At 65.8% G+C, this 41,476-nt stretch carries 38 protein-coding genes (1 of these 38 running past the window's edge); 24 read left to right on the forward strand and 14 right to left on the reverse strand.

Annotated elements, in window-relative coordinates; translation table 11 throughout:
* The 5 genes in view from QQL87_RS20105 to QQL87_RS20125 are tightly spaced (at most 12 nt apart) and all read right to left on the reverse strand, a layout consistent with a single transcriptional unit that may run on beyond the window.
* Positions 1-269, reverse strand: partial view of a 3-hydroxybutyryl-CoA dehydrogenase gene (locus QQL87_RS20105; protein WP_284420415.1) — the 5' end (the start) only. Its footprint begins 718 nt before the window's first position; the window shows 269 of its 987 coding nt (coding positions 1-269); it begins with the start codon at positions 267-269; its stop codon lies beyond the left edge, outside the window.
* A complete protein-coding gene (locus QQL87_RS20110) occupies positions 266-1,360 on the reverse strand; it encodes an NAD/NADP-dependent octopine/nopaline dehydrogenase family protein (RefSeq protein ID WP_284420414.1) in 1,095 nt (364 codons plus the stop codon). The genes QQL87_RS20105 and QQL87_RS20110 overlap by 4 nt, the downstream gene beginning before the upstream one ends.
* A gap of 12 nt (positions 1,361-1,372) precedes the next feature.
* Positions 1,373-2,878, reverse strand: a complete 1,506-nt coding sequence (locus tag QQL87_RS20115) for a class I adenylate-forming enzyme family protein (RefSeq protein ID WP_284420413.1) — start codon at positions 2,876-2,878, stop codon at positions 1,373-1,375.
* 3 nt (positions 2,879-2,881) lie between these two features.
* The gene (locus tag QQL87_RS20120; RefSeq protein ID WP_284420412.1) at positions 2,882-4,168 is read right to left on the reverse strand and encodes an acyl-CoA dehydrogenase family protein; all 1,287 of its coding nucleotides are present in this window, start codon (positions 4,166-4,168) and stop codon (positions 2,882-2,884) included.
* Positions 4,168-4,995, reverse strand: a complete 828-nt coding sequence (locus QQL87_RS20125) for an alpha/beta fold hydrolase (protein WP_284420411.1) — start codon at positions 4,993-4,995, stop codon at positions 4,168-4,170. Before QQL87_RS20125 ends, QQL87_RS20120 begins: the two co-directional genes overlap by 1 nt.
* Before the next feature lie 170 nt (positions 4,996-5,165).
* On the opposite strand from QQL87_RS20125, the gene QQL87_RS20130 reads away from it, so the two are divergent.
* The 4 genes from QQL87_RS20130 (at position 5,166) to QQL87_RS20145 (ending at position 10,543) form a co-directional block, all read left to right on the forward strand.
* The gene (locus QQL87_RS20130) at positions 5,166-5,927 is read left to right on the forward strand and encodes an SDR family NAD(P)-dependent oxidoreductase (protein ID WP_284420410.1); all 762 of its coding nucleotides are present in this window, start codon (positions 5,166-5,168) and stop codon (positions 5,925-5,927) included.
* A 42-nt stretch (positions 5,928-5,969) separates the two neighbouring features.
* Complete coding sequence (locus QQL87_RS20135; RefSeq protein ID WP_284420409.1) at positions 5,970-6,806, forward strand: enoyl-CoA hydratase family protein; 837 nt, start codon at positions 5,970-5,972, stop codon at positions 6,804-6,806.
* An 87-nt stretch (positions 6,807-6,893) separates the two neighbouring features.
* Complete coding sequence (locus QQL87_RS20140; RefSeq protein WP_284420408.1) at positions 6,894-9,242, forward strand: bifunctional salicylyl-CoA 5-hydroxylase/oxidoreductase; 2,349 nt, start codon at positions 6,894-6,896, stop codon at positions 9,240-9,242.
* A 53-nt stretch (positions 9,243-9,295) separates the two neighbouring features.
* Positions 9,296-10,543, forward strand: coding sequence for a flavin-dependent oxidoreductase (locus QQL87_RS20145; RefSeq protein WP_284420407.1), 1,248 nt, complete (start codon positions 9,296-9,298; stop codon positions 10,541-10,543).
* A 120-nt stretch (positions 10,544-10,663) separates the two neighbouring features.
* Here QQL87_RS20145 and QQL87_RS20150 read toward each other — a convergent pair whose 3' ends face one another.
* Positions 10,664-11,122 (reverse strand): cupin domain-containing protein, encoded by a 459-nt coding sequence (locus tag QQL87_RS20150; protein ID WP_172111799.1) that lies wholly within the window; start codon positions 11,120-11,122, stop codon positions 10,664-10,666.
* Positions 11,123-11,142: 20 nt separating this feature from the next.
* Complete coding sequence (locus QQL87_RS20155) at positions 11,143-12,339, reverse strand: ABC transporter substrate-binding protein (protein ID WP_284420405.1); 1,197 nt, start codon at positions 12,337-12,339, stop codon at positions 11,143-11,145.
* A 305-nt stretch (positions 12,340-12,644) separates the two neighbouring features.
* Between QQL87_RS20155 and QQL87_RS20160 the strand changes: the two genes are divergently transcribed.
* The 5 genes from QQL87_RS20160 (at position 12,645) to QQL87_RS20180 (ending at position 16,821) form a co-directional block, all read left to right on the forward strand.
* Entirely contained in the window at positions 12,645-13,139 is a 495-nt protein-coding gene (locus tag QQL87_RS20160; protein ID WP_284420403.1) for a MarR family winged helix-turn-helix transcriptional regulator, read from the forward strand.
* A 165-nt stretch (positions 13,140-13,304) separates the two neighbouring features.
* Positions 13,305-15,008 (forward strand): benzoate-CoA ligase family protein, encoded by a 1,704-nt coding sequence (locus QQL87_RS20165; RefSeq protein ID WP_284420401.1) that lies wholly within the window; start codon positions 13,305-13,307, stop codon positions 15,006-15,008.
* A gap of 21 nt (positions 15,009-15,029) precedes the next feature.
* Positions 15,030-15,473: a RidA family protein gene (locus QQL87_RS20170; protein ID WP_284420400.1), complete on the forward strand. Its 444-nt coding sequence runs from the start codon at positions 15,030-15,032 to the stop codon at positions 15,471-15,473.
* Positions 15,474-15,557: 84 nt separating this feature from the next.
* The gene (locus QQL87_RS20175) at positions 15,558-15,794 is read left to right on the forward strand and encodes a hypothetical protein (protein WP_284420399.1); all 237 of its coding nucleotides are present in this window, start codon (positions 15,558-15,560) and stop codon (positions 15,792-15,794) included.
* A 751-nt stretch (positions 15,795-16,545) separates the two neighbouring features.
* The gene (locus QQL87_RS20180) at positions 16,546-16,821 is read left to right on the forward strand and encodes a hypothetical protein (RefSeq protein ID WP_284420398.1); all 276 of its coding nucleotides are present in this window, start codon (positions 16,546-16,548) and stop codon (positions 16,819-16,821) included.
* A gap of 289 nt (positions 16,822-17,110) precedes the next feature.
* Here the strand turns inward: QQL87_RS20180 and QQL87_RS20185 are convergent, their stop codons facing one another.
* Positions 17,111-18,484, reverse strand: a complete 1,374-nt coding sequence (locus QQL87_RS20185) for a vWA domain-containing protein (RefSeq protein WP_284420397.1) — start codon at positions 18,482-18,484, stop codon at positions 17,111-17,113.
* Positions 18,485-18,490: 6 nt separating this feature from the next.
* Positions 18,491-19,450 carry an AAA family ATPase gene (locus QQL87_RS20190; protein WP_284420396.1) on the reverse strand — a complete coding sequence of 320 codons (960 nt, stop codon included), beginning with the start codon at positions 19,448-19,450 and terminating at the stop codon, positions 18,491-18,493.
* A gap of 270 nt (positions 19,451-19,720) precedes the next feature.
* Here QQL87_RS20190 and QQL87_RS20195 point away from each other — a divergent pair, with 270 nt between their 5' ends.
* From QQL87_RS20195 to QQL87_RS20240, 10 genes are all read left to right on the forward strand, one after another.
* A complete protein-coding gene (locus QQL87_RS20195; protein ID WP_284420508.1) occupies positions 19,721-20,134 on the forward strand; it encodes a TspO/MBR family protein in 414 nt (137 codons plus the stop codon).
* Positions 20,135-20,496: 362 nt separating this feature from the next.
* The gene (locus QQL87_RS20200) at positions 20,497-21,396 is read left to right on the forward strand and encodes a LysR family transcriptional regulator (RefSeq protein ID WP_284420395.1); all 900 of its coding nucleotides are present in this window, start codon (positions 20,497-20,499) and stop codon (positions 21,394-21,396) included.
* A 507-nt stretch (positions 21,397-21,903) separates the two neighbouring features.
* Positions 21,904-23,280, forward strand: coding sequence for an MFS transporter (locus QQL87_RS20205; protein ID WP_284420394.1), 1,377 nt, complete (start codon positions 21,904-21,906; stop codon positions 23,278-23,280).
* A 49-nt stretch (positions 23,281-23,329) separates the two neighbouring features.
* A complete protein-coding gene (locus tag QQL87_RS20210; protein WP_284420393.1) occupies positions 23,330-24,355 on the forward strand; it encodes an amidohydrolase family protein in 1,026 nt (341 codons plus the stop codon).
* 15 nt (positions 24,356-24,370) lie between these two features.
* Positions 24,371-25,066: a 4-carboxy-4-hydroxy-2-oxoadipate aldolase/oxaloacetate decarboxylase gene (gene ligK / locus QQL87_RS20215; protein ID WP_284420392.1), complete on the forward strand. Its 696-nt coding sequence runs from the start codon at positions 24,371-24,373 to the stop codon at positions 25,064-25,066.
* A gap of 3 nt (positions 25,067-25,069) precedes the next feature.
* Positions 25,070-25,993 carry an NAD(P)-dependent oxidoreductase gene (locus QQL87_RS20220; RefSeq protein WP_284420391.1) on the forward strand — a complete coding sequence of 308 codons (924 nt, stop codon included), beginning with the start codon at positions 25,070-25,072 and terminating at the stop codon, positions 25,991-25,993.
* An 8-nt stretch (positions 25,994-26,001) separates the two neighbouring features.
* On the forward strand, positions 26,002-26,916 hold the full coding sequence (locus QQL87_RS20225; protein ID WP_284420390.1) for an amidohydrolase family protein: 915 nt from the start codon (positions 26,002-26,004) through the stop codon (positions 26,914-26,916).
* A gap of 13 nt (positions 26,917-26,929) precedes the next feature.
* On the forward strand, positions 26,930-27,319 hold the full coding sequence (gene ligA / locus QQL87_RS20230) for a protocatechuate 4,5-dioxygenase subunit alpha (RefSeq protein WP_284420389.1): 390 nt from the start codon (positions 26,930-26,932) through the stop codon (positions 27,317-27,319).
* A complete protein-coding gene (locus QQL87_RS20235; protein ID WP_284420388.1) occupies positions 27,320-28,183 on the forward strand; it encodes a class III extradiol dioxygenase subunit beta in 864 nt (287 codons plus the stop codon).
* Between the two features lies 1 nt (position 28,184).
* On the forward strand, positions 28,185-29,144 hold the full coding sequence (locus tag QQL87_RS20240) for a Gfo/Idh/MocA family oxidoreductase (protein ID WP_284420387.1): 960 nt from the start codon (positions 28,185-28,187) through the stop codon (positions 29,142-29,144).
* A gap of 58 nt (positions 29,145-29,202) precedes the next feature.
* Here QQL87_RS20240 and QQL87_RS20245 read toward each other — a convergent pair whose 3' ends face one another.
* Genes QQL87_RS20245 through QQL87_RS20255 form a run of 3 tightly spaced genes read right to left on the reverse strand, consistent with a single transcriptional unit; the run spans position 29,203 to position 32,100 of the window.
* Positions 29,203-30,357 (reverse strand): ABC transporter substrate-binding protein, encoded by a 1,155-nt coding sequence (locus QQL87_RS20245; RefSeq protein ID WP_284420386.1) that lies wholly within the window; start codon positions 30,355-30,357, stop codon positions 29,203-29,205.
* A 24-nt stretch (positions 30,358-30,381) separates the two neighbouring features.
* Positions 30,382-31,233 (reverse strand): amidohydrolase family protein, encoded by an 852-nt coding sequence (locus QQL87_RS20250; protein ID WP_284420385.1) that lies wholly within the window; start codon positions 31,231-31,233, stop codon positions 30,382-30,384.
* Positions 31,234-31,257: 24 nt separating this feature from the next.
* A complete protein-coding gene (locus tag QQL87_RS20255) occupies positions 31,258-32,100 on the reverse strand; it encodes a shikimate dehydrogenase (RefSeq protein WP_284420383.1) in 843 nt (280 codons plus the stop codon).
* Between the two features lie 258 nt (positions 32,101-32,358).
* Between QQL87_RS20255 and QQL87_RS20260 the strand changes: the two genes are divergently transcribed.
* Positions 32,359-33,843, forward strand: a complete 1,485-nt coding sequence (locus QQL87_RS20260) for an AMP nucleosidase (RefSeq protein WP_284420382.1) — start codon at positions 32,359-32,361, stop codon at positions 33,841-33,843.
* 20 nt (positions 33,844-33,863) lie between these two features.
* Here QQL87_RS20260 and QQL87_RS20265 read toward each other — a convergent pair whose 3' ends face one another.
* Positions 33,864-34,187, reverse strand: coding sequence for a winged helix-turn-helix transcriptional regulator (locus QQL87_RS20265; RefSeq protein ID WP_502871198.1), 324 nt, complete (start codon positions 34,185-34,187; stop codon positions 33,864-33,866).
* Between the two features lie 181 nt (positions 34,188-34,368).
* Here QQL87_RS20265 and QQL87_RS20270 point away from each other — a divergent pair, with 181 nt between their 5' ends.
* Positions 34,369-35,487, forward strand: coding sequence for an NADH:flavin oxidoreductase (locus tag QQL87_RS20270; RefSeq protein WP_284420380.1), 1,119 nt, complete (start codon positions 34,369-34,371; stop codon positions 35,485-35,487).
* 358 nt (positions 35,488-35,845) lie between these two features.
* Here QQL87_RS20270 and QQL87_RS20275 read toward each other — a convergent pair whose 3' ends face one another.
* Positions 35,846-37,009, reverse strand: coding sequence for a cytochrome P450 (locus QQL87_RS20275; RefSeq protein ID WP_284420507.1), 1,164 nt, complete (start codon positions 37,007-37,009; stop codon positions 35,846-35,848).
* 133 nt (positions 37,010-37,142) lie between these two features.
* Here QQL87_RS20275 and QQL87_RS20280 point away from each other — a divergent pair, with 133 nt between their 5' ends.
* From QQL87_RS20280 to QQL87_RS20290, 3 genes are all read left to right on the forward strand, one after another.
* The gene (locus QQL87_RS20280; protein WP_284420379.1) at positions 37,143-38,063 is read left to right on the forward strand and encodes a helix-turn-helix domain-containing protein; all 921 of its coding nucleotides are present in this window, start codon (positions 37,143-37,145) and stop codon (positions 38,061-38,063) included.
* A gap of 171 nt (positions 38,064-38,234) precedes the next feature.
* Positions 38,235-39,407: a 4-hydroxybenzoate 3-monooxygenase gene (gene pobA, locus QQL87_RS20285; protein ID WP_284420378.1), complete on the forward strand. Its 1,173-nt coding sequence runs from the start codon at positions 38,235-38,237 to the stop codon at positions 39,405-39,407.
* A gap of 96 nt (positions 39,408-39,503) precedes the next feature.
* A complete protein-coding gene (locus tag QQL87_RS20290; protein ID WP_502871197.1) occupies positions 39,504-41,171 on the forward strand; it encodes a tannase/feruloyl esterase family alpha/beta hydrolase in 1,668 nt (555 codons plus the stop codon).
* Positions 41,172-41,476: the final 305 nt, after the last annotated feature.

Consider the following 41,476-nt stretch of genomic DNA (forward strand, 5'->3'; position numbering starts at 1 on the left):
ACATCGCTGCTCGCGCTGGCCGGCGCGACGGCGACCTTGCCCATCAGCCTGTCCGCGTCGGTCGCCTGCAGCATCCCGAGCCGCGCCAGCGTCGCAAACGTCGCGCGGATCTCGCCAAGCGCATCGCTCTCCAGCCTGGCGAACTCTTCAGCCGTGCGCGGCTTGATGTCGATCATTGTCACCGGATGGCCGGCATAGGCGAAGGCCACGGCGATGCCGCGGCCCATGCGGCCGGCGCCGAGGCAGGCGATGTGACCGCGCGCGCTCATGCCGCAAATCCCTCGCGCAGCAGCGCCTGCAGCGCGGTCCGATCGAGGCCGCCGAGGCCGAGGCTCTCGAGCGTGCGTCCCGTCGCCATGAAGTCCTCGCCGCAGATGGCGCCACCGATGGCAAGGAAGGCGCGGGCGAGCGGTGTCGATGTGCAGGTCAGCTCGGCGGCCGAGATCAGGAACGACAGGCCGAGCCTGAGATCCTCGCGCATGTAGCGATGCTGCGTCAGCACCAGCTGCTCGCGCCAGTCACCGGAATCGGTGAGCCGGTCATGCGAGCCGCGGCCGTACATCCAGATCTCACCCTCCTTGGCATAGTGATGCGCCAGCGGGAAATGCGGCGCGCCATAGCCGAGCGCCTCGCGCACCGCGATCCGCTCGGCATCGAGCGCATCGGTGACGCGGCGAATGGAGGGCTGCGTGCCCTCCTTGTGAATGTCCCAGCGCTCGAAATGCTCGATCGGTCCCGCGTTCATCACGATCAGCGGCGGATGGATGATGCAGCCGGCATTCATCAGCGCGCCGGACAGCGCGTCACCGCAGGGTTCGATCACGCCGGGGAAGGCGCGGCTGATGACGGCGAGCGCGTGCTCGGCCGTCTTCGAAGGAAACACGCCGACCGGCAGCCGCTTGGCGCGGATCGTGATCGCGACCTCGAACGGGCCGTGCTTGCGCGTCAGCCAGGGCAGGGTGCCAGTCTCCGCGTAGCTGACCTCAGCTGTGTTGCCGGCGTCACGCGCGGCGGCCGCGAAGATCATCGTGCCGAACGTCGCCGGCGGCAGGAACACGACCTGGCCATCGGCGAGATGCGGCGCCAGTTGGCGCGCGATGTCGGCTTGCGCGAAGGCCGGCGCCGGACAGAGGATCAGCTCGGCGCCCCGGACGGCCTCGCCGACGTCGGTCGTGACCAGCGCGAGCCTGGCCTCATGGCGTCCGTTGACGTCCTTGACGATGATCGTCGAACCCGCCGCTCTGTGCTGCGCGACGGCCTCCGCATCACGGCGCCAGAACCGGACCTCGTGACCTCCCAGGGCGAAATCGCCTGCGGCTGCGAACGAGCCATTGCCGCCGCCGAGCACTGCTATCTTCAAGAGCGCAACTCCCTATCGGTCATCTGGCATCTGGCGCAGTAGATGGTGCTGTACCTTGCCGAGCGCGGTGCGCGGCAGGTCGTCGACAAAGATGATGTCGCGCGGCACCTTGAAGCGCGCGAGCTGCGCCTGCAGATGCGCGCGCAGAGTCTCGGCGTCGAGCGCGCAGCCCGTGCGTTTGACGACGAACGCCACCGGCACCTCGTCCCAGCGCGGGTCGGGCCGGCCGATCACGCCGCACTCGACCACGTCCGGATGTTCGCCCAGTACGCGCTCGATCTCGGCGGGGTAGACGTTCTCGCCGCCCGAGATGATCATGTTGTTCTTGCGCTCGAGCACGAAGAAGTACCCGTCCGCATCGCGCTGCGCGATGTCGCCGGTGCGGTACCAGCCGTCATGGATGGCCTGCTGTGTCGCTTTGGCGTTGCCCCAATATTCGAAGAACAAATTGGGCCCGCGCACCGCGATCTCGCCGGCCTTGCCCGCCGGGAGCTCATCGCCGTCGCGGTCGATGATCTTGGCCTGGCAGCACAGCCCGGGCAGGCCGGTCGAGCCGGTGCGCGAGAGGTCGCCGCCGAGCCGCGTGTAGACCGCGATCGGGCAGGTCTCGGTCGAGCCGTAGACCTGCAGCACCGGCACGCCGCGTGCGGTGATGCGATCGATCAGTGCCGGCGGCACGATGCTCGAGCCGGTCGAGACAGCCTTCAGCGACGACAAATCTGCGGTGGCCCAGCCCGGATGCTCGGTGACGGCCTGGATGGTCGCCGGCACCAGCACCGTCAAGGTCGGCCGTTCGTTGACGATCGCCGCGAGCGTGGAGTCCGGCGTGAAGCGCGCATGCAAGGTCACAGTGGCGCCGTGATGCAGCGCCGGCGTGGTCTGGATGTTGAGGCCGCCGACATGGAACAGCGGCAGCACCGTCAGCACGTGATCGTCGGAGCTGAGGCCATGCATATGCTGGCTCATCACCCCATTCCACAGCAGCGCCTCCTGCCGCAGCACCGCGCCCTTCGGCCGGCCCGTCGTGCCCGACGTGTAGACGATCAGCAGCGGGCAGGAGAGATCGATGTGCGGGTTGCGATCGTCGCCATGGCCGCGGGCCAGCAGTTCCTCGATGTCGGGTCCGTTGGCCGGCGCGAAGTCGAGGCCGACGGGCACGGTCTCCGGGGGCAGCTCGACGAGCACCGACGCAAACGCTTGCTCCAGCACCAGCACCTTGGCGGCGGCATCGGTGAGGATGAAGACCTGCTCGGCCACCGCAAGCCGCCAGTTCAGCGGCACCAGGATCGCGCCGAGCCGCGCGCAGGCATAGAGCAGGACCAGATAGTCCGGCCGGTTGAGACTGAGGATCGCGACGCGGTCGCCGCGCCCGACGCCGAACTCGGATTTCAGCGCCCGCGCCATTTTGGCGATGCGGTCACTGAAGTCGGCATAGCTCAGCGTCGCGCCTTCGAAGCGGATCGCCGGCTTGTCCGGCGTGAACGCGGCGTTGCGCTCGATCAGGCTGCAGAGGTCCACGCTCTATTCGTCCGTCTCGCCGGGCTCGTACAGCGCCTCGCGGCCGATGCGGTCGAGGCAGAGCTCGGCGGTCCAGGGCAGCATCAGCGAGCCGCAGCGGCTGTCGCGATAGATGCGCTCCAGCGGCAGCGTCTTCAGCATCGACTGTCCGCCGCAGGTGCGGATGGCGAGCGCGGCAAGCTCGTTGGCGCCTTCCATGACGGAGTATTGCGCGGCATAGGCGCGCAGCACCTGCTCCTTGGTCGGGTTGGCACGCGCCTCGGTGACGGCCTGGAACCAGATGCCCTTGATCTGCTCCAGCTTGATCTGCATCTGCGCCACCGCGATCTGCTTGGTCGGGTACATCCGCCGCTTGACCGGCGGCATGCCCGGCACCTCGCCACGCAGATATTTCAGGGTGAAATCGTACGCCGCCTGCGCCAGTCCCATATAGGTCGGCGACAAGGTCATGAACATATGCGGCCAGCGCATCGCCGCCTGGAAATAGACCCCGCGGGGCATCAGCGCCGCGTCCTCGTCGACGAACACGTCCTTGAAGATCAGCGTGCGCGACACCGTGCCGCGCATGCCCAGGGGATCCCAGTCACCGACCACGGACACGCCCTCGGTCTTGGCGGGGATCGCGAGGTAGAGCGTGTTGCGCCGAGACGCCTTCTCGCCCTCGCTGATCTCGGTGCACAGCACGCCATAATAGTCGGCGTGGCCGGAGAGCGAGGCGAAGATCTTCTTGCCGCTGACCAGCCAGCCGCCCTTGACCGGTCTGGCCTCGGTGCCGAACGCCACGCCACCAGCCGCAGCCGCGCCACCCTCGGAGAACGGCTGCGAGTAGATCGCGCCGTCGTCGACGATGCGCTTGTAGTGGATCGCGCGCCGCCGCTCATGCGATGCACGCATCTCGTCGTCCATGTCGAGATCGTCGGCGAGTGGTCCCGACCATAGTGTCGAGCAGACATGCATGTTCCAGGTTAGCGCCGTGGCGCCGCAATAGCGGCCGATCTCGGCGGCGGCGAGCGCGTAGGTCTGATAGCCGGCGCCGAGACCGCCGAGAGATTTCGGCACGGAGATGCCGAGCAGGCCTGCGCGATGCAAATCCTTGTAGTTCTCGGTCGGAAACGTCGCCTCGCGATCCCAGATGGCGGCGCGTCCCGCGAGCACGCTCTGCCCGAGTTGCCGGGCGCGGCTGATGATGTCGGCCTGCTCGGCCGTCAGCCGATAGGCGGCCGGATCGAACATCGGCGCATCGAGCGCTTCGCCCGATGCGGCCGCCGTCTTCTGGACCGGGATCGTCATCATGCCTCCGCCGCCATTGATGCTGAGTGTGCGTTCAGGAACGAAGCGAGCGCGGCGTTGAACGCGCCGGGGCGCTCGAGATTGACGAGATGGCCGGCGCCCTGAAGCTCGACATACTCGGCCGAGGGGATGAAGCTCGCCATCTTCTCCATCATGGGCGCCGGTGCGTTACGATCCTTTGAGCCCGAGAGGACGAGGGTCGGCACCTTGATGTCCTTCAACGCCTGGCGCCGGTCGAAGCCGAGCAGGGCCAGCATGCTGGCGCGATAGCTTGCCTCGGGCACGCCGGCCATGGAGGAGGTTGCGAGTTCGAGACCCTGCGGATCGGGATCGTCGCCAACCAGCTCCTTCACGAGGTCCGGCGCCAACGATGCCATGGTGGCGCCGCGGTCGAGCGGCCCGAGACGCGCCTCGATGAATGATGTCTGCCAGTCGCCGTCGGCCTTGCCGAACGCCGGGCTGGTCTGTGCCAGCACCACGGCCGACGCGGCCATCGGGTGTGTCATCAGCCATTCCTGCACGATCATTCCGCCAATGGAATGGCCAACGAGAATCGGCCGCTGGGCCTCGATCTGAATCAGGAAGTCCTGCAGCGCGGCAGCAAGCGTCGTAATGCTGACCTGGTCGAGCCGAGCTGATTGGCCATAGCCTGGCATGTCCCAGGCCACCGCATGAAAGCGCTCACCAAAATATTCGAGCTGGCCGCGCCATGCGCGCGCTGCGCCTCCGATGCCGTGCAGGAACACCACCGTCTGCTGCCGGGGCGCCCCCGACGCCTCGTAGCCGAAGCGGCCGTCCTTCGTGATCAGGATTTGCGAAGCAGGCACGCAGACCTCCGAAATACGCCCGAGGCCGCAACGTCGCTCGCCCAGGGCTCGTGAACGCTAGCCACGGCGACAGAGGTGTCAAGCGGCTTCGGACGCGTTGTTGCAAAAATTTGAAGTTTAAAATAAATTCGAAGTCGCGATCGTGTTGCAAGAGATGAGGAGGCGCTTGCATGTCTGGATTGCCTGCAGCTGCGCATGCAATGGTGACTGGCGGTGGGCGCGGCATCGGCCGCGAGATCGCGCGAGTTCTGAAGCTTGCCGGCGCAACCGTGACGATCGTCGGCCGCAACGGCGCAACGCTCGATGAGGCGATCACAGCCGGCTGCGCCGATTACGCCGCGATCGCCGATGTTGCCGATCAGGCCGCTTTGAATGCGGCGGTTACTGCTGCCGTCGCGCGCCGGCCGATCGACATCCTGATTGCCAATGCCGGAAGTGCGGAGTCCGCCCCGTTCCTGAAATCGGATGCCGCGCTGTTCCGTCGCATGATCGACATCAATCTCATGGGCGTCGTGCATGCTGTCCAGGCGGTGTTGCCCGCGATGAAGGCAAGGTCCTATGGCCGCATCGTTGCGGTCGCGTCCACGGCAGGGCTCAAGGGCTATCCCTATGTCAGCGCCTACACCGCCGCGAAGCACGCGGTCGTCGGCCTGACGCGCTCGCTGGCCCTGGAGCTGGCTGCAACGCCCGTGACCGTCAACGCGGTCTGTCCCGGCTTCACCGACACGGACCTCGTCGCCGACAGTGTCGACAACATCATGAAGAAGACCGGCCGCAGCCGGGAGCAGGCGATCGCCGAGCTTGCCAAGCACAATCCGCAGGGGCGGCTCATCATGCCCCAGGAAGTTGCTGATACCGTGTTGTGGCTGTGCGGCAGCGGTGCCAGCGCGATCACGGGTCAGGCGATCGCGGTCGCCGGCGGCGAAGTCTAGACCGCAACGCCAAACAATAAGACTCGAAGGAAGGAAGCCATCATGTCGAGACCTGCCAACCCCGTCACCGTGCCATTGGCGGACTACAAGCCCAGCTATTTCCTGTTGACGGTTAAGGATCGCGTCGCGACCGTGACGTTGAACCGGCCGGAGCGCAAGAACCCGCTGACTTTCGAGAGCTACCGCGAGCTGACCGACTTTTTCCGGGCCTGCGCGTTCGACGATGACGTCAAGGCGATCGTCGTCACTGGTGCCGGCGGCAATTTTTCGTCGGGCGGCGACGTGTTCGAGATCATCGGCCCGCTGGTCAAGATGGACACCAAGGGGTTGACGGCCTTCACCCGGATGACCGGAGATCTCGTCAAGGCGATGCGCGCCTGTCCGCAGCCGATCGTGGCGGCGGTCGAGGGCATCTGCGCCGGCGCTGGCGCCATCGTTGCGATGGCCTCCGACATCAGGCTCGCCGCGACCGGCGCGAAGGTGGCGTTCCTGTTCAACAAGGTCGGTCTCGCCGGCTGCGACATGGGCGCCTGCGCGATCCTGCCGCGCATCATCGGCCAGTCGCGCGCTTCCGAGCTGCTCTATACCGGCCGCTTCATGAGTGCGGACGAGGGCGAGCGCTGGGGCTTCTTCAGTCGCATCGTCGCGCCCGCCGACGTGTTGGCGCAGGCCATCGTCTTGGCAACCGAGATCGCAAACGGCCCGACCTTCGCGAACACGATGACCAAGCGCATGCTGGCGATGGAATGGGCGATGTCGATCGAGGAGGCGATCGAGGCCGAGGCAGTTGCCCAGGCCTTGTGCATGACCACCGAGGATTTCAACCGGGCCTTCGAAGCCTTTGCCGCCAAGTCCAAGCCGGTCTTCCAGGGCAATTGACCGGATGCCGGAACCGAAGGGGCTTGCCAGGAGATATTTTAGGGTTAAAATAATTTCCATTGGCTCGGCACCCTTGCGGAGGCGCTCATGAAGATCGCGATCATCGGCGGCGGACCCGCCGGTCTCTATGCGGCCATCTTGCTCAAGAAGCAGCGGCCCGGCGCCGACATTGCGGTCTACGAGCGCAACCGCCCCGACGACACGTTCGGCTTCGGCGTGGTGTTCTCCGACGCCACGCTCGACAATTTTGAGAAGCACGATCTTCCGAGCTATCAGCGCATCACCCAGGAGTTCGCCTACTGGGACGACATCGCGGTGCACTTCCGCGGGACGGTGCATCGGGTCGGCGGCAACGGCTTCTGCGGCTGCTCCCGCCGCACGCTGCTGATGATCCTGCAGGAGCGGGCGCGCGAGCTCGGCGTCAGCCTGCAGTTCGAAGTCGACCTCGACAGCGAGGCGCTGTTCGCGGATGCCGATCTCATCCTGCTGTCCGACGGCATCAACAGCCGCTTCCGCGACAAGCACGTCGACCATTTCCAGCCCGAGGTCGACCTGCGCGCCAACAAGTTTGCCTGGATGGGCTCGACCAAGCCGCTCGACGCCTTCACCTTCATCTTTCAGGAGACCGAATGGGGCCCGTTCATCGCCCATGCCTATCAGTATGAAGCGGGACGCTCGACCTGGATCTTCGAGACGGATCCCGTGACCTTCGAGAAGGCCGGCCTGACGGGGCTCGACGAGCGGCAATCTGCCGACCGGATGAAAGAGATCTTCGGCTGGTTCCTCGGCGATCACCCGCTCCTGACCAACCGCTCGATGTGGCGGAATTTCCCGATGATCCGCAACAAGCGCTGGGTCAAGGACAACATGGTGCTGCTCGGCGACGCCAAGTCGACGGCGCATTTCTCGATCGGCTCGGGCACCAAGCTTGCCATGGAAGATGCGATCGCGCTCGCGGATGCCATGCAGCGCTCTCCCACGATTGCTGGTGCGCTCGATCTCTACGAGAACGGCCGGCGCGAGGAGGTCGAGAAGACCCAGCATGCGGCCGATGTGTCGCTGGTCTGGTTCGAGCATCTCGACCGGTTCTGGGATTTCGATCCCGTGCAGTTCGCGTTCGGCGTGATGACGCGCTCGAAGGCGATCACCTACGACAATCTCACTTTGCGCGCGCCGGATTTCGTGGCCGAGGTCGACAAGGCTTTCGCGCGCCAGGTCCGCGCCAAGGGCTTTGATGTCGATGTCGAGACGCCTGTCGCGCCGATGTTCCAGCCGCTCAAGCTGCGCGAGATGACGGTTGCCAATCGCGCGGTGCTGTCGCCGATGTGCATGTACTCGGCCGAGGAGGGCGTGCCCGGCGATTTCCATCTGGTGCACTACGGCTCGCGCGCCATCGGCGGGGCCGGTCTGCTGTTCACCGAGATGACCTGCGTCAGCCGCGACGCCCGCATCACGCCCGGCTGCGCCGGTCTGTGGAACGACGCGCAGGAAGCGGCCTGGAAGCGCATCGTCGATTTCGTCCATGCCAATTCCAAAGCCAAGTTCGCGCTGCAGCTGGGGCACGCCGGACGCAAGGGCGCGTCCAAGCTGATGTGGGACGGGATGGACCGTCCGCTGGAGCAGGGTGGCTGGGAGATCGTGTCGGCATCGCCGCTGCCATATTTCCCGGACAGCCAGGTGCCGCGCGAGCTCGACCGCAAGGCGATGGACGCGATCAAGGCCGACTTCGTCGCAGCGGCCGAGCGTGGCCACGCTTGCGGCTTCGACATGCTCGAGCTGCACTGCGCCCACGGCTATCTGCTCGCGAGCTTCATCTCGCCGCTGACCAACAAGCGGACCGACGCGTATGGTGGTGCGCTGGAGAACCGGCTGCGCTTCCCGCTCGAAGTGTTCGCGGCGATGCGCGCGGCGTGGCCGGCGCACAAGCCGATGTCGGTGCGCATCTCGGCGACCGACTGGGCCGAAGGCGGCATCACCGGCGACGACGCGGTGCTGATTGCCCGCGCGTTCGCCGAGGCGGGTGTCGATCTCGTCGACGTCTCGACCGGGCAGACCGTGCGCGAGGCCAAGCCGGTCTATGGCCGCATGTTCCAGACGCCGTTCTCCGATCAGGTCCGCAACGAAGCTGACGTCGCGACCATGTGCGTCGGCAACATCACCACGGCCGATCAGGTCAACACCATCCTCGCTGCCGGCCGCGCCGATCTCGTCGCGCTCGGGCGCCCGCATCTGGTCGACCCGGCCTTCACGATGAAGGCGGCGGCCTGGTATGGCGCGGATATGTTCTGTCCGCCGCAATATCTGCCGGGCAAAGAGCAGATCTTCCGCAACAGCGTGCGCGAGCGGCAGGATTTCGAGGAGCTGAAGATTAAGGCTAAACCGAAAACGCGGGCGGAGCTGAAGGCCGAGGCTGCGAAGCCGCTTGCGGCGGAGTAAGCCTCCGTGCCACGCTGCCGCCCGGTGCGTCCAGAGCGAGTGGAGTAGGGGCGATGAAGGCGATCATCGTTGGCGGTGGTATCGGCGGATTGACGACGGCCCTGATGCTGCGGGCGCGCGGCATCGACTGTGAGCTGTTCGAGCAGGCGGATGCGATCCGCGAGCTCGGCGTCGGGATCAACACCCTGCCGCATGCGATCCGCGAGCTCGCCCAGCTCGGGCTGCTCGACCGGCTCGACGAGGTCGCCATCCGCACCTATGAGCTGTTCTATCTGACCCGGCGCGGTCAGGAGGTCTGGCATGAGACCCGCGGTGTCGACGCCGGCCATGACGTGCCGCAATTCTCGATCCATCGCGGCCGGCTGCAGAGCGTGATCCATCAGGCGGTGATGGAGCGGCTCGGTCCGGGCAAGGTCCACACCGGCTGCCGTCTCGGGTCCTTCACCCAGGACGAGGGCGGGGTCACCGCCTATTTCTTCGACCGCACCGGCGCTCATGTTCACACCGTCCGTGGCGACGTGCTGATCGGCGCCGACGGCATCCATTCCAAGGTCCGGCAGACGCTGTTCCCCAACGAGGGCGCGCCGTGCTGGAATGGCCTGATGCTGTGGCGCGGTGCCACCGACTGGCCGGTGTTTCTGACCGGGCGGTCGATGATCATCGCCGGCGGCCTCAACGCCAAGGCGGTGATCTACCCGATCGCCGAGGGCTCGAGCCCCGCGACGCGCCTCACCAATTGGGCCGTGCTGGTGCGCATCGGCGACGCGAACTCGACGCCGCCGCGGCGCGAGGACTGGTCGCGGCTCGGCAAGGCCGACGAACTGATGCCGCATGTCAACGGCTTCTCGATTCCCCAGGTCGACTTCGCCGCGATGGTGCGCGCGACGCCGGAGTTCTGGGAATATCCCTGCTGCGACCGCGATCCGCTGCCGTACTGGTCGAGCGGCCGGGTCACCTTGCTTGGCGACGCCGCGCATCCGATGTATCCGGTCGGCTCCAACGGTGCCTCGCAGGCGATTCTCGATGCCCGCGCGCTCGCCGATGCTTTGGCCCGCTCCGAACATCCGCGCCAGGCGCTGATGGTCTATGAGCAGAAGCGGCTGCCGATGACCGCCGAGATCGTCGCTTCGAACCGTCGCGGAGGCCCCGAGGGCGTCATCGATGCCGTCGAGCAGCTTGCGCCGCAGGGCTTTACCGACATCAACACCATTCTCAACTACGAGGCCCGCGAGGGCATCGTGCGCGGCTATGCCAGCCGGGCCGGCTTTGCCGCGCGGATGGTGACGCGGCAGGCGTCGTAAGTCAGCGTCTCGCACCGTTTTCCGGGCTGCCCCTCACCCCAGCCCTCTCCCCGTGAAGGACGGGGAGAGGGAGCACACCGTTTGCTGCGCGACGGCTTGACGACCAATGCCTCAGCCGCCTCACGCCCCCGGAGGCGGGGGCAGGAAGTGGATGTTGTGCTCGGCGGCGAGCTTCACGACGTCGTCGGGGTTCTGCTCGCGCATGTTGTGGATCGCCCAGAACAGCTCGTAGAGCCGCCGCGTCGGCGACACCCAGAACAGCGTCTTGGCGGTCTGCTGCGACTTGTTGAAGATGCCGTGCGGCTTGCCCATCGGCAGCCGCACCGTGTCGCCGGCGGTGGCGTATTCCTCGGCGCCGTCGAGGAAGAAGTCGAGCCGGCCTTCGAGGATGTAGAGATACTCGTCCTGGTCGGGATGGATGTGCGGCGGCACGAAGGTGCCGACCGGGAACGTCGCATGCCAGGAGAAGCTGTGCTCGGTGCGGTTCTTCGGCACGTAGACTTGGCCGAGGATGTTCCAGGAGATGCCCTGGATGCCCTCATTGGCCCGGGTGATGCCGGCGATTTCCGGATGGCTCATGGTAATTTCGCTCCCTTTTCTTACTTGGCCGCGCAGTCCTTGGAATAGCGGTCGCCGTAGTTCTCGAACACCTTCTGCACGATCTCGGTCTGGAACTTGCCGTCCGGCCGCTTGGCCACCTTGGTCAGATAGAAGTCCTGGATCGGATAGCCGTTGGTGTTGAACTTGAAGTTGCCGCGCAGCGAGGCGAAATCGGCCTTCTTCAGCGCTGCGGCCACCTTGTCCTTGTCCGAGAGGTCGCCGCCGACCGCCTTGACGGCGCTGTCGATCAGCAGCGCGGCGTCATAGGCCTGCATCGCATAGGTGCCGGGCACGGTGTTGTAGGCGGCTTCATAGCCGGCGACGAACTTCTTGCTCTGCGCATTGTCGAAATTGGGCGCCCAGTTGGCGCCGCCGAACATGCCGACCGCCGCGTCCTGCTGCGCCGGCAGGGTGGATTCGTCGACCGTGAAGGCGGAGAGCACCGGGACGCTGTCGGCGAGGCCCGCCTGCTTGAACTGCTTGACGAGGTTCACGCCCATGCCGCCGGGCATGAAGGTGAACACAGCGTCCGGCTTCTGCGAGGAGATCTTGGACAGCTCGGGCTGGAAGTCGAGCGTGTTGAGCGGAACGTAGGATTCCTCGACGATCTCGCCCTTGTAGTCGATCTTGAAGCCGGCGACGGAATCGCGTCCGGCCTGATAGTTCGGCACCAGCAGGTACATCTTCTTGTAGCCGCGGTCCTGCGCGACCTTGCCGAGAACCGCGTGCACCTGATCGTTCTGGTACGATGTCACATAGAAATACGGGCTGCACTCCTTGCCGGCATAGCTGGACGGACCGGCATTCGGGCTGATCAGGAACGTCTTGTTCTCGGTGATCGGGCGGTGGATCGCCTGCAGCATGTTGGAGAAGATCGGGCCGACGACGAAGTCGACCTTGTCGCGCTCGAGCAGGCCCTTGGCCTTGGTGATCGCAGCGTCGGGCTTCAGCTCGTCGTCGGCGACGACCACCTCGACCTCCTTGCCGCCCATCTTGCCGCCGAGGTCCTTGATCGCGAGATTGAAGCCGTCACGGACCTGCCCGCCGAGCGCGGCCGCCGGTCCGGACAGGGTGACGATGACGCCGATCTTGATCTTGTCGGCGGCCAGCGCCGGCTGGGCGAACAGGCTCGCGGCAATGCCAAGACCTGCACCAAGGCCAGCGCCAAGACCGGCCAGCTTCGAACTCACTTTCATGACAACTCCCCCGGGATGCGGAAATACAGGTTTATGTTTTTTGCACCTGATCAGATGCGCGATCAGGCCGCAGCTTGGTCTCAAGCCTAGTCTGATGACGCCCTCAGCCGCAAGCGAGCTGCTGGCGGAAAGGGCGGTTTCGGCGTGCATGCAAGCGTCGCGCCAATTGCTTGAAGGTTAAAGGAATTGCCGCCGTTCGTCTTCCGCCGCGATGACGGTACGTTTTTCCTTGCTCCCGGAAGGTCCAGAAGGTCAAACTCATGAGCCTCGCCTGACGAGGCTGAATGTGCCCAAGTGATTCCGTCATGACGCTGGATTCCGAGACCAAGGCCGTCGAACTGCCCGAGGACCATGCCGAGGAGTTGCGGCTGTGGCTGCGCCTTCTCACGTGCACGACGCTGATCGAGGGCGAGATCCGCGGCCGGCTGCGCGAGCGCTTCGACGTGACCCTGCCGCGTTTCGACCTGATGGCGCAGCTCGACAAGGCGCCGGACGGCATGACGTTGTCCGATGTCTCCAAGCGCATGATGGTGTCGAACGGCAACGTCACCGGCCTGGTCGAGCGCCTGGTCGAATCCGGCCATCTGGATCGCCGCACCTCGGATACCGATCGCCGCGTCCAGGTGATCCGCCTGACCAAGCTTGGCCGCGCCGAATTCCGCAAGATGGCCGCTGAGCACGAGACCTGGATTGCGGACATTTTCGGCGAGCTCACCGAAAAAGAAGTGCGCGAGCTGATGCGGCTGCTCGCCAAGACCAAGGGATCGGCACAGAACGCCGTGAAGCGCCGGCAGGAGTGATCCGGGCCTGACAGGTCGCCGCAGGCCGCGCCGCCGCGCGCGGCAAACGCTCAAACAATTTGCGGGCAGTGCACAATCTTCGGCTCTTGCGTCCAGATGTTTTAAGTCTAAAATGTTTAGGACTGAAACGTGCCGGGCGTCTTTCCTTTCAGACAGGAGCGTGTGATGGCCACTGCCGCCAGTGTTCAGATCCACGACAAGGCTCAACTTCCGGATGGCGCGAACGCGCACAGCGCCCATGTCGATACGTTCGCGCAGGATCATCTGCCGCCGCGCGAGCTGTGGCCCGATTTCGTATTCAGCCGGCCCGAATTCCAGTATCCGCCGCGGCTGAACTGCGTGACGCAGTTCCTGGATCGCTGGGTGGAGGAGGGGCGGGGCGATGCGCCCTGCATCATCAGCACCGAGGTGAGCTACACGTATGGTGAGCTGCAGGTGCTGGTGAACAGGATCGCAAACGTCCTGGTCGGCAAGCTCGGCCTCGTGCCCGGCGGCCGCGTGCTGCTGCGCTCCGCCAACAATCCGATGATGGTCGCGACCTACCTCGCGGCGATCAAGGCGGGCGGCATCGTGGTGGCGACCATGCCGCTGCTGCGCGCCAAGGAGCTGTCCTATCCGATCCAGAAGGCGCAGATCGCGCTGGCGTTGTGCGACGGCAAGCTCGCCGACGAGATGGAAAAGACCCGCGCAGTCGCGCCGGCGCTGAAGCAGGTCGTGTATTGGGGCAACGGTCAGCCCGACGCGCTGGAGGCGCTGATTGCGGACGCGAGCCCCGACTTCACTGCGGTCGATACCGCCTCCGACGATCTCTGCCTGATCGCGTTCACCTCGGGCACGACCGGCGACCCGAAGGGCACTATGCATTTCCACCGCGACATGCTTGCGGTGTGCGACGGCTATGCCCGCAACGTGCTGCGCGCCAGCCAGAGCGACCGATTCATCGGCACGGCGCCGCTCGCCTTCACCTTCGGCTTCGGCGGCGTGCTGTTCCCGATGCATATCGGCGCGTCCTACGTCGTGCTGGAAAAGACGTCGCCGGACGATCTGCTCGGTGCCATCGAGCGCACCAAGGCGACGATCTGCTTCACCGCGCCGACCGCGTACCGCGCGATGCTGAGCAAGCTTGGTGGACGCGACATCTCCTCGCTGCGCAAATGCGTCTCGGCCGGCGAGACCCTGCCGAAGCCGACCTTCGATGCCTGGCTGAAGGCGACCGGGCTGAAGCTGATGGATGGCATCGGCTCGACCGAGATGCTGCATATCTTCATCAGCGCCGTCGAGGACGAGATTCGTCCGGGCGCCACCGGCAAACCGGTGCCGGGCTATGAGGCCAAGATAGTCGACGATGAGGGGCGTGACGTGCCGCCGGGCACGATGGGGCGGCTCGCGGTGCGTGGACCGACCGGCTGCCGCTATCTCGCCGACGAGCGCCAGCGCAAATATGTCCAGAACGGCTGGAACGTCACCGGCGACACCTATGTGATGGATGAGGACGGCTACTTCTGGTACCAGTCCCGCTCCGACGACATGATCGTGTCGTCGGGCTACAACATCGCCGGCACTGACGTCGAGGCCGCGCTGTTGACGCATCCCGCGGTCGCCGAATGCGGCGTCGTCGGTGCGCCGGACGATGCGCGCGGCATGGTCGTGAAGGCCTATGTCGTGCTGGCGCCGGGCGTGGAAGGCGCCCCGGCGCTCGTGGCGGAGCTTCAGGAGCATGTCAAACGCGAGATCGCGCCGTACAAATATCCGCGCGCGATCGAGTTCGTGACGCAGCTGCCCAAGACCGAGACCGGCAAGCTGAAGCGCTTTGCCTTGCGGCAGATCGCGCAAGCGGCCGCCGCGTCCGCGTCGGGCACGGCCGCGTAGCAGAGACAGGGAGAGACGTTCGTGAGCACGACCAAAGCGCCCACGCTGGCCGTGGTGAAGCCGGATGAGGCAGGCCTGCGCGTGCTGCAGCCGAGCGGCTGGCCGATGCCGAAGGGCTATGCCAACGGCATCAGCGCCGAGGGCCGCATCGTCGTTACCGGCGGCGTGATCGGCTGGGATGAGAACGAGAAGCTCGCCGACGGCTTCGTCGCGCAGGTCCGGCAGGCGCTGGCCAACATCGCCGCGATCCTGGCCGAGGGCCAGGCGCGGCCGGAGCATCTGGTGCGGCTGACCTGGTACGTCGTCGACATGGACGAGTATCTCGGAAACCTGAAGGATCTCGGCAGGATCTATCGCGAGATCTTCGGCAGCCACTATCCGGCCATGGCGCTGGTGCAGGTTGTCAGGCTGGTCGAGAAGGCGGCACGGGTGGAAATCGAGGCCACGGCGGTGGTGCCGCGCTGAGGGCCACGCCGGCACGGAGGTTGCGAGATCATGTCCCGGTTCAGGAACCAGACCCGCCTCCGCGCTTTCTCCTCGATGGCACGCTTGATCTTCAGTGACTCCCGTGAGCCGGCCGCCGCCGAGGCCTATGACATTGCGCTCGATTTTCTCTGGCGCACTGGCGCCGTGCGCAATGAGGTCGAGACCTACAAGTTCCTCGCGGCTGAGATTTCCCGCATGGTCGATCGCGGTCAGAGCAGCCGCCTCTGGATGGCCAATCTCGCCATCGCGGCCCATCAGCGCCGCTTCGTCGATGCGGTCGCGCCGTCCGGCATGGCCTGATCGTTTCAGGTGACGGCAGGCACGGTCGCCACGCGGCGCGCGTCCCGGCATGCGACTTCTCCTCGGAACGCTTGTCTACACCTGATCTCGATGGCGTCGGCGCGTGCGACCGCGCCATCTCGCGGCGCAGATGCGTCCGAGCTTTGCCGGTCGATCACCCTCTCGACATCGAGGGCGCAGGGAAGGCCGGGTGTCCACCACACCCGCGGCCCCCGTGCGTGAGAAAGTGCACGGGGCAGGAACCACAGGTGGGCCGAACATTCCGGCCTCCCCTGCGCGATGTGTTGACGGCTTATACGTGGTCTCCCTGGTGCGCCGGGCTTGTTGGCCACCATCGGTCGGAGCATTCGTCTCTCTCGACCTTGATACCAGCGTCGGGGTATCAGGACATCACGACTTCACCGTACGCCACCGCACCACTCGTCCGCGCAAGATGCGCATGATGCAGCGTCGTCCATCGCAGCCTGCCCCACGTATCGTGACGACGCGTACGCCCCTCTTCGTTGGGGCAGGTTGAGCGCAAGCATCGTTGTGATTTGCCCGACGGCACAAGGCCCGAACGCTGCGACAAGTTAGCGCGACGGGCAGTCACACACGACATCACAGTTCGCAGGCATCTGGCTTCGATAGTCGAACAATTGTGGTCGTCTGATGCGCCTGCTGCCGAACGACGGACTCGGGATCGCCATGTCACAGCCACCAACCTGTTCGAGCGTGGCGGCGCAATGGCAAGCGAGAGCAGGGGGCTGAATTGGACTGGAAACTCTTCGTGACGACGGCGCTGGCTGCCGCCATCGGGGCCGCGGTCGGTGCCTTGGCGCTAGCGACCGCTGGAGGCGGCGGCATCGAGCATCAGGCCGACGCCAAGATGCTGGAGATCGGCATCGCCATCTTGCGCGAGCCCGCGCGGGTGGACGACGATCCGATGCGGTCCTGGGCGGTCAAGGTGGTGGAGAAGAAGTCGGGCGTGACGTTTACAGATCAGCAGCGCGCGGCGTTGTTGAAGCGAGCTGCGGGGGCGAGATAGCGTAGTTCTTGGCGCGGAGACGCTGCGAAATTGCAGTGTGTAGGGTGGGCAAAGGCGCGCCCGCTCAGTCATGATGTCCTGCGCTGTCTGAGCGCGCCGTGCCCACCGTTCACGGGGACGGACAGTTGGTGGGCACGCCATCGTGCGGCTTGCGCCGCGCGATGGCTTTGCCCACCCTACGGACTGTGACCACGTCATTGCGAGGAGCGCGGCGGCGAAGCAATCCAAAGTCTTGTCTTCATCCCTGGATTGCTTCGCTGCGCTCGCAATGACGCGGTGAGAGCGGGGGCTACTGATACGCCGACACGATGTCGCTGACCGCGCGCTCCAGCTGCTGGGCTGTCGCGCAGGGGCGCGCGACGTTGCAGAAGGTCTGGTAGCGCGGCATCTCGGAATCGCCCCAGCCCCAGGTCATGCGCCCTTCCGGATTGAGCCAGACCACGCGCTTGGCGCGCTCGGAGATCGCCTTCAGGATGTCGGCTCGCGGATCGAGCTTGTTGCTGCGCGCATCGCCGAGCACGATCACCGTGGTCTGCGGCGTCACCGCGGCCATGAACTGTTTCTCGAAATCGACCAGCGACGAGCCGTAGTCGGACGAGCCGAAGCCGACCTTGTCCATGATCTCGGCCATCGCCTCCTCGGCCGATTTCTGCTCCAGGATCTCGCTGACCTCGATCAGATGGCCGGAGAAGGCGAATGAGCGCACGTCGCTGACGACGTCGTGCAGGCTGTGGATCAAGAGCAGGAAGAAATCGGAGACGCGGGCGACCGAGCCGGAGACGTCGCACAGCGCGACAATCCTTGGGCGGTCGCGGTGCCGGCGCTTCCAGGCGGTGAGGAAGGGCACGCTGCCCCAGGCGGCGTTGCGGCGGAGCGTGCGGCGGACGTCGAGATGGCCGCGGCGCTGGCGCTTGCGCGGCTTGCTGTAGCGCTCGCGCAGCCGGCGCGCGATCTGCCGGATCAGCGCCCGCATTTCCGCGACCTGGCGCGGCTCGATGCGCGACAGCTGCGCGTTGCGCAGGATCTCGTGGCGCAGATTCTCGGTTTCCTCGCGGCCGTACAGCGCAAGCGCCTGCGCGACGGCATCGCGCACCGTGTCGCGCAGGCCGTCGAGCCCGGCCTGCAGCCGCTCGGCCTGCGCCGGATTGCTGTCGGCCAGCGCGTCCAGATCGTCGCGCAGCCGCTGGATGCCCATCGCCTCCAGCATGCGGCTGGAGAACAGGCCGCGCTGGGTGAAGTAGCGGATCTCGGACAGGCCGACGGCGCTGGAGGCGTTGGCGATCGCAGCCGAGATGTCGGCCGTGTTCTGCGCCAGCAGCATCTGGGCGAGGGGGCCCAGTTCGGCATTCGTCTGCTCGCCGGCGTTCTGCGCCGTTTGCGGCGCGCCCTCGGTCGCATTCTGAGCCGCGTCCTGCTGCGCCTCGTCGTGGGCCTCCGATTGCGTTGGATCGACATGGGCAAAGAACAGGTCGAAACAGGCGCCGAGCGCCTTCTTCTCGTCCTCGCTCTTCGCCAGGGTCAGCAGCAGGCTGTCGCGCAGGACCGTACGATCGGCGAAGCCGACGCTGGCGACCGCGCGCATCGCGTCGATGCTCTCGGCCGGCGAGACGTGGACGCCGGCGCCGCGGGCGGCGCGAAAGAAGCGATGCAGGTTCTCCTGCATGGCGCCTTACCCGAAAATGTTCTGGCGCTGCGCCTTGGCGACGAAGGTCGTCACCTGCGGCAGCGCCACCTCGATGTCGGACTCGTATTTCAACAGCACGTTGAGCGTGTCCTTGACCACCTCATGGCCGAGCTCGGCGGCCTGCAACAGCACCAGCACGCGGGCCCAGTCGATGGTCTCGCTGACCGACGGCTGCTTCTTCAGGTCCAGTGTCCGGATGTCATGGATGAAGGCTATGAGCTGCCGCCGCAGGGTCTGCGAGATGCCGGGCACGCGGCTCTCGACGATGCGCTCCTCCAGCCGCTGCTCGGGGAAGCCGATGTGCAGATGCAGGCAGCGCCGCTTCAGCGCATCACCGAGATTGCGCTCGGAGTTGGAGGTCAGGATCACAGTCGGCGGCTTCGCCGCGGCGATGCTGCCGAGCTCGGGGATCGTGACCTGGAAGTCGGACAGGATTTCCAGCAGCAACGACTCGAATTCGGCGTCCGACTTGTCGATCTCGTCGATCAGCAGCACGCAGCCCTCCGGCTCCAGCAGGGCCTGCAAGAGCGGCCGCGGCTCGACGAATTCCTTGGAGAAGAACACGTCGCCGAAATCATGCAGCTGGCCGAGCGCGTCATGCAGGGTCTGCGCGCCGCCGAGCACCTCGCCCAGCTTGTCCTTCAGGATCTGGGTGTAGAGCAGCTGCTTGGCGTATTTCCACTCATACAGCGCCTTGGCCTCGTCCAGCCCCTCATAGCATTGCAGCCGGATCATCTTCAGGCCGCGCCAGGCGGCGATCGCCTTGGCCAGTTCGGTCTTGCCGACGCCCGCCGGACCCTCGACCAGGATCGGCTTGTCGATCGCCTGCGACAGATACACCGCGGTCGCGATCTGCCGGCTGGCGATATAGCCCTGCGCGGCAAGGCCGGCTTCGACGGCCTCGATGGCGGTGACGGCTGAGGAGGGGGCCTGCGGATCAGCCAACGATCGAACTCCGGTTGATTGCGGGATCCGAAGCGAGAGCGATCGGCGTTCCGGTCCCTGGTGTGGCCGTCAGGCGAAAACCCTGACATTTGCTGGCGTTGTGTTATGTCCTGGCTACGCGCCCGGCAAACCCTTGTCCAGTGCGTGCGCGGGTACCGGGCGGCATGGCTGCCTCTCGCCGGCGGATCAGCCAGGAAGACCCACCGACCACATTACGCCGAGCGGAATATGAACCGATCCATCCTGCATCTTCTCGTCCTCCTGGTGCTCGTGGTCGGAGGCGGCTGGATCATCGGCGCCTCCAACATGCCCGGCGCCTGGTATGGCTCGCTCAACAAGCCCTGGTTCACCCCGCCGGGCTGGCTGTTTCCGATCGCCTGGACGGTGCTCTACATCATGGTCGCGGTGGCCGGCTGGCGGACGTATGAGCGCGTGGTCAGCGGTGCCGTGATGCAGGTATGGTGGGGCCAGCTGGTGCTGAACTTCGCCTGGTCGCCGGTGTTCTTCACCGCGCATCTGATGTGGCCGGCCTTCGTGATCCTTGCCAGCATGTTCGTGTTGATCGTGACCTTCATCGTGATGCAATGGCGCGAGGACCGGATCGCGGCACTGCTGTTCGTGCCCTATGCGTTCTGGGTCGCGTTCGCGTCGGTGCTGAATTTTACGGTGAACGTGCTGAATTGAGATGAGCGACAACCGGCAGCCGACAAGCGTAGGGTGGGCAAAGGCGCAACGCGCCGTGCCCACCGGCGTTCGGATTCGGGGATCGATGGTGGGCACGCTTCGCTTTGCCCACCCTACGCGGCTGAGTCGGGGGCGGCGCTGATGGGGCGATCGAGCATGCTGCCGCCGCATCCTCCGCTGTCGTCCCTGCGAACGCAGGGACCCATACCGCGGACGGCCGATTGTCGGAAAAGACTCGGAGTCGCCTTTCGCGCTCAACAATCAGGGCCGGTGGTTATGGGTCCCGGCGTTCGCCGGGACGACGGCATAGGGCGGGGCTGGCAGCGGGGCAGCCTTACGCTGGATGGTCGGGTCGTCCACCCATGAACCTCAAGCAGCTCGAATATTTCGTGCAGGTCGCCGAGCTCGGCTCGTTCAGCAAGGCGGCAAGCGTGCTCGACGTGGCGCAGCCGGCGCTGTCGCGGCAGGTGCGAGCGCTGGAATCCGAATTGAAGCAGCAGCTGTTCGCGCGCAATGGCCGCGGCGTCGCGCTGACGGAAGCCGGCAAGCGGCTGCTCGATCACAGCGTCGGCGTGCTGCAGCTGGTGGCGCATGCGCGCGAGGATCTCGGCGCCAGCCGGGACGCGCCGGTCGGCCGCGTCACGATCGGCCTGCCGCCGAGCATCGCGCGGCAATTGACCTTGCCGCTGATCGACCGTTTCCGCAAGGAATATCCGGCGGCGCGGCTCGCCGTCGTCGAGGGCCTGTCGACGCATGTGGTGGAGTGGGTGACCACCGGCCGCATCGATGTCGGGATGGTCTACAATCCCGAAGCGGAGGCGGGGATCGAGATCACGCCGGTGCTGCAGGAGCCGCTTGCGCTGGTCAGCCACGCGCCGAAGGGCAAGCGCCGCGTCACCGCGCCGCTGCCGATGGCCGAGCTGTCGCGCTACCAGCTGATCATGCCCGAGCGGGTGCACGCGATGCGGCGCCTGCTGGAGACGCAGGCCGCGCTCGCCGGCATCAAGCTGGACATCGCCTGGGAGGTCTCGAGCGTGCCCTCGATCATCGATCTCGTCTGCGCCGGCTACGGCCATGCCGTGCTGACGCCGAGCGGCGTCGCCGCCTCCGGCCGCGCTGGCGAGCTCGCCATCCGCCCGCTGACCGAGCCGGCCCCGACCAGCGTGCTGTGCTTCGTCACCTCGGCCCACAAGCGGCCGACACCGCTGGCGCAGCACACCATGAAGCTGGCCACGGCGCTGATCCGGAAGCTGCCGCGGTAGCCACCTCGCGCCGCGCAACCGGTGCCACCCTCCCCCTCCAGGCAGGGCTGTCGCATTTGACCAATCTGAGTTTTTCGCGAAACCGTCTCCACATCGTCATGCCCGGGCTCCGTCCCGGGCATCCACGTCGTTCCCAGCATGCCGAGCGACGTGGATGGCCGGGACAAGCCCGGCCATGACGACGCGGAGAGAGACGAGCGCAAAACTGCGATCGTCAAATGCGATAGCCCTGCCCCCTCCAGGGGAGGGTGGAGCCCGTGGTTTCTACGTTATCCAAAGCCACAGCGCGGTTGTTGAGACCCATTCTAAAATCAGCATGGCTCATTCGACCTCTTATGCCGTTTCGGAATAGCTGATAGATACCGCCCGGCGCTGGCGCGGCTCGACGCTCTCGGTCACATAGCCGGTCAAGCCGCCGAGCTGCGGGGCCGATTGCGCGTGGACCGCGTGCCCTTGCGGATCTCGGTCAACGAGCCAGAACAGCGCGCCCCAAGGAAAGCAGAAGCGATGCCAACGACCGCCCGCGTCGACGTCCAGGCCTTTCTCGACGACCACAAGTTCTCCGCCTTCCAATGGCTGATCTTCGTGCTCGGCTTCGTCATCGTGCTGCTCGACGGCTTCGACACCGCGGCGATCGGCTTCATTGCGCCGTCGCTGCTGAAGGAGTGGGGGATCGAGAAATCGGCGCTGGGGCCGGTCTTGAGCGCGGCGCTGTTCGGCCTCGCCGGCGGCGCGCTGTTCGCAGGTCCCATTGCCGACCGTCTCGGCCGCAAGCTGGTGCTGGTCGGCTCTGTGCTGATCTTCGGCATCGCCTGCCTGGCCTCGGCCTTCGCGACCAACCTGACCGAGCTCACCGTGCTCCGTTGCGTGACCGGCATCGGCCTCGGCGCCGCCATGCCGAACGCCGTGACCCTGCTCAGCGAGTACTGCCCGGGCCGGCTGCGTGCCACCATGACCAATTTGATGTTCTGCGGCTTCCCGCTGGGCGCCGCCTGCGGCGGTTTCCTGGCCGCCTGGATGATCCCGCAATGGGGCTGGCGCAGCGTGCTGGTGCTCGGCGGCGTCACGCCGCTGGTGCTGACGGTCCTGCTGATCGTGATCCTGCCGGAGTCCGTGCACTATTTGCTGTCGCGCGGCGCGAGCGTCGAGCGTGTCCGCAAGGTGATGCGCCGGATCTCTGCCGCGGCCGCCGATGTCGGCCAGTTCGTGATGCTGGAGCCGGAGCATGCCGAGACCACGCGGCGCGTCAACGCCACCGGCATCGGCATGGTGCTGTCGCCGGTGCTGCGCGTGGGCACGCTGATGCTGTGGATCACCTATTTCATGGGGCTCGTGATCTTCTATTCGCTGATCAACTGGATGCCGGTGCTGTTCAAGGATGTCGGGCTCAACCCGCAGACCGCGACCCTGATCTCGGCGCTGTTCCCGCTCGGCGGCGTCGGCGCGGTGTTCTTCGGCCTGCTGATGGACCGCTTCAACGCCAACCGCATCGTCGCGGTCGGCTACGCCCTGACCGCGGTGACGATCTTCCTGATCGGCCAGGCGGTCGGCAACATCGGCTTCCTGGTGGTGATCGTGTTCGTCGCCGGCGTCGTGATGAACACGGCCCAGTCGTCGCTGCCGGCGCTGGCGGCGGCGTTCTATCCGACCCAGGGCCGGGCCACCGGCGTTGCCTGGATGATGGGCATCGGCCGCTTCGGCGGTATTGCCGGCTCCTTCCTGGTCGCCGAGCTGACCGCGCGCCACCTGACCTTCAGCGAGATTTTCACCGTGATCGCAGTTCCCGGCTTGATCGCGGCGCTCGCCCTTGTGGTAAAGCAGGCCGTGGGACCAACCGGCCGCGCCAGCGGCAAGGACGTCGGCACCGCCGTGGTGGCGCATTGAGCGGCTCGCAGCGGCCGGAACGAGAGCAATTTTCGAGGGAGAGACTGACGTGATCATCGACGTGCACGGCCATTACACGACGGCTCCGAAGGCGCTGGAAGAGTGGCGCAACCGGCAGATCGCGGGCATCAAGGATCCCTCCGCCGCGCCCAAGGTGAGCGAGCTCAAGATCAGCGACGACGAATTGCGCGAGAGCATCGAGAGCAACCAGCTCAAGAAGATGAAGGAGCGCGGCAGCGACCTCACGGTGTTCTCGCCGCGCGCCAGCTTCATGGCCCACCATATCGGCGATTTCCAGGTCTCCTCGACCTGGGCCGGCATCTGCAACGAGCTGTGCTACCGCGTCAGCCAGCTCTTCCCCGACTATTTCATCGGCGTCGCGATGCTGCCGCAGTCGCCGGGCGTGGACCCCAAGACCTGCATTCCCGAGTTGGAGAAGTGCATCAAGGAGTACGGCTTCGTCGGCATCAATCTGAACCCGGACCCGTCGGGCGGCCACTGGACCTCGCCGCCGCTGTCGGACCGGCATTGGTATCCGATCTACGAGAAGATGGTCGAGCTCGACATCCCCGCGATGATCCACGTCTCGACCAGCTGCAACGCCTGCTTCCACACCACGGGCGCGCATTACCTCAATGCCGACACCACGGCGTTCATGCAGTGCCTGACCTCGGACCTGTTCAAGGACTTCCCGACCCTGAAGTTCCTGATTCCGCATGGCGGCGGCGCGGTGCCGTATCATTGGGGCCGGTTCCGCGGCCTCGCGCAGGAACTGAAGAAGCCGCTGTTGAAGGATCATTTGCTCAACAACATCTTCTTCGATACCTGCGTGTATCACCAGCCGGGCATCGACCTGCTCACGGGCGTGATCCCGATCGACAACATCCTGTTCGCCAGCGAAATGATCGGTGCCGTCCGCGGCATCGATCCGGAGACGGGCTTCTACTACGACGACACCAAGCGCTACATCGAGGCCGCCAAGCTGACGCCCGAGCAGCGCCACCAGATCTACGAAGGCAACGCCCGGCGCGTGTTCCCGCGGCTCGACGCCGCGTTGAAGGCCAAGGGCAAGTGAACTAGGACCAGCGAGATGAGCACACCCATGAACAATCTCGGCATCGTCAAGAAGAGCATCACCCGCGCCGACAAGGCCGCGGTCGAGAAGCTGTCGAAGTTCGGCGTCGCCACCATCCACGAGGCGATGGGCCGCGTCGGGCTGATGCAGTGCTACATGCGTCCGATCTATCCGACGGCGAAGATGTGCGGCACCGCGGTCACCGTGCTGCTGCAGCCCGGCGACAACTGGATGCTGCATGTCGCGGCCGAGCAGATCCAGCCCGGCGACGTCGTCGTCGCCGCCTGCACGGTGGAGAACACCGACGGCTTCTTCGGCGATCTGCTGGCGACCAGCTTCCGCGCCCGCGGCGCCCAGGGGCTGGTCATCGACGGCGGCGTGCGTGACGTGACCGATCTGACGGAGATGCAGTTTCCGGTGTTCTCGCGCGCGATCTCGGCCCGCGGCACCGTCAAGGCCACGCTCGGCTCGGTCAACATCCCGATCGTCTGCGCTGGCGTGGCCGTGAACCCCGGCGACGTGATCGTCGCTGACGTCGACGGCATCGTCGTCGTGCCGGCCGCGGTCGCGCATCAGGCTGCTGACGCCGCCGCCGCGCGCGAGGCCAATGAGGCCGACAAGCGCGAGAAGTTGGCGTCGGGCGTTCTCGGCCTGGATATGTACAAGATGCGTGAGCCCTTGGCGAAGGCCGGGCTCAAGTACATCGACTGAGCGATGACCGCAGCATCCAACCAGTGGCATGTCGGGCTGATCGGCTACGGCGAAGTCGGCAAGATCCTCGCCGAGGATCTGCGCAAGGACGGCGTTCGCGTTTCGGCCTATGACGTCAAGCTGGCCGACTCTCGTGGGGATGCGATGCGTGGCCATGCTGACAGCATCGGCGTGAGGCTGGCGGCATCGCATGCCGAGCTGGCCGCGCAGGCCGACTTCATCGTCTCCGCGGTCACGGCGAGCCAGGATGTGGCCGTCGCCGAGGCCTGCGCTGCGGCGGTCAAGCCGGGCGCCTGGTTCCTCGACTTCAACTCGGCCTCGCCCGGCGCCAAGCAGCGCGCGGCCGCGCTGATCGACGGCGCCGGCGGCCGCTATGTCGAAGGCGCGGTCATGACCTCGGTGCCGCCCTATCGCATCAAGGTGCCGCTGCTGCTCGGCGGCGCCGGCGCGCGCGAACTGGCGCCGCTGCTCAACGATCTCGGCTTCGCGGCGAAGTTCGCCAGCGACAGGCTCGGCGTCGCCTCGGCGACCAAGATGTGCCGCAGCATCATGATCAAGGGCCTCGAGGCGATGGTGATCGAGAGCTTCACCACCGCGCGCGCCTATGGCGTCGAGGATGCCGTGCTGGCCTCGCTCAAGGAGACCTTCCCCGGCATCGACTGGGAGAAGCAGGGCGCCTATTTCTTCCAGCGCGTGATCGAGCATGGCCGCCGCCGCGCCGAGGAGGTCAGGGAGGTCGCCGAGACCGTGCGTGATATCGGGCTGACGCCGTGGTCGGCGCAGGGCACCGCCGAGCGCCAGACCTGGGTCGCCGACCTCGCCGATGACGGCCTGTTCGGCACGCGCGGAGACAAGGACTTCGCGCGCAGTCCGGACTGGCGCACCGAGGCCGATCGCATTCTCAACAAGATCAAGTCCAAGGAGTAGGGAACCTCATGGAGTTCCAGAAGACCCCCGGGTGGCTCGACTGGTACGACGGCCCGTCGAAGCCCCGCTTCAAGGTGCCGGCCGGATCCGTCGATGCGCATTGCCACGTGTTCGGCCCTGGCGCCGAATTCCCCTACGCGCCCGAGCGCAAATACACGCCCTGTGACGCGTCCAAGCAGCAGCTCTACGCGTTGCGCGATCATCTCGGCTTCGCCCGCAACGTCGTGGTGCAGGCGACCTGCCATGGCGCCGACAACCGCGCCATGGTCGATGCGCTCGTGCACTCGAACGGCAAGGCCCGCGGCGTCGCGACCGTCAAGCGCAGTGTCACGGACGCCGAGCTGCAGGCGATGCACGACGCCGGCGTGCGCGGCGTCCGCTTCAACTTCGTCAAGCGCCTGGTCGACTTCACGCCCAAGGACGAACTGATCGAGATTGCCAACCGCATCAACAAGCTCGGCTGGCACGTCGTGATCTACTTCGAAGCCGTTGATCTGCCTGAGTTGTGGGACTTCTTCACGTCCCTGCCGACCACGGTCGTCGTCGATCACATGGGCCGTCCCGACGTCACAAAGCCGGTCGCCGGTCCGGAGTTCGAGCTGTTCGTGAAGTTCATGCGCGAGCACAACAACGTCTGGTCCAAGGTGAGCTGCCCGGAGCGGCTGTCGGTCGCCGGCCCGCGGGCCTTGAACGGCGAGCAGAACGCCTATCGCGACGTGGTGCCGTTCGCCAGGCGTATCGTCGAGACCTTCCCGGATCGCGTGCTGTGGGGCACTGACTGGCCGCATCCGAACCTGAAGGACCACATGCCCGACGACGGGCTGCTGGTCGATTTCATTCCGCATATCGCCGTCACCGCGGAGCTGCAGCAAAAGCTCCTGGTCGACAACCCGATGCGGCTTTACTGGCCCGACGAATCCTAAGAGGAGGGAAGCGATGTCGCTCGACAAACCCTATACCGACGTTCCCGGCACGACCATCTTCGACGCGGACATGTCGCGGATGGGCTATCACCTCAACCAGTTCTGCATGTCGCTGATGAAGGCCGAGAACCGTGCCCGCTTCAAGGCCAATGAGCGCGCCTATCTCGACGAATGGCCGATGACGGAGGAGCAGAAGCAAGCGGTGCTCGACCGCGACCTCAATCGCTGCATTTCGCTCGGCGGCAACATCTACTTCCTCGCCAAGATCGGCGCGACCGACGGCAAGAGTTTTCAGCAGATGGCCGGCAGCATGACCGGCATGACCGAAGAGCAATACCGCGACATGATGGTGAAGGGCGGCCGCTCGGTCGAGGGCAACCGCTACACCGGGGAGAAGAAGTAAATGGCAAGAATCTCCGCAAGCGTTTTCACCTCGCACGTCCCGGCGATCGGCGCCGCCCTCGACCTTGGCAAGACCGGCGAGGACTATTGGAAGCCGGTGTTCGCCGGCTACGACTTTGCCAAGCAGTGGGAAAAGGAGCAGAAGCCGGACGTCGTGTTCCTGGTCTTCAACGACCATGCGACCGCCTTCAGCCTGGACATGATTCCCACCTTCGCGATCGGCACCGCGGCCGAGTATCAGCCCGCCGACGAGGGCTGGGGCCCGCGCCCGGTGCCCAAGGTGATCGGCCATCCGAAGCTCGCCGCGCACATCGCGCAGTCGGTGATCCAGGACGATTTCGATCTCACGATCGTCAACAAGATGGACGTCGATCACGGCCTCACGGTGCCGCTCAGCCTGGTGTTCGGCCAGGTCGACGCCTGGCCGTGCCCGGTGATCCCGTTCGCCGTCAACGTCGTGCAATATCCGGTGCCGTCGGGCCGCCGCTGCTTCATGCTCGGCAAGGCGATCCGCAAGGCGATCGAGAGCTATGACGAGCCGCTCAACGTGCAGATCTGGGGCACCGGCGGCATGAGCCACCAGCTGCAGGGTCCGCGCGCCGGCCTGATCAACCGCGAATGGGACAATGCGTTCCTGGACAAGCTGATCAATGATCCGGAAGGCCTGTCCAAGGTGCCGCATATCGACTACGTGCGCGAGGCCGGCAGCGAGGGCATCGAGCTCGTGATGTGGCTGATCGCGCGCGGCGCGATGAGCGACGTGAACGAGACCAAGAAGGGCAACGCGCCAACCGTGCGCCATCGCTTCTACCATGTGCCGGCGAGCAACACCGCCGTCGGCCATGTGATCCTGGAGAACAACTGACATGGCCAAGACCATCAAGGTCGCGCTCGCCGGCGCCGGCGCCTTCGGCATCAAGCATCTCGACGGCATCAAGAACATTGCCGATGTCGAGGTGGTGTCGCTGGTCGGCCGCCGCTTCGACCAGACCAAGGAAGTCGCCGACAAATACGGCATCAAGCACGTCTCGACCGAGCTCGCCGACAGCCTCAAGCTGCCGGAGGTCGACGCCGTCATTCTCTGTACGCCGACGCAGATGCATGCGGCGCAGGCGATCGACTGCCTCAAGGCCGGCAAGCATGTCCAGGTCGAGATCCCACTCGCGGATTCGCTGAAGGACGCGCAAGCCGTCGTCGAGCTGCAGAAGGAGACCGGGCTGGTGGCGATGTGCGGCCACACCCGGCGCTTCAACCCCAGCCATCAGTTCGTGCACAAGAAGATCAAGGCCGGCGAATTCCACATCCAGCAGATGGACGTGCAGACCTATTTCTTCCGCCGCACCAACATGAATGCGCTGGGCCAGCCGCGCAGCTGGACCGACCATCTGTTGTGGCACCACGCCGCGCACACCGTCGACCTGTTCGCCTATCAGGCGGGCTCGCCGATCGTGAAGGCCAATGCGGTGCAGGGACCGATCCATCCCAACCTCGGCATCGCGATGGACATGTCGATCCAGCTCAAGGCCGCCAATGGCGCGATCTGCACCTTGTCGCTGTCGTTCAATAATGACGGCCCGCTCGGCACCTTCTTCCGCTACATCGGCGACACCGGCACCTACATCGCCCGCTACGACGATCTGGTGAACGGCAAGGAGGAGAAGATCGACGTCTCCAAGGTCGATGTCTCGATGAACGGCATCGAGCTGCAGGACCGCGAATTCTTCGCCGCGATCCACGAGGGCCGCGAGCCCAACGCCTCCGTGGCCCAGGTACTGCCCTGCTACCAGGTGCTGCACGATCTCGACGAGCAGCTCGCCAAGGGCTGACGCTTTTCCTCCTCGCGCGTGGTGCGCGCGGGGAGGGTTTCTGCAGTGGGCGTTGAGCCTACGGCGCCTTGGCCGGCTTCAGCTTCGGCAGCGTCGCCACGATCTTCTGCTTGCCGTCGACGATCTCGGCCAGGAAGCTCTCACGGTCGATGTCGCCGTTCTGGTCCCAGCTCGCTTCCATCAGCATGCCCGGCGCCTTGTCCGGCGTCAGCGTCAGGCCCTTCATCGTGGTGCCGAAAGCATGGCCGTCGAACTTGCCGATCATCTCCGTCACGTATTTGACGAGATAGACCGCGGTATAGCCCTTGATGCCGTTGTGGTCGGGCCAGTAGTGGTAGCGCTCGTTGAACTTCTTTGCGAACGCCTGGATGGCAGGGACGGGCGCGTCGGCGCTCAGGCCGACATGGCCGCGCACGCCGTTGGCGGCGGGGCCCGCGAGCTCGACGACCTTCTGGCTGAGCAGCGTCGTCTCGCCGAACAACGGCACCGATAATCCCTGGCGCTTGGCCTCGATGAGGAAGCGCGCGCTTTCCTCTTCGTTGGTGTAGACGAAGATGGCGTCGGCCTTGACGTTCTTCAGCTTGATCACATCGGAGCCAAAATCGACCTGGCCCTGCTCGGTCGAAATGTCGGACACGATTTCGATGCCGCGGGCCTTCATCTCCTTGACGAAGCTGTCGCGGCCGCCTTTGCCGAAATCATTGTTGACCCAGACCACCGCGACCGACTTCACCTTCAGCTGGTCATGCAAATAGTTCGCGATCTTCGGCATGCTGAACTGCTGGCCGAACGCGGTGCGAAAGATCCAGGGATTGCCTTGCGTGGTGATGTCGGCCGCCTCGGCGCCGACGATCTGCGGCACCTCGGCCTGCTGGGTCAGCGCCATGTTGACCTTGACCGAGCCGGAATAGATCGGTCCCAGCACCACATAGGGCTCGCGGTCGAGCACCTTCTGGACCTGCGCCCGCGAGACGCCGGGATTGCTCTGGGTGTCCAAATGCTCGGTTGCGATCTTGCGGCCGAGAATGCCGCCGGCATTGTTGATTTCGTCGACGGCGAGCGCGACGCCGTCGCGCCAGTTCGTGCCCGACACGGCCCCCGGACCCGAAAGCTCTACGACGTCGGGAATGTAGACGGTGTTGTCTGCCTGGGCCAAGCCGGCCCACAGCGACATGGCGGCGGCCAAGCCGCTCAATCTTCCCAGATGCCTCATCACGTCCTCCCGATTGTTTCTTGCTTATGATGATGAACTCGCCGGGACCTCTGCAAAGCCCAGTAGCCGCGCTGGCGTTCGCCATAGCAGCCGGTGCTGATCGTCCGGGTCCGGAAAGATCTCGGTAATGCCTGCCAGCAGCGGCCCGTAGTCGAGGCGTTCGGGCGCGCGCAGGAACGGCCAGTCGGAGCCCCACACGCAGCGGTCGAGCGTGAAAGCCTCGACCAGCGCGGCAATGAAGGGCCATGTGTCGGCGTAGGGGTAGGGCTGGCGCGCGAATTTGTAATAGCCGGACAGCTTCACAAAGGCGTCGCGCTCACGGCCAAGCGCGAGCAAAGCATGGAAGGAGGCGCGTTGCAGGCCATGCTCCACGGCAGGCCGTCCGCAATGATCGAACACGAGACGGACCTTCGACCGCTCGATGATGGGCAGCAGGTCGAGCAGTTGGTCGTGCTCGACCTGGACTTGCAGAAACAGGTCGAGGTCGGTCAGCTTGTCCAGCAGCGGCGCGGCGTCGCGGTAATAGTCGGTGCCGTGAAAGGGGACGTTGAACGCAATGCCGATGACGCCAGCGGCCTTCAACCGCTCCAGTTCCCTGATGTCGACGTCCTTCTCGACGACCGCGACGCCCTTGAACCTGCCATCTCCGAGCCTGAGCGTGTCGAGCAGGATGCGGCTGTCGGAGCCATAGCCGGAATTGGTCGCAACGATCAGCGCGTGCCGGACGTCGAAGACGTCGAGCACGCGAATGAGATGCGCGGCGGGCGCGATTTCCTGGCCGGTCGGACGATAGGGGGTGTCGGGCGCGTAGGGGAAGCGCGCGGGATCGATGGCGTGGATGTGGCAATCGATCCTGGGGCCTGCCGGAAGTGCCATGGTCGAGCCTTCTCTGACCGACGCTCAGAACGTCGCCTGAATCGCCTTGATCAGCTCGGGCGTCACGTCGGGCAGCACGCCGAACCAGGCCTGGAAGGCGAGGCGCGCCTGGTTGAGCAGCAGGCCGAGCCCGTTGACGGTGGTGCAGCCGCGGGCGCGCGCGTCCGCCAGGAAGGGCGTTTCCAGCGGCGTGTAGATCAGGTCGGCCACGAGCGTCGTCGTCGACAGCCGCCCCAGGTCGATCTCCAACGCCGGCTTTCCGATCATGCCGCGATCGGTGCTGTTGATGAGCAGGGCGACGTCGGCGACTGCCGCCGAACGATTGTCCCACGCCACCGTGCTGATGGCCGACCCGAACTCGGCTGCGATGGCCTGTGCCTTCTCGGCGGTGCGGTTGCTGATGCGAATGTCGCGGGCGCCATTCTCCAGCAGAGCCACCACCACCGCGCGTGCAGCGCCGCCGGCGCCGAGCAAGAGAATGGGACCTTCGTCGGCGCGCCAGTCCGGCCTGGCGTCGCGCAGGCTCTGGACAAAGCCGTTGCCGTCATTGTTGAAGCCGCTCAGCGTGCCGTCGGATTCGACGACAATGGTGTTGACGGCGCCGATGCGGCGTGCGGTTTCGTTCACCCGATCGAGCAGCGGCATCGCCGTCTGCTTGTGCGGCATGGTGACGTTGCAGCCGCGAAAACCGAGTGCCACCAGTCCTGCGAGCGCATCCTTCAGCCGCTCCGGCTGAACCGCGAGCGGCACATAGGCGCCGCGCAGGCCGTGTGCAGCAAGCCAGAAATTGTGAATCGTGGGGGAGCGGGAATGAGCGACGGGCATGCCGATGACGCCAGCCAATCCGAATCCATTCGCTTGCGACATGCTGCGCCAAGGCCTCCCGTCTGGATGTCGGCCTGTTCCGGCCGACGATGAAATCGTCTTATGGGCAATGATCCAGCCAGGCAATTGAAACATTCCGTCACAGTGTCCTTCGCAATGCACGCATCGTTTCCTGGTGTGGACTGGATGCAGCATCGCGATACTCTGCCTCTGGGCAAAGCGGCGGCTGGTTTCTATGATCGCGAACCACAGTCGCGCCGAGCCTCCAGGCTGCGTCCGACCGGCTACGAGGGATCTCGATTGACCATTCAGTCTCCGCTCTCCATCGCGACCGAAAGCTTCACCGACGCCGCTGCTGCAGTGGCGCGGCTCGAGGAGATCTACGAGCGCAACACTGCCTTCCTGCGCTCTCATTTCGAGGCCTATGCCAACGGCGTCGTGCCGGCGAGCCGCATCCGCGCGACCTATCCGTTCGTGCGCCTCACCACGGCGAGCCACGCCCGGCTGGACTCGCGTCTGGCCTACGGCTTCGTCGCGGGACCCGGCGTGCACGAGACCAGCGTCACGCGACCGGACCTGTTCCGCTCCTATCTGACCGAGCAGATCCGGCTGTTGATCGAGAACCACGGCGTGCCAGTCGAAATCGGCGAATCCGCCGAGCCGATCCCGGTGCATTTCGCCTATCGACGCGACATCAACATCGAGACGGCGCTGCCGCATCACGAGAGCCCGCTGGTGACGCGCTCGCTGCGCGACGTGTTCGATGCGCCGGACCTCTCGGCGATGGACGACGCCATCGCCGACGGCACGCTGCAGCTGGCGCCGGGCGCGCCCGAGCCGCTGTCGCTGTTTCGTGCCGCGCGCGTCGACTACTCGCTGCGCCGGCTGTATCACTACACGGGCACCGACCCGGATCATTTCCAGAACTTCGTCATCTTCACGAACTATCAGTTCTATGTCGACGCCTTCGCGGATTGGGGCCGGCAGCAGCTCGCATCCGGGCAGGTGGGACCGGAGATGTTCGTCGAGCCCGGCAACGTCATCACCCGCAATGCGCGCCTCGGCGGCGGCACGACAGGCTCTGCGCCGGCGCGCACGCCGCAGATGCCGGCGCTGCATCTCGTCGAGCCCGGGCACCAGGGTATCACGCTGATCAATATCGGCACCGGCCCGTCGAACGCCCGCAACGTCACCGACCACATCGCGGTGCTGCGGCCCCATGCCTGGCTGATGGTCGGCCATTGCGCGGGTCTGCGCAACACCCAGCGGCTCGGCGACTACGTGCTGGCGCACGGCTATGTCCGCGAGGATCACGTGCTCGACCAGGAACTGCCGCCCTGGGTGCCGATCCCGGCACTCGCCGAGGTGCAGGTCGCGCTCGAAGAGGCCGTGGAGACGGTCACCGGCTATTCCGGCTTCGAGCTGAAGCGGGTGATGCGCACCGGCACGGTCGCCAGCGTCGACAACCGCAACTGGGAGATCTCCGGCCCCGCGGTGATCCGGCGGCTGTCGCAGTCGCGCGCGGTCGCGCTCGACATGGAGTCGGCCGCGATCGCCGCCAATGGCTATCGCTTCCGCGTGCCCTACGGCACTTTGCTCTGCGTCTCCGACAAGCCGCTGCATGGCGAGATCAAGCTCGCGGGCATGGCGAGCGACTTCTACCGCCAGCGCGTCGGCCAGCATCTCCAGATCGGGCTCAAGGCGCTGGAGCTCTTGAAGCACCAGGAGTCGGAGCGGCTGCATTCGCGCAAGCTGCGCAGCTTCGCCGAGGTGGCCTTCCAGTAGCGGCGCGTGACCGCTGGGGATCAGCGCCCCCGGCGTTCGTCGAACGCCTGGCGGGCCTGCTCGACCTCCGGCATCTTGGCGATCGTCCAGGCATAGAGCGCGCGGAACGGCGGCTGCAGGGTGCGGCCGAGCGGCGTGATCTCGTATTGGACGGCGACCGGCGAGTCCGCAATCACCTCGCGCGCAACCAGGCCGTTGCGCTCGAGACGGCGCAGGCACTGCGTCAGCGCTTTCTGGGTGACGCCCTCGAGTTGCTTCTTGATGGCGTTGAAGCGCAGCGGGCCGGAGTCGAGCACCGCCAGCACCATCATCGACCATTTGTCGGCGATCTGGTCGATCAGCACCCGGCTCGGGCATTCCGACGAAAAATGCTGCGGCTTGCAACGGAGTGGGGCGGTCTCGGATGTCGACTGGGCCGTCACGATGGTGGTTTCCTCGGATATACCTGAGCGACTTCGGGTGCCCCATTGACTTCAGGTTTACGAAGTATACTGGAGCGGTTCCGAACGCAATGGAGCCTTCTGAATGTCCGATCTCGATACCAGCGTGCTGTTTCGTCCGTTTCGCCTGAAGTCGCTGGAGCTGAAGAACCGCATCGTCATGGCGCCGATGACGCGCAACGCGGCGCCGAATGGCATTCCCGGCGAGGCCAACGTCGCCTATTACCGCCGCCGCGCCGAGGGCGGGGTGGGGCTGATCCTCACCGAGGGCACCGTGGTCAATCGCCCGGCCTCCAAGAACGAGCCGAACATTCCCTTCTTCCACGGTAAGGCCGCGCTGGCCGGCTGGCAGAGCGTGGCCAGCGCCGTGCACGCCGCCGGCGGCCGGATCGCGCCGCAGATCTGGCACACCGGCTCCTGCAAGGGCATGAGCCGCTGGGAGCCGGACGCGCCGGTGGAGAGCCCGTCGGGCCTCGTGGCGCCGGACAAGCCGCGCGGCAACGCCATGACCGAGAACGACATCGCCGACACGGTGGCTGCCTTCGCGCAGGCCGCGGCGGACGCCAAGCGCACCGGCTTCGACACGGTCGAGATCCACGGCGCGCATGGCTATCTGATCGACCAGTTCTTCTGGTCGGGCACCAACAAGCGCGAGGACCGCTATGGCGGCGCGACCATCAAGGAGCGCTCGCGCTTTGCCGGCGAGATCGTCGCCGCGATCCGCAAGGCCGTCGGTCCGGACTTCCCGATCATCCTGCGCGTCAGCCAGTGGAAGCAGCAGGACTACGCGGCGCGCCTCGCCGAGACGCCCGCGCTGATGGGCGACTGGCTGCAGCCGCTGGTCGACGCCGGCGTCGACATCCTGCACTGCTCGCAGCGCCGCTTCTGGGAGCCCGAATTTCCGGACGTCGACGGCGAGAAGGGTCTCAACTTCGCCGGCTGGGCCAAGAAGATCACGGGCGCCGCGACCATCAGCGTCGGTTCGGTCGGGCTTGCCGGCGACTTCTTCTCGGCGTTTGCCGGCAAGCCGTCGACCACGGCCGATCTCGATGCGCTGCTGGAGCGCATGGCTCGGGACGAGTTCGACCTCATCGCCGTCGGCCGCGCGCTGATCAGCGATGCCGACTGGGTCGCCAAGATCAAGTCCGACGACAAGGCAGGCCTGAAGGGCTTCAACGCCGCGGACCTCGGCGCGCTGGTTTGAGCTATCGATGGGCTCGGTCATACGGGCCTAGCGATTGTCTGCTCTCGCAGCGTAGATGCGCCGCGATGTTAGTAGGGAGGCGATCAGTCGTCACGCGCTCGGTGCACCCTCTCCCCTTGCGGGAGAGGGTGCCGGAGATGCGAAGCATCGGAGGCGGGTGAGGGGTCTCTCTCCGCACGGGAGCTGGCGGAGAGAGACCCCTCACCCGGCTCGCATTCGCTTCGCTCATGCGATCCACCCTCTCCCGCAAGGGGAGAGGGTGCACCGTCCTCGCCGTGCTATATTCTTCTCGCGATGACAACCTGCACATGTTCGTCGCGGATCTCATTGTTTGTCCAACAATTCTCGCCGCTCGCTGCTAATGCACCGTCAGCTCCAGATACATCGGGCTGCGGAAGGTCGAGGACGGCATCCAGGGCAGTTGCTCCTGGGTGCGGCGATAGTCCGGCACGACCTTGTGCAGTTCGTCGAACGCGATCTTGATCGCCATCCGCGCGATCGCACTGCCGAGGCAGGCGTGCACGCCGCCGCCGAAGCCGAGATGACCGCGCGGCTTGCGGGAGATGTCGTAGACATCCGGATTGGCGAACTGCCGCTCGTCGCGATTGGCGGAGCCGTAGGCGAGGCAGACGAAATCGCCCTCGCGCAAGGTCTGGCCGTGCAAGGTGATGTCCTTCTGCAGGCAGCGGCGGAAGCGTTGCGCCGAGGTGTTGAAGCGCAGGGATTCCTCGACCGCGTCGCCCAGGAGATCAGGATTGGCGACCACTGCGCGGCGGGCGTCGGCGTGATCGGCGAGGTTGTAGGCGAGCATGGTCATGAAGCCGCCGAGCGACTCGATGCCGGCCATGATCAGCGTCGTCGTCGTCAACAGCACCTCGCGCTCGTCGAGCTTGTCGCCGTCGATCTCGGCCATGCTGAAATGCGAGATCAGATCGTTCTGCGGGTGCGCGCGGCGCTCGGCGATGATGCCGGCCGCATAGTCCTGCATCCAGTTGTAGGCGGCGATGTGCTGCGGTCCCTTGGCCCGGCTGACCGGATCGCTCTGCACCATCAGCACCGCCTTGTCGCGCACCGTCTGCTCGTCGCCGAGCGGCAGGCCGAGGGCCGCGAACAGCACGCGCACGGTGAACCGCGAGGAGAACGCCTCGATGAAGTCGAAGCGCTCCTGGCCGCGCAGCGCCTCGGCGCTGGCGCGCGCGATGTCGCGGATCGGGCCGGACAGGCTCTCCAGGTTGCGCTTCATGAAGGCATGCTGCACGAGCCCGCGCAGCCGGTCGTGACGCGGCGGATCGGTGGTGCCGAGCGTCGCGCCGGCGCGGTTCGGCAGCTCGGTCATCAGATTGCCCTTGGCCGAGGAATAGGTCTGCCAGTTGGTGCCGGCCGCTGCGACATCGGCGTAGCGCGACAGGATCCACATCTGTGCCTGCTGGCTCCAGAAGCAGGGATGCTCGTCGCGCAGCGTCTTGTAGAACGGGAACGGGTCGGCATCGACCGCCGGCGAATACGGATCGAACGTGAACATCATGGGCCTCCTCTCCATTGCGTGGGATCGTTGTTGTTATTTTCGCGACCCTATCTGATGCGGGGCCGCGGCGGGAGACACGAACGCCGGTCAAGACTTGTACTTTTCCGGCGTTCGGGTTTAGCTCCCGATCATGCCTCGCTTTCGCACCAAGCCCTCGATCCCCGCCTTTGCGCTGTATGGCGAGGCCTCCGCGGCGCAGCCGGACATGCTGCACATCGAGCCGATCCAGGTGCGCAGCAAGCTGTACCGCTGGGAGATCGAGGCGCACACCCATCAGGGCCTGCACCAGATCCTCTGGGTCGCGGCCGGTCCCGCCGAGATCGCCTTGGACGAAAGCCGGGCGCGCTGCAGCGGCCCGGTCGCGGTGATCATCCCGCCCGGCGTGGTCCATGCCTTCCGCTTCTCGCGCGAGACCGACGGTTACGTGCTCACCTTCAATCCGCGGGCCGTGATCGAGGGCGACGTGCCGGCGACCGGCGAGGCGCTGCGCGACTTGTTTGCAGCGCCGCAGATCCTGCATCTGGAGCCTCAGGCCGTGGCAACGGGCCGCATCGCGGCGCTGTTCGTCGACCTGGCCGACGAGTTCGCCGCCGCCGATTCCGCGGCCTCGCCGGTGCCGCATTGGCTCGGACGCTCGATCGTCTGGCGGCTGGCGCAGCAGAGTGCGCGACAGTCGCAGGGCGCACGGCGCGGCAGCGGGCAGGCTGATCTGTTCACCCGCTTCATCGTGCTGGTCGAGGCGCATCATCGCGATCACTGGTCGGTGGCGCGCTACGCCGACGAACTCGGCATGACCCCTGAGCGGCTGAACCGACTGACACGGGTGGAGACCGGGCAGTCTGCGCTCGATATCGTGCATGCGCGATTGGCGCGCGAAGCCTGCCGCCGACTCACCTATATTGCAGCGCCGGTGTCGAAGCTTGCCTTCGAGCTCGGCTTCAAGGACCCCGCTTATTTCTGCCGCTTCTTCAAGCGGCATACGGGGGCCAGCCCGCGCGATTATCGGCGGGCGATGGGCGTGGACGACGGCGCCATGCCGGCGACGCGCTGACCCGCGCCACCTGATACCGCTGAAACGTGAATGTTGCGCCGCGGCATGGTGTCGGAAAAGTACAAGAGAATGCAGCGTCCATCCAAGTGATGGTGGCGATTCCTTGCTAGAATCTGCAAACAAAAAGCAAAGCCAACAATCTGCCCTTCGTGAATCCGGGAGCCATGCCTCATGAAAGTCCAAGTCTGTATCATCGGCGGCGGCCCCTCGGGTCTGATGCTGTCGCAGCTGCTGCATCTGCAGGGCATCGATACGGTCATCCTGGAGAAGTCGAGCCGCGACTACGTTCTGTCGCGCATCCGCGCCGGCGTGCTCGAGCATGGATTCGCCAGGCTGATGCGCGAGGCGCAATGCGGCGAGCGCATGGACCGCGAGGGCGAGATCCATCACGGTTTCTACATCGCCCATGACGGTAAGCTCGACCGCGTCGACCTGCACAAATACTCCGGCGGCAATTCGGTGATGGTCTACGGCCAGACCGAGCTGACCCGTGATCTCTACGAGGCCCGCGACAAGATCGGCGGCAAGGTCGTGCACAATGCGCTCGACGTGACCCCGCACGACATTGCCTCCGACAAGCCCTACGTGACCTACCGCAGCGGCGAGGAGGTCATCCGCGTCGACTGCGACTACATCGTCGGCGCCGACGGCTTCCATGGCGTCAGCCGCAAGTCGATCCCGCAGGACAAGATCACGGAATATGAGCGGGTCTATCCGTTCGGCTGGCTTGGCGTGCTCTCGCGCACCAAGCCGGTGTCGCCGGAATTGATCTACGCCAAGCACGAGCGCGGTTTCGCGCTGTGCTCGCTGCGCTCGCAGGTGCTGAGCCGCTACTACGTCCAGGTGCCGCTCACCGACAAGGTCGAGGACTGGAGCGACGACGCCTTCTGGGCGGAGCTGAAGCACCGCCTGCCGGCCGAGGTCGCGGACAAGCTGATCACCGGGCCGTCGATCGAGAAGAGCATCGCGCCGCTGCGCAGCTTCGTCGCCGAGCCGATGCGCTACGGCCGGCTGTTCCTGGCCGGCGACGCCGCCCACATCGTGCCGCCGACCGGCGCGCGCGGGCTGAATTCGGCCGGATCCGACATCCATTATCTCTATGAAGGGCTGGTCGATCACTACAAGAAGGGCGACGACAAGGGCCTCGACGGCTATTCGCAGCGCGCGCTGGCGCGCATCTGGAAGGCGCAGCGCTTCTCCTGGTGGCTGACCACGCTGCTGCACCGTTTCCCGGACCGGCTGCCCTATGAGGACCGGCTGCAGAGCACCGAGATCGAGTATCTGTTCTCCTCCGATGCGGCCCAGCGCTCGCTCGCGGAGAACTATGTCGGGCTGCCGTACTAGATCTCGATCTGCTAGGACTTGACGAGGGAATCCGCGCCGCAGTGGCGCGGATTCGAGATCCCGGATCAACGGGACAGGCAGGGTGAGGAAACCAACATGACGACATTCACGAGCTTGCCGCGTGCGAGCGCGCTCGCTGGTCTGCTGACGCTGACGACGATCGGTTCCGCAGGCGCTGCAGCGTTGGTCGGAGAGGCCGGGGTCACCTGCAGTGGTCTGGCAGGAGTCTCCGAAGGCGCGATGCGGATCGACAGCGCCGCCATGCAGGCGCCGTCGCAGCTGACCGTCGCGGAGAAGGCCGGCTCGCCCGCCGCGCGCGTCGCTCCCGCAAATCCCGCGTTCTGCAAGGTGCTCGGCCATATCGAGCCGAAGGATCCGGCGGCGCCGCCGATCAGGTTCGAGGTCAATCTGCCGGTCGACTGGAACGGGCGCTCGTTGCAATATGGCGGCGGCGGTTTCAACGGCGTGCTGATCACCGGTCTCGGCCTGCCGCCGGCCTATCCGTTCGACAAGGCCTCGCCGCTCGCGCGCGGCTTCGTCACCTACGGCACCGACTCCGGCCACGAAGCCAAGCAAGGCGAGCCGCCGCAGACCTTTGCGCTCAATGACGAGGCGTTCGAGAACTTTGCGCATGTCGCCTACAAGAAGGTGCGCGATGCGGCGGTCGGCATCGTCAAGCGCGCCTACGGCAAGGCGCCGGATAAGATGTATTTCATGGGCTCGTCGGAGGGCGGCCGCGAGGCGCTCACCATGGCGCAGCGTTATCCCGACGATTTCGACGGCATCTTCGCCCGCGTGCCCGTCATCAACTGGGTCGGGCTGCAGCATGCCGGCACGCGCGGCGGGCTGGTGACGATGGGCGAGGGCTGGATCAGCCCGGCGCAGGTCAAGCTGGTGGCGGACGCGGTGCGCAAGAGCTGCGACAAGGCTGACGGTGTCGAGGACCGCCTGGTCGCCGATGCCGTCGGCTGCAAGGCGAGCTTCAAGCCGGAGAGCCTGCGCTGTCCCGACGGCAAGACCGGCGATGCCTGCCTGAGCGATGCGCAGGTGAAGGCGATTGCGACCTTGCATGCGCCCTACACATTCTCGTTCCCGCTTGCCAATGGGCTCGACGACTATCCGGGCTGGGGCATCTCCGGCGAGGACACCGAAGGCTTTGCGTCGGCCGGCGGCTGGATCTCGTGGTGGCTCGGCAAGGCCGCGCCGACGCAGCCGCCGACACAAGCGAACGGCATCGCCTGGGTGTTCGGCGCCGGCGGCACGCAATATGTCTTTGCCAGAGATCCCAAGCTCGACGTCACCCAATATCGCCCCGAGGACTACAAGGACCGCGTGCTGCAGGTGTCGCAGCTGATGGATTCCACCAATCCGGATCTCAGCCGCTTTCGCGCCCGCGGCGGCAGGCTCGTGATGCTCGAGCACATGGCGGACTACGCGCAGAGCCCCTACGCCGGCATTCGTTATTTCGAGGCGGTCGAGCGTAAGCTCGGCAAGGCCGAGACCGCGGAGTTCGCGCGGCTCTACACAGCGCCCGGCGTCGACCATGTCGGCAACGGCGCGCCGGCCAATGTCGACATGCTGAGCGTGCTGGTCGACTGGGTCGAGAGCGGCAAGGCGCCGGGCGACCTCGAGGTCGTCGACCAGACCATCGCGGCGCCCGCGTTCACCGCCACGCGCAGCCTGCCGCTGTGCCGCTGGCCGTCCTGGCCGCGCTACAAAGCGGGCCCGATCGAACAGGCCGCGAGCTTCACCTGCACGCCGTAGCGGGGCAGGGCGGAAGAGGGCGTGAGGCCTGGTCATCGTCTCTCCTCCGTCATTGCATCTCTCCGTCATTGTATCTTTCCTTCGTTGCATCTCTCCTTCGTCGTTGCGAGCGCAACGGCGCAGCGAAGCAATCCAGAGTCTCCGTGACGCCCTGGATTGCTTCCGCCGTCGCCCTTCTGGCTATGGCGGACAAGTTGCTGGGCTCGCAATGACGGATGGTGAGACGGGAGCTTCGAGCTACAAACACCGCTGTCGTCCCGGCGAACGCCCATAGGCGCTAAGATAGTTTTAGCATCATTTGATAG

This window comes from Bradyrhizobium sp. SSBR45G, from assembly GCF_030159255.1.
Classification (GTDB): Bacteria; Pseudomonadota; Alphaproteobacteria; order Rhizobiales; family Xanthobacteraceae; genus Bradyrhizobium.

Bases quoted from the DNA above. Each gene is read 5' to 3' on its own strand.
- QQL87_RS20120 (WP_284420412.1), bottom strand. From the start codon at position 4,168: ATGACGATCCCGGTCCAGAAGACGGCGGCCGCATCGGGCGAAGCGCTC.
- QQL87_RS20130 (WP_284420410.1), top strand. From the start codon at position 5,166: ATGTCTGGATTGCCTGCAGCTGCGCATGCAATGGTGACTGGCGGTGGG.
- QQL87_RS20135 (WP_284420409.1), top strand. From the start codon at position 5,970: ATGTCGAGACCTGCCAACCCCGTCACCGTGCCATTGGCGGACTACAAG.
- QQL87_RS20140 (WP_284420408.1), top strand. From the start codon at position 6,894: ATGAAGATCGCGATCATCGGCGGCGGACCCGCCGGTCTCTATGCGGCC.
- QQL87_RS20145 (WP_284420407.1), top strand. From the start codon at position 9,296: ATGAAGGCGATCATCGTTGGCGGTGGTATCGGCGGATTGACGACGGCC.
- QQL87_RS20150 (WP_172111799.1), bottom strand. From the start codon at position 11,122: ATGAGCCATCCGGAAATCGCCGGCATCACCCGGGCCAATGAGGGCATC.
- QQL87_RS20155 (WP_284420405.1), bottom strand. From the start codon at position 12,339: ATGAAAGTGAGTTCGAAGCTGGCCGGTCTTGGCGCTGGCCTTGGTGCA.
- QQL87_RS20160 (WP_284420403.1), top strand. From the start codon at position 12,645: ATGACGCTGGATTCCGAGACCAAGGCCGTCGAACTGCCCGAGGACCAT.
- QQL87_RS20165 (WP_284420401.1), top strand. From the start codon at position 13,305: ATGGCCACTGCCGCCAGTGTTCAGATCCACGACAAGGCTCAACTTCCG.
- QQL87_RS20185 (WP_284420397.1), bottom strand. From the start codon at position 18,484: ATGCAGGAGAACCTGCATCGCTTCTTTCGCGCCGCCCGCGGCGCCGGC.
- QQL87_RS20200 (WP_284420395.1), top strand. From the start codon at position 20,497: ATGAACCTCAAGCAGCTCGAATATTTCGTGCAGGTCGCCGAGCTCGGC.
- QQL87_RS20205 (WP_284420394.1), top strand. From the start codon at position 21,904: ATGCCAACGACCGCCCGCGTCGACGTCCAGGCCTTTCTCGACGACCAC.
- ligK (WP_284420392.1), top strand. From the start codon at position 24,371: ATGAGCACACCCATGAACAATCTCGGCATCGTCAAGAAGAGCATCACC.
- QQL87_RS20220 (WP_284420391.1), top strand. From the start codon at position 25,070: ATGACCGCAGCATCCAACCAGTGGCATGTCGGGCTGATCGGCTACGGC.
- QQL87_RS20225 (WP_284420390.1), top strand. From the start codon at position 26,002: ATGGAGTTCCAGAAGACCCCCGGGTGGCTCGACTGGTACGACGGCCCG.
- ligA (WP_284420389.1), top strand. From the start codon at position 26,930: ATGTCGCTCGACAAACCCTATACCGACGTTCCCGGCACGACCATCTTC.
- QQL87_RS20235 (WP_284420388.1), top strand. From the start codon at position 27,320: ATGGCAAGAATCTCCGCAAGCGTTTTCACCTCGCACGTCCCGGCGATC.
- QQL87_RS20240 (WP_284420387.1), top strand. From the start codon at position 28,185: ATGGCCAAGACCATCAAGGTCGCGCTCGCCGGCGCCGGCGCCTTCGGC.
- QQL87_RS20245 (WP_284420386.1), bottom strand. From the start codon at position 30,357: ATGAGGCATCTGGGAAGATTGAGCGGCTTGGCCGCCGCCATGTCGCTG.
- QQL87_RS20250 (WP_284420385.1), bottom strand. From the start codon at position 31,233: ATGGCACTTCCGGCAGGCCCCAGGATCGATTGCCACATCCACGCCATC.
- QQL87_RS20255 (WP_284420383.1), bottom strand. From the start codon at position 32,100: ATGTCGCAAGCGAATGGATTCGGATTGGCTGGCGTCATCGGCATGCCC.
- QQL87_RS20270 (WP_284420380.1), top strand. From the start codon at position 34,369: ATGTCCGATCTCGATACCAGCGTGCTGTTTCGTCCGTTTCGCCTGAAG.
- QQL87_RS20275 (WP_284420507.1), bottom strand. From the start codon at position 37,009: ATGTTCACGTTCGATCCGTATTCGCCGGCGGTCGATGCCGACCCGTTC.
- QQL87_RS20280 (WP_284420379.1), top strand. From the start codon at position 37,143: ATGCCTCGCTTTCGCACCAAGCCCTCGATCCCCGCCTTTGCGCTGTAT.
- pobA (WP_284420378.1), top strand. From the start codon at position 38,235: ATGAAAGTCCAAGTCTGTATCATCGGCGGCGGCCCCTCGGGTCTGATG.
- QQL87_RS20290 (WP_502871197.1), top strand. From the start codon at position 39,504: ATGACGACATTCACGAGCTTGCCGCGTGCGAGCGCGCTCGCTGGTCTG.